At 61.7% G+C, this 57,671-nt stretch carries 45 protein-coding genes and 1 tRNA gene (1 of these 46 running past the window's edge); 13 read left to right on the forward strand and 33 right to left on the reverse strand.

What is annotated here, in order from left to right:
- Positions 1 to 230: 230 nt before the first annotated feature.
- From JT360_RS20040 to JT360_RS20075, 8 genes are all read right to left on the reverse strand, one after another.
- A complete protein-coding gene (locus JT360_RS20040; protein WP_214473470.1) occupies positions 231 to 1,859 on the reverse strand; it encodes an alpha-D-glucose phosphate-specific phosphoglucomutase in 1,629 nt (542 codons plus the stop codon).
- A 3-nt stretch (positions 1,860 to 1,862) separates the two neighbouring features.
- Complete coding sequence (gene glgA, locus JT360_RS20045) at positions 1,863 to 3,308, reverse strand: glycogen synthase GlgA (protein ID WP_214473472.1); 1,446 nt, start codon at positions 3,306 to 3,308, stop codon at positions 1,863 to 1,865.
- A gap of 81 nt (positions 3,309 to 3,389) precedes the next feature.
- Positions 3,390 to 4,655 (reverse strand): glucose-1-phosphate adenylyltransferase, encoded by a 1,266-nt coding sequence (gene glgC, locus JT360_RS20050; protein ID WP_214473477.1) that lies wholly within the window; start codon positions 4,653 to 4,655, stop codon positions 3,390 to 3,392.
- Between the two features lie 53 nt (positions 4,656 to 4,708).
- Positions 4,709 to 6,922 (reverse strand): 1,4-alpha-glucan branching protein GlgB, encoded by a 2,214-nt coding sequence (gene glgB, locus JT360_RS20055; protein ID WP_214473483.1) that lies wholly within the window; start codon positions 6,920 to 6,922, stop codon positions 4,709 to 4,711.
- 103 nt (positions 6,923 to 7,025) lie between these two features.
- Positions 7,026 to 9,488, reverse strand: a complete 2,463-nt coding sequence (locus JT360_RS20060) for a glycogen/starch/alpha-glucan phosphorylase (RefSeq protein WP_214473485.1) — start codon at positions 9,486 to 9,488, stop codon at positions 7,026 to 7,028.
- 142 nt (positions 9,489 to 9,630) lie between these two features.
- On the reverse strand, positions 9,631 to 10,413 hold the full coding sequence (locus JT360_RS20065) for an ATP-binding cassette domain-containing protein (RefSeq protein WP_214473576.1): 783 nt from the start codon (positions 10,411 to 10,413) through the stop codon (positions 9,631 to 9,633).
- Positions 10,414 to 10,415: 2 nt separating this feature from the next.
- The gene (locus JT360_RS20070) at positions 10,416 to 11,477 is read right to left on the reverse strand and encodes an ABC transporter permease (RefSeq protein ID WP_214473487.1); all 1,062 of its coding nucleotides are present in this window, start codon (positions 11,475 to 11,477) and stop codon (positions 10,416 to 10,418) included.
- 160 nt (positions 11,478 to 11,637) lie between these two features.
- Positions 11,638 to 12,615, reverse strand: coding sequence for a sugar ABC transporter substrate-binding protein (locus JT360_RS20075; RefSeq protein ID WP_502845480.1), 978 nt, complete (start codon positions 12,613 to 12,615; stop codon positions 11,638 to 11,640).
- Positions 12,616 to 12,884: 269 nt separating this feature from the next.
- Here JT360_RS20075 and JT360_RS20080 point away from each other — a divergent pair, with 269 nt between their 5' ends.
- The 4 genes from JT360_RS20080 to JT360_RS20095 all read left to right on the forward strand — a co-directional run bounded on the left by JT360_RS20080 (position 12,885) and on the right by JT360_RS20095 (position 16,879).
- The gene (locus JT360_RS20080) at positions 12,885 to 14,111 is read left to right on the forward strand and encodes an ROK family transcriptional regulator (RefSeq protein WP_214473488.1); all 1,227 of its coding nucleotides are present in this window, start codon (positions 12,885 to 12,887) and stop codon (positions 14,109 to 14,111) included.
- Entirely contained in the window at positions 14,112 to 14,558 is a 447-nt protein-coding gene (locus JT360_RS20085) for an RbsD/FucU family protein (protein WP_214473489.1), read from the forward strand.
- Positions 14,555 to 15,478, forward strand: coding sequence for a carbohydrate kinase family protein (locus tag JT360_RS20090; RefSeq protein ID WP_214473490.1), 924 nt, complete (start codon positions 14,555 to 14,557; stop codon positions 15,476 to 15,478). The genes JT360_RS20085 and JT360_RS20090 overlap by 4 nt, the downstream gene beginning before the upstream one ends.
- Positions 15,479 to 15,736: 258 nt before the next feature.
- A complete protein-coding gene (locus JT360_RS20095; RefSeq protein WP_214473491.1) occupies positions 15,737 to 16,879 on the forward strand; it encodes a DegT/DnrJ/EryC1/StrS family aminotransferase in 1,143 nt (380 codons plus the stop codon).
- 13 nt (positions 16,880 to 16,892) lie between these two features.
- Here JT360_RS20095 and cysQ read toward each other — a convergent pair whose 3' ends face one another.
- From cysQ to cysD, 3 genes are read right to left on the reverse strand one after another with little or no spacing between them, the layout of a single operon-like run.
- Positions 16,893 to 17,684: a 3'(2'),5'-bisphosphate nucleotidase CysQ gene (gene cysQ / locus JT360_RS20100; protein WP_214473578.1), complete on the reverse strand. Its 792-nt coding sequence runs from the start codon at positions 17,682 to 17,684 to the stop codon at positions 16,893 to 16,895.
- A gap of 10 nt (positions 17,685 to 17,694) precedes the next feature.
- The gene (gene cysN, locus JT360_RS20105) at positions 17,695 to 19,632 is read right to left on the reverse strand and encodes a sulfate adenylyltransferase subunit CysN (RefSeq protein WP_214473492.1); all 1,938 of its coding nucleotides are present in this window, start codon (positions 19,630 to 19,632) and stop codon (positions 17,695 to 17,697) included.
- A 2-nt stretch (positions 19,633 to 19,634) separates the two neighbouring features.
- The gene (gene cysD / locus JT360_RS20110) at positions 19,635 to 20,540 is read right to left on the reverse strand and encodes a sulfate adenylyltransferase subunit CysD (protein ID WP_214473493.1); all 906 of its coding nucleotides are present in this window, start codon (positions 20,538 to 20,540) and stop codon (positions 19,635 to 19,637) included.
- A 494-nt stretch (positions 20,541 to 21,034) separates the two neighbouring features.
- Between cysD and JT360_RS20115 the strand changes: the two genes are divergently transcribed.
- Both JT360_RS20115 and JT360_RS20120 read left to right on the forward strand, forming a co-directional pair.
- A complete protein-coding gene (locus tag JT360_RS20115) occupies positions 21,035 to 22,393 on the forward strand; it encodes an O-antigen ligase family protein (RefSeq protein ID WP_214473494.1) in 1,359 nt (452 codons plus the stop codon).
- A gap of 18 nt (positions 22,394 to 22,411) precedes the next feature.
- Positions 22,412 to 23,365, forward strand: coding sequence for an NAD-dependent epimerase/dehydratase family protein (locus tag JT360_RS20120; RefSeq protein ID WP_214473495.1), 954 nt, complete (start codon positions 22,412 to 22,414; stop codon positions 23,363 to 23,365).
- Here the strand turns inward: JT360_RS20120 and JT360_RS20125 are convergent.
- Complete coding sequence (locus JT360_RS20125) at positions 23,344 to 23,898, reverse strand: sugar transferase (RefSeq protein ID WP_214473496.1); 555 nt, start codon at positions 23,896 to 23,898, stop codon at positions 23,344 to 23,346. The genes JT360_RS20120 and JT360_RS20125 overlap by 22 nt on opposite strands.
- A gap of 130 nt (positions 23,899 to 24,028) precedes the next feature.
- Positions 24,029 to 26,017: a nucleoside-diphosphate sugar epimerase/dehydratase gene (locus tag JT360_RS20130; RefSeq protein WP_214473497.1), complete on the reverse strand. Its 1,989-nt coding sequence runs from the start codon at positions 26,015 to 26,017 to the stop codon at positions 24,029 to 24,031.
- 497 nt (positions 26,018 to 26,514) lie between these two features.
- Here JT360_RS20130 and JT360_RS20135 point away from each other — a divergent pair, with 497 nt between their 5' ends.
- Positions 26,515 to 27,933 carry a phosphomannomutase gene (locus JT360_RS20135; protein ID WP_214473579.1) on the forward strand — a complete coding sequence of 473 codons (1,419 nt, stop codon included), beginning with the start codon at positions 26,515 to 26,517 and terminating at the stop codon, positions 27,931 to 27,933.
- 38 nt (positions 27,934 to 27,971) lie between these two features.
- Here JT360_RS20135 and JT360_RS20140 read toward each other — a convergent pair whose 3' ends face one another.
- The 12 genes from JT360_RS20140 to JT360_RS20195 form a co-directional block, all read right to left on the reverse strand.
- Positions 27,972 to 28,904: a glycosyltransferase family 2 protein gene (locus tag JT360_RS20140; RefSeq protein WP_214473498.1), complete on the reverse strand. Its 933-nt coding sequence runs from the start codon at positions 28,902 to 28,904 to the stop codon at positions 27,972 to 27,974.
- A gap of 111 nt (positions 28,905 to 29,015) precedes the next feature.
- Complete coding sequence (locus JT360_RS20145) at positions 29,016 to 29,972, reverse strand: hypothetical protein (RefSeq protein WP_214473499.1); 957 nt, start codon at positions 29,970 to 29,972, stop codon at positions 29,016 to 29,018.
- Positions 29,973 to 29,977: 5 nt separating this feature from the next.
- Positions 29,978 to 31,432: an ABC transporter ATP-binding protein gene (locus JT360_RS20150; RefSeq protein ID WP_214473500.1), complete on the reverse strand. Its 1,455-nt coding sequence runs from the start codon at positions 31,430 to 31,432 to the stop codon at positions 29,978 to 29,980.
- Positions 31,422 to 32,222 carry an ABC transporter permease gene (locus JT360_RS20155; protein ID WP_502845479.1) on the reverse strand — a complete coding sequence of 267 codons (801 nt, stop codon included), beginning with the start codon at positions 32,220 to 32,222 and terminating at the stop codon, positions 31,422 to 31,424. The genes JT360_RS20150 and JT360_RS20155 overlap by 11 nt, the downstream gene beginning before the upstream one ends.
- 33 nt (positions 32,223 to 32,255) lie before the next feature.
- Positions 32,256 to 33,038, reverse strand: coding sequence for a class I SAM-dependent methyltransferase (locus tag JT360_RS20160; RefSeq protein WP_214473502.1), 783 nt, complete (start codon positions 33,036 to 33,038; stop codon positions 32,256 to 32,258).
- A 28-nt stretch (positions 33,039 to 33,066) separates the two neighbouring features.
- Positions 33,067 to 36,453 carry a glycosyltransferase gene (locus JT360_RS20165; protein WP_214473503.1) on the reverse strand — a complete coding sequence of 1,129 codons (3,387 nt, stop codon included), beginning with the start codon at positions 36,451 to 36,453 and terminating at the stop codon, positions 33,067 to 33,069.
- Complete coding sequence (gene rfbD / locus JT360_RS20170; RefSeq protein ID WP_214473504.1) at positions 36,450 to 37,358, reverse strand: dTDP-4-dehydrorhamnose reductase; 909 nt, start codon at positions 37,356 to 37,358, stop codon at positions 36,450 to 36,452. The genes JT360_RS20165 and rfbD overlap by 4 nt, the downstream gene beginning before the upstream one ends.
- Positions 37,355 to 38,425 carry a dTDP-glucose 4,6-dehydratase gene (rfbB, locus tag JT360_RS20175; RefSeq protein ID WP_214473505.1) on the reverse strand — a complete coding sequence of 357 codons (1,071 nt, stop codon included), beginning with the start codon at positions 38,423 to 38,425 and terminating at the stop codon, positions 37,355 to 37,357. The genes rfbD and rfbB overlap by 4 nt, the downstream gene beginning before the upstream one ends.
- A gap of 46 nt (positions 38,426 to 38,471) precedes the next feature.
- Complete coding sequence (gene rfbC, locus JT360_RS20180) at positions 38,472 to 39,026, reverse strand: dTDP-4-dehydrorhamnose 3,5-epimerase (RefSeq protein ID WP_214473506.1); 555 nt, start codon at positions 39,024 to 39,026, stop codon at positions 38,472 to 38,474.
- Positions 39,027 to 39,908, reverse strand: a complete 882-nt coding sequence (gene rfbA / locus JT360_RS20185; RefSeq protein ID WP_214473507.1) for a glucose-1-phosphate thymidylyltransferase RfbA — start codon at positions 39,906 to 39,908, stop codon at positions 39,027 to 39,029.
- A gap of 127 nt (positions 39,909 to 40,035) precedes the next feature.
- Positions 40,036 to 41,061, reverse strand: a complete 1,026-nt coding sequence (locus tag JT360_RS20190) for an NAD-dependent epimerase (RefSeq protein WP_214473508.1) — start codon at positions 41,059 to 41,061, stop codon at positions 40,036 to 40,038.
- Between the two features lie 64 nt (positions 41,062 to 41,125).
- A complete protein-coding gene (locus JT360_RS20195) occupies positions 41,126 to 41,716 on the reverse strand; it encodes a biotin transporter BioY (RefSeq protein WP_214473509.1) in 591 nt (196 codons plus the stop codon).
- Between the two features lie 130 nt (positions 41,717 to 41,846).
- Between JT360_RS20195 and JT360_RS20200 the strand changes: the two genes are divergently transcribed.
- Positions 41,847 to 42,755, forward strand: a complete 909-nt coding sequence (locus JT360_RS20200; protein ID WP_214473510.1) for an MBL fold metallo-hydrolase — start codon at positions 41,847 to 41,849, stop codon at positions 42,753 to 42,755.
- Between the two features lie 38 nt (positions 42,756 to 42,793).
- Here JT360_RS20200 and JT360_RS20205 read toward each other — a convergent pair whose 3' ends face one another.
- Together JT360_RS20205 and JT360_RS20210 are read right to left on the reverse strand one after the other, a co-directional pair.
- A complete protein-coding gene (locus tag JT360_RS20205; protein ID WP_214473511.1) occupies positions 42,794 to 43,579 on the reverse strand; it encodes a DUF1499 domain-containing protein in 786 nt (261 codons plus the stop codon).
- Positions 43,580 to 43,658: 79 nt separating this feature from the next.
- Positions 43,659 to 45,287 carry a fatty-acid--CoA ligase gene (locus JT360_RS20210; RefSeq protein ID WP_214473512.1) on the reverse strand — a complete coding sequence of 543 codons (1,629 nt, stop codon included), beginning with the start codon at positions 45,285 to 45,287 and terminating at the stop codon, positions 43,659 to 43,661.
- A gap of 317 nt (positions 45,288 to 45,604) precedes the next feature.
- Here JT360_RS20210 and JT360_RS20215 point away from each other — a divergent pair, with 317 nt between their 5' ends.
- Together JT360_RS20215 and JT360_RS20220 are read left to right on the forward strand one after the other, a co-directional pair.
- Positions 45,605 to 45,961: a hypothetical protein gene (locus tag JT360_RS20215; RefSeq protein ID WP_214473513.1), complete on the forward strand. Its 357-nt coding sequence runs from the start codon at positions 45,605 to 45,607 to the stop codon at positions 45,959 to 45,961.
- 135 nt (positions 45,962 to 46,096) lie between these two features.
- Positions 46,097 to 46,486 carry a DUF427 domain-containing protein gene (locus tag JT360_RS20220; protein ID WP_214473514.1) on the forward strand — a complete coding sequence of 130 codons (390 nt, stop codon included), beginning with the start codon at positions 46,097 to 46,099 and terminating at the stop codon, positions 46,484 to 46,486.
- 47 nt (positions 46,487 to 46,533) lie between these two features.
- Here the strand turns inward: JT360_RS20220 and JT360_RS20225 are convergent, their stop codons facing one another.
- The 3 genes from JT360_RS20225 to ppdK all read right to left on the reverse strand — a co-directional run bounded on the left by JT360_RS20225 (position 46,534) and on the right by ppdK (position 51,439).
- Positions 46,534 to 47,274 carry a polysaccharide deacetylase family protein gene (locus JT360_RS20225; RefSeq protein WP_214473515.1) on the reverse strand — a complete coding sequence of 247 codons (741 nt, stop codon included), beginning with the start codon at positions 47,272 to 47,274 and terminating at the stop codon, positions 46,534 to 46,536.
- A 254-nt stretch (positions 47,275 to 47,528) separates the two neighbouring features.
- Positions 47,529 to 48,632 (reverse strand): glycosyltransferase family 9 protein, encoded by a 1,104-nt coding sequence (locus JT360_RS20230; protein ID WP_214473516.1) that lies wholly within the window; start codon positions 48,630 to 48,632, stop codon positions 47,529 to 47,531.
- 128 nt (positions 48,633 to 48,760) lie between these two features.
- Entirely contained in the window at positions 48,761 to 51,439 is a 2,679-nt protein-coding gene (gene ppdK / locus JT360_RS20235) for a pyruvate, phosphate dikinase (RefSeq protein ID WP_214473517.1), read from the reverse strand.
- 225 nt (positions 51,440 to 51,664) lie between these two features.
- Here ppdK and JT360_RS20240 point away from each other — a divergent pair, with 225 nt between their 5' ends.
- Positions 51,665 to 52,009, forward strand: a complete 345-nt coding sequence (locus JT360_RS20240) for a VOC family protein (RefSeq protein ID WP_214473518.1) — start codon at positions 51,665 to 51,667, stop codon at positions 52,007 to 52,009.
- Positions 52,010 to 52,137: 128 nt separating this feature from the next.
- Positions 52,138 to 52,212: transfer RNA gene (locus JT360_RS20245), tRNA-Gln, on the forward strand.
- A gap of 311 nt (positions 52,213 to 52,523) precedes the next feature.
- On the opposite strand, the gene JT360_RS20250 is transcribed toward JT360_RS20245, so the two are convergent.
- Together JT360_RS20250 and JT360_RS20255 are read right to left on the reverse strand one after the other, a co-directional pair.
- Positions 52,524 to 53,138, reverse strand: a complete 615-nt coding sequence (locus JT360_RS20250) for a hypothetical protein (protein ID WP_250888944.1) — start codon at positions 53,136 to 53,138, stop codon at positions 52,524 to 52,526.
- Positions 53,139 to 53,218: 80 nt separating this feature from the next.
- Complete coding sequence (locus JT360_RS20255) at positions 53,219 to 53,767, reverse strand: hypothetical protein (protein WP_250888938.1); 549 nt, start codon at positions 53,765 to 53,767, stop codon at positions 53,219 to 53,221.
- Positions 53,768 to 54,055: 288 nt separating this feature from the next.
- On the opposite strand from JT360_RS20255, the gene JT360_RS20260 reads away from it, so the two are divergent.
- Positions 54,056 to 54,478 carry a VanZ family protein gene (locus JT360_RS20260; RefSeq protein ID WP_352127943.1) on the forward strand — a complete coding sequence of 141 codons (423 nt, stop codon included), beginning with the start codon at positions 54,056 to 54,058 and terminating at the stop codon, positions 54,476 to 54,478.
- Between the two features lie 18 nt (positions 54,479 to 54,496).
- Here JT360_RS20260 and smc read toward each other — a convergent pair whose 3' ends face one another.
- Positions 54,497 to 57,671 carry the 3' portion of a chromosome segregation protein SMC gene (gene smc, locus JT360_RS20265; protein ID WP_214473522.1) on the reverse strand. 284 nt of this gene lie beyond the right edge of the window, so the window shows 3,175 of its 3,459 coding nt (coding positions 285-3,459); its start codon lies off the right edge, out of view — the gene reads right to left on this strand; its stop codon occupies positions 54,497 to 54,499.

Consider the following 57,671-nt stretch of genomic DNA (forward strand, 5'->3'; position numbering starts at 1 on the left):
GGGGGGGGGGCGACGGGCACCCGGGGGCGGAGGGGTCGCTGCGGGGGTGGGGGGTTGCGCCGAGTTGGGTCATGGGCGCGTCCTCCACCCTCCCCCTTGTGGGGAGGGGCGCGACGGAGGGGAGCGGGGTGGGGGGCGGCGCAGGGAAAGCGCTTTACGCGCACCCCCACCCCGATCCGCTACGCGGATCGACCCTCCCCACAAGGGGGAGGGTGAAGCTACCGCCACCCTCAAGTAATCACGCTCGGCTTGTCGCGGCCGGTGTGGCTCTTGATCCCGGCAATGTCGTCGGCGGCGGCGATCAGGTCTGCAAGGGCGAGCTGCGTGTCGAGATCATGCCTCGCCTTGTCTGGTTCGTAGCGCTCGATATAAAGGCGCAAGGTCGCGCCCGAGGTGCCGGTGCCGGAAAGCCGGAAGACGACGCGGGAGCCGCCTTCAAACAGCACCCTTATGCCCTGATGTTCGCTGGTCGAGCCGTCGACCGGGTCGTGATAGGCGAAATCGTCGGCATTGGCGATCTTCAGGCCGCGCACACTGGTGCCGGGCAGCGAACTCAGCTTGGCACGCAGTTCGTCGACCAGTGTGTTGGCGCGGTCGATTTCGACCTCCTCGTAGTCGTGGCGCGAATAGTAATTGCGCCCGTAGGTCGCCCAGTGCTCGGTGACGACCTCCTTGCAGCTTTCGCCGCGCGCGGCGAGGATGTTGAGCCACAGGAGCACAGCCCACAGGCCGTCCTTTTCGCGAACATGGTTGGAGCCGGTGCCGGCGCTCTCCTCGCCGCAGATGGTCGCCATGCCGGCATCGAGCAGGTTGCCGAAGAATTTCCAGCCGGTCGGCGTCTCGTAGATGCCGATGCCGAGTTTTTCGGCGACACGGTCGGCGGCGCCACTGGTTGGCATCGAGCGGGCGATGCCCTTCAGACCGTCCTTGTAGCCCGGCGCCAGGCGGGCATTGGCGGCAAGCATCGCCACCGAATCCGAGGGGGTGACGAAGATGCCTTTGCCGATGATCAGGTTGCGGTCGCCGTCGCCGTCCGAAGCAGCGCCGAAATCCGGCGCGTCCGGACCCATCATCTCGTCATAGAGATGCTTGGCATGGACGAGGTTCGGGTCCGGATGGTGGCCGCCGAAATTGGGCAGCGGCTTGAAGTTGCGGCAGGTGCCGTTGGGCGCACCGAGGCGGTTCTCGAGGATCTCCTTGGCATAGGGACCGGTCACCGCGTGCATGGCGTCGAAGCGCATGCGAAAACCCGATTTGAACAGTTTGCGCAGAGCGTCGAAGTCGAACAGGCTTTCCATCAGCGCGGCATAGTCGGCGACCGGATCGATGATCTCGACGGTCATGCCGGCGGCCTTGACCGTGCCGATCGTATCGATGTCGATCGGATCGATGTCGGCGATCTTGAAGCTCGAAATCGCCTTGGTCTTGTCGAAGATCGCATCGGTCAGCTTTTCCGGTGCCGGACCGCCATTGCCGGCATTGTACTTGATGCCGAAATCCTCGTGCGGGCCGCCCGGATTGTGGCTGGCCGACAGGATGATGCCGCCGAAGGTCTTGTATTTGCGGATGACATGCGAGGCGGCCGGCGTCGACAGGATGCCGCCCTGCCCGACCATCACCTTGCCAAAGCCGTTGGCGGCCGCCATGGCGATGGCCTTCTGGATGACCTCGCGATTGTAGAAGCGGCCATCGCCGCCGATCACCAGGGTCTTGCCCTTGAAGCCGTCGAGCGCGTCGAAGATCGACTGGATGAAGTTCTCGGCATAGTGCTCCTGCTGGAACACGGGCACCTTCTTGCGCAGCCCCGACGTGCCGGGCTTCTGGTCTAAGTAGGGTTTGGTGGCAACGGTGCGTATCATGCTTCAGGCAACCCTTTTCGAAAGCAGCAGGCGATAGAGTTCGACATATTTTTCCGCGCTCTTCTCCCAAGACACATCGGCCTTCATGCCCTGGCGCTGGATGGTCTCGAAAGTCGCGGGGTTAGCATGGGCGTCGACCAGGCGGCGGATGGCGTGCAGCATCGCGCCGCCATTGCTGGGAGCAAACTGGAACCCTGTCGCCACGCCGGCGGCAATCGCCGCTTCATTGGCGTCGATGATGGTGTCGGCGAGGCCGCCGGTGCGGGCAACCACCGGCACGCAGCCATAGCGCAGGCCGTAAAGCTGCGTCAGTCCGCAGGGTTCGAAGCGCGACGGGATGATGATGGCGTCGCAGCCGCCCTGCATGGTGTGCGACAGCCCCTCATCATAGCCGACGACCACGCCGATGCGGCCGCGGTGGCGTGCAGCAGCGGCAAGCAGCGCTCCTTCGAGCCCGGCATCGCCCGAGCCCAGTATGGCCAGCCGCGCGCCCCTCGCGACGATGCCGTCGACCGCCGTCGCCAATATGTCCATGCCCTTCTGCCAGGTCAGGCGGCTGACGACACAGACGATCGGGCTGTCATCGCGATCGAGACCGAAGCGTTCCTCGACGGCGACCCTGTTCGGTGCCCGGGCCTTGAGCGTCGCGGCTGTATAGTTCGACACCAGATGCTTGTCGGTTTCCGCATCCCAGATGGCGGTGTCGATGCCGTTGACGATGCCGTAGAGATCGCTGGAGCGCATGTTGATCAGGCCATCGAGGCCCATGCCGAATTCCGCCGAGCGGATCTCCTGCGCATAGGTCGGGCTTACCGTGGTGATCGCCCAGGCGGCCTGCAGGCCGGCCTTGAGAAAGCCGACGCCGCCATAATATTCGACGCCGTCAAGCGCCATAGCCGCCGCCGGCAAGCCAAGCTCGCCGAAGATGCCGGCGCCGAACTGCCCCTGGAAGGCGAGATTGTGGACGGTCATCATGGACGGCGTGCCGACCGCCTTGCCGTAGCGCATGTAGGCAAGCGTCATCGCCGACTGCCAGTCATGGGCATGGACGATGTCGGGCAGGTAGCCTGAGATAGCGCCGCCGGCGATATCGGCGCCGGCCTGGCTGAGTGCTGCAAAGCGCCGCCAGTTGTCCGGCCAGTCCGCGCCCGAAGCATTGCCGTAAGGGCCGCCGGGACGGTCGAACAGATGCGGCGCGTCGAGCACGAACAACTCAAGCCCAGAAAGCTGGACCGAGTGGACGGCGGCCTTGCCGCCTTGCAACAGGGGGTATTGCAGGACAGCCTTCTTTTTCTTGAAGGCCGCCATTACCGTCGGAAAGCCCGGAATGAGCGTGCGCATCCTCACGCCCTTGGCGGCGAGCGCGATGGGCAGCGCGCCGGTCACATCGGCAAGCCCGCCGGTCTTGATCAGCGGAAATATCTCGGGCGTGACCGACAGAACCTGCATGCGTCTATCCGATCCAGTCCAATTCTTTGTTTGCAAGCGATTCCGGACGGAAAACCGTTTCACACTTTTCCTGGAATTGCTCTAGAGCCCGAGTTTGTTGATCATATCCTGTGTGATCAGACAGATGCCTTTTTCCGAAACACGGAAGCGCTTTGCGTCGAGCACGGCATCCTCGCCGACCACCAGCCCCTCCGGTATCCTTACACCGTGGTCGATGACGACGCGCTTCAACTTTGCGTTCCGGCCGACATGAACGTCGGGCAGCATGACGACCTCTTCCAGCGCCGAATAGGAATTGATGCGCGCACCTGTGAAGATCAGGCTCCTCTTCAGCGTCGCGCCGGAGACGATGCAATCGCCCGAGACCAGCGACGACACGGCCGAGCCACGCCTGCCATCCTCGTCATGGACGAATTTTGCGGGCGGCTTCAACTCGGCGTAGGTCCAGATCGGCCAGTCGCGGTCGTAGATGTCGAGCTCCGGCGTCACGTCGGTCAGGTCGATATTGGCTTCCCAATAGGCGTCCACCGTTCCGACATCGCGCCAGTAGGCTTCGTTCTCGGCGGTCGAGCGCACGCAGGACTTGGTGAACCGGTGGGCGATCGCCTTACCGTGCGTGACGATATAGGGGATGATGTCCTTGCCGAAGTCGCGGCTGGAGCCCGGCTCGGCGGCGTCGCGCCGCAGCTGCTCCATCAGGAATTTGGTCTTGAAGACGTAGATGCCCATCGAGGCCAAGGCGAATTCCGGGTTACCGGGGATGCCGGGGGGATCAGCGGGCTTTTCGACGAATGCGATGATGTTGTCCTTGGCATCGACATGCATGACGCCGAAGCCTGTCGCTTCCATGCGCGGCACTTCGAGGCAGCCGACGGTGACGTCGGCATTGGCGTCGACATGCTGACGCAGCATCATCTCGTAGTCCATCTTGTAGATGTGGTCGCCGGCGAGGATGACCATGTATTCCGGGCCATAGGCCTCGATGATGTCGATGTTCTGGTAGACGGCGTCCGCCGTGCCCTCATACCACTGCGTTTCCGAGACACGCTGGCTGGCCGGCAGGATGTCGAAGCTCTCGTTTCGCTCGGGCCGCAGGAAGTTCCAGCCGCGTTGCAAATGGCGGATCAGCGAATGCGCCTTGTACTGGGTGGCGACGCCGAGGCGGCGAATGCCGGAGTTGAGCGCGTTGGAAAGGGCGAAATCGATGATGCGCGTCTTGCCGCCGAAATAGACCGCGGGCTTGGCGCGTCGGTCGGTCAGTTCCTTGAGGCGGCTGCCACGGCCGCCGGCCAATACATAGGCCATGGCATCGCGCGCCAGCGGCTGGGTCCGTTTCAAGTCTGCCATTTCTACCCTCCCAAGTTACTCAGTCTCGCTATGTTATCAGGCCTTGACGGGCCTCAGTCGGCAACGAGTTCAAGCATGATCGTCGACAGCGGCGGCAAAAGCATCGTTGCCGAGATGGCTTTGCCCTCCGCCCTTGCCTCGACCAAGCCGCCATTGCCCATGCCGGAGCCGCCATATTCGGATGCGTCGGTGTTGATGATCTCGCGCCAGGTGCCGGCCTTCGGCAGCGGCACGCGGTAATTGTCGCGCGGCACCGGCGTGAAGTTGGAGATGACCGCCACCGGGCTGCCACCCGGCGCGTTGCGTACCCAGGCAAAGACCGAATTCTGGCTGTCGTCGACGATCAGCCAGGAAAAGCCTTCCGGTTCGCAGTCGCGGCCGTGCAATGCCGGGCGCGAGCGATAGAGATAGTTGAGGTCGCGCACCGTCTGCCAGACGCCGCGATGCGGGCGGAAATCGAGCAGGTTCCAGTCGAGCGCGCGCGCCTCGCTCCATTCGCGGCGCTGCGCGAATTCCTGCCCCATGAACAGCAGCTTCTTGCCGGGATAGCCCCACATGAAGCCGTAATACGCCCGCAAGGTCGCGAATTTCTGCCAGTCGTCGCCGGCCATCTTGCCAAGCAGCGTGCCTTTGCCGTGCACGACCTCGTCATGCGAGAGCGGCAGCACGAAATTCTCAGAGAAGGCGTAGGTCAGGCCGAAGGTCAGCTCGTTGTGGTGGTGCTTGCGGAAAATCGGCTCCTTGGAAAAATACTCCAGCGTGTCGTGCATGAAGCCCATGTTCCACTTGAAGCCGAAGCCCAGCCCGCCTTCATGCACCGGCGCCGAAACCTTCGGCCATGATGTCGATTCCTCGGCGATCGTCATGACGCCCGGATGATGCCCGTAGACCTCCTTGTTCATCTTCTGCAGGAAGCTGACCGCTTCGAGGTTCTCGCGGCCGCCCTTCTCGTTGGGAATCCATTCGCCGGCCTTGCGCGAATAGTCGAGATAAAGCATCGAAGCGACCGCATCGACGCGCAATCCGTCGACATGATATTTCTCGGCCCAGAACAGCGCGTTGTTGACCAGGAAAGACACCACCTCGCGGCGGCCGAAATTGTAGATCGCCGTGTTCCAGTCGGGGTGGAAGCCCTTGCGCGGATCGGCGTGTTCGTAGAGCGCGGTGCCGTCGAAATGGGCAAGGCCATGCGCGTCGACCGGAAAATGCGCCGGCACCCAGTCGAGGATGACGCCGACACCGGCGCGATGGGCGCCATCGACGAAACGGGCAAAGCCGTCCGGATCACCGAAACGGGCCGACGGCGCGTAGAGGCCAGTCGTCTGATAGCCCCACGACGGGTCATAGGGATGCTCGGAGATCGGCATGAATTCGATGTGCGTGAAACCGGTCTCGACCACATAGGGGATCAGCCGGCCGGCCAGTTCATCCCATGACAGGAACGCACCGTCGTCGCGAAGCTGCCAGGAGCCGGCATGGACTTCGTAGATCGAGATGGCCTCGCGCCGCGGATCGGCATTGCGCCAGAAGGTGCGGTGCGCCCCGTCGCCCCACTCATGCGCCGGCGGCACGGCGACAACAGACGCTGTGGCCGGACGCAGTTCGGATTTGAACGCAAACGGATCGGCCTTCAGCGGCAGTCTGACACCGTCGGGTCCAATGATCTCGTATTTGTAGGGTCGCCCGGCACCGATGTCGGGCACGAACAGTTCCCAGATGCCGGTGTCGCGGCGATCGCGCATCGTGTGGCGGCGGCCATCCCAGTCGTTGAAATCGCCGACCACCGAGACGCGCCGAGCATTGGGCGCCCAGACCGCGAAATGCACGCCGGTGGCGCCCTCATGATCGATGACATGCGCGCCGAGCTTGTCGAACAATCTGAGGTGCGAACCCTCGGCGATATAGTAATCATCCATCGGCCCGAGCACCGGGCCGAACGAATAGGGATCGGTCAGCCACCAGTCACCGCCGGCATTGCGCGCGTGGTAGCGCAGCGGCTGCCGCTTCCTGATCGACAATCTGCCTTCGAAGAAGCCGCCATCGTCCCGCCTCGTCAACTCACCAGCCTTGATGCCCGTCAGCGTGTAGGCGGTGACGGACTCCGCATGCGGAACGAAGCAACGGGCAAACAGGCTCTTGCCGATCTCATGGACACCAAGGACCGCGAAGGGATCTCCGTGCGTGCCGGCAACAATCGCCGCAACATCGCTGGCTGGCGCCAGTTCGTCCGGCCCGCTTGTCGCAGCGGTCGCGCGCGGCTTCCTCATCAGGCAGTGTCCCTCCCAGGGCACCAGGTTTGTTTCAGGTGATGTGGCTGACGCTCAACCCACATCACCGGGACCACGTTGTTCGTGGCCTCATGCAATCACATCAGACGGGTACGTTCCAGATTTCTTTCGCGTATTGGCGGATCGTGCGATCGGATGAGAACCAGCCGACACGCGCGACATTGCGGATCGCCTTGGCATACCAGTCCGGGCTGTTGCGCCAGACGGCGTCGACCTCACGCTGGGCGGCGGCGTAGGCATCGAAATCCGCCGCGACCATGAACCAGTCGCTCTCGTAGAGACCGTTGATGAGGTCGCGGTAGCGGTCGGGATCATCGGGCGAGAAGACGCCGGAGGAAACGGCAGCCACGGCTTGCGCCAGCTCGGGCGATGCTTCGATCACGCCACGCGGATTGTAGCCATTGTTGCGCCGCTCGGCGACTTCCGCGGTGGTCAGGCCAAAGATGAAGATGTTGTCGTCGCCGACGCACTCCTTGATCTCGACATTGGCGCCGTCGAGCGTGCCGATGGTCAGCGCGCCGTTGAGCGCGAACTTCATGTTGCCGGTGCCCGACGCTTCCATGCCCGCGGTCGAGATCTGCTCGGACAGGTCGGCGGCCGGCATCATGATTTCGGCCAGGCTGACATTGTAGTTCGGCAAGAACACCACCTTCAGCAAACCGCGGACGGCAGGATCGCGGTTGATGACCCTGGCGACGTCGTTGGCGAGTTTGATGATCAGCTTGGCGTTGTGATAGCTGGGCGCCGCCTTGCCGCCGAAGAATTTCACGCGCGGCATCCAGTCCCGTTCCGGATGCGAGCGGATCTGGTCGTAGAGCGCGATCGCCTCGAGGATGTTGAGGAGCTGGCGCTTGTATTCGTGGATGCGCTTGATCTGGATGTCGAACAGGGCCGAGGGGTCGACCTTGATGCCGAGCCGGTCGGCGACGAGATTGGCCAGCCGCGCCTTGTTCTGCCGCTTGACGCCCGCGAACTTTTCCCGAAACGCGCTGTCATCGGCGAAGCCGTCGAGCCCCTTGATGGCGTCGATGTCGTCGAGAAAGCGGTCGCCGATCGCCTCACGGGCGAGCGATGTCAGCCCGGGATTGCACTGTATCAGCCAGCGCCGCGGGGTGATGCCGTTGGTCTTGTTGTTGATGCGATCGGGATAGAGCCTGTGCAGGTCGGCGAACACCGTTTCCTTCATAAGCTCGGTATGCAGCGCCGAGACGCCGTTGATCGAGTGCGAACCGACAAAGGCAAGGTTGCCCATGCGCACGCGGCGGTCGCCATTCTCCTGGATCAGCGAGATGCGGCTGATCTGCTCGTCCGAGAACTGATTGGTGGCGCGGGCTTCGAGCAGCACCTGAGCATTGATGGCATAGACAATCTGCATATGGCGCGGCAAAAGCCGCTCGAACAGCGGCACCGGCCAGCTTTCCAGCGCCTCCGGCAGCAGCGTGTGGTTGGTGTAGCCGAAGGTGCGTATGGTGATATCCCAGGCCTGGTCGAAATCCATGCCGTGGACGTCCATCAAGAGCCGCATCAGCTCCGGCACGGCAATCGCCGGATGGGTGTCGTTCAAATGGATCGCCGCCTTGTCGGGCAGCGACTGCAAATCCCCATACTGGCTGAGATGCCGCTGGATGATGTCCTGCAGCGAAGCGGTCGAGAAGAAATACTCCTGCCGCAGCCTGAGCTCCTGCCCGGCCTTGTGGGAATCGGCGGGATAAAGCACGCGCGACAGCGCGTCCGCCTTGTTGCTTTCGGCCAGCGCGCCGATGTGATCGCCGGCATTGAACTTGTCGAGCAGGATCGGATCGACCGGCATGCCCGACCACAGCCGCAGCGTGTTGACGCGGTTTGCCCGCCAGCCGACGACCGGCGTGTCGTAGGCGACAGCCAGGACATGGTCGGTCGGCTTCCAGACATGGCGCTCCAGCCGGCCGTCCTTCGACGTGATCGATTCCACCGAACCCCCGAAACCGACTTCGAAAGAGCGTTCGCGCCGTTCGAACTCCCAGGGGTTGCCGTGGTCGAGCCAGGTCTCCGGCAGCTCGACCTGCCAGCCGTCGTGGATCTCCTGGCGGAACATGCCGTTGGCATAGCGGATGCCGTAGCCATGTGCGGGAATGTCGACGGTGGCCATGCTTTCCATGAAGCAGGCGGCGAGCCGGCCGAGACCGCCATTGCCAAGTGCTGCATCCGGTTCGAGCCCGGCGATGAGGTCGAGGTCGACGCCGAGGGATTTGAGCGCCTCGCGCATATTGTCCATCAGGCCGAGATTGGAGAAGGCGTCCCGCATCAGCCGGCCGATGAGGAATTCCAGCGACAGGTAGTAGACGCGCTTTTCCTGCTGGGCGTAGGCCTCCTGCGTCGCCTGCATCCAGTGATCGACGATGCGGTCGCGCACGACCTTGATCGAGGCGGTGAGCCAGTCGTATTGCGTGGCGACGCTGGTGCCCTTGCCGACCCTGTATTTGAGGGCAAGCAAGACTTCGTCAGCAAGCGTCTTGGGGTCGGGGATTTCGAGAACGGGAGCTTCGGATGTCATCGTGTGCGTCATACTGCCTCTCGTGGTCGTACCGCGATCATACCGGCTTTCACCGCTACTCCCAGCCCATCCTAGTGCATTGCAGCATATGTTCAATCGATTTAGATCGACATGCTACCCGGTTCAGCTGCGGGAATTTACCAGTGAAGGCAGATCAGGCCGCCAACGCGTCCTCCGGCGGCTTCTTCGCGCCGGTCATGAGGGCAACGGCATCCGACATGGAAATCTGCTTCGGATCGACGACGCAAAGGCGTTTTCCAAGCCGGTGGATGTGGATGCGGTCCGCCACTTCGAAGACATGCGGCATGTTGTGTGAGATGAGCACGATCGGCAGGCCGCGCTTCTTGACGTCGAGAATCAGTTCGAGCACGCGGCGGCTCTCCTTGACGCCGAGCGCCGCCGTCGGCTCGTCCATGATCACCACGCGACTGCCGAAAGCAGCAGCGCGCGCCACCGCGACGCCCTGGCGCTGGCCGCCGGAGAGCGTTTCCACCGCCTGGCTGATGTTCTGGATGGTCATCAAGCCGAGCTCGGTAAGTTTGTCGCGGGCGCGCTTTTCCATCGCCGGACGGTCGAGCATCCGAAACCAACTGCCGAGCGGGCCCGGCTTACGGATTTCGCGGCCGAGGAACATGTTGTCGGCAATGGACAGCGCCGGCGACAGTGCCAGATTCTGGTAGACGGTCTCGATTCCGGCTTCGCGCGCCTCCATCGGCGATTTGAAGGCAACGGGTTTGCCTTCAAGCCGGATCTCGCCTTCGTCGGGCACGGCTGCGCCTGAAATCGCCTTGATGAGCGACGACTTGCCGGCGCCGTTGTCGCCGATGACAGCCAGGATCTCGCCGGGGTAGAGATCGAAGTCGGCATTGTCGAGGGCGGTGACGCGGCCATAGCGCTTGACCAGGCCCCGCGCGGTGAGAATGGGTTCCTGGGTCATGACTATGCCGATACCTTTCTGATCCATTGGTCGACCGCCACGGCGCCGATGATCAACACGCCGGTGAGCAGCACTTTCCATTGCGGATCGGCGCCGAGCATGTTGAGGCCCATGGAGACGACGCCGACGATCATCGCGCCGAACAGCGTGCCCAGGATCGAGCCGCGCCCGCCGAAGAGAGAAATACCGCCGATCACCGTCGCGGTGATCGCCTGCAGATTGTAGTCGGTGACGGCGGCCGACGGCGAGATCGAACCGTTGCGGCCGATGGAGACCCAGGCGGCGAAAGCGGCGATCAGCCCGGCAAGGGTGTAGACCGTCATCAGCACCTTCTTGGTCTGGATGCCCGACAGCTTCGCCGCCTCCTGGTCATCGCCGACGGCGTAGACATGGCGGCCCCAGGCCGTGTGGTTGAGTACGTACCACAGGAGGAGCACGAGCAGCACCATGGCAATGACGCCGAGCGTCAGCACCGCCGTGCCGACCTTGAAACTCAGGGCAAACAGATGCAGCAGCGGCGCCTGGACGTCGACATCGGTGTCGCGGATCGTCTCGTTGGCCGAATAGATGAAGTTCGTGGCCATGACGATGTTCCAGGTGCCAAGGGTCACGATGAAAGGCGGCAGTTTCATGTAGGCGACCAGCACCCCGTTGAGCAGCCCGCAGGCGGCACCGGCGGCAAGCCCGACCGCCACGGCGAGCACGCTCGGCAGGCCATAACTGACGGCGCAATTGCCCATGATCACGGCTGAAATCACCATGATGACGCCAACCGAGAGGTCGATGCCGGCGGTCAGGATGACCAGTGTCTGCGCCGCGCCCAGAATGCCGACGATGGCGATCTGCTGCAGGATCAGCGTCAGCGTGTAGGACGAAAAGAAGCGACTTCCGATGCTGATGCCGAAAACGATGATCGCCAGAACCAGCACGATCAGCGGCACCGCCGCCGGCGTTGAATGCAGGAAGTGCTGGATACGCCTGACTGCCGATTTGTGCTCGTCAAAGGCGGCAACGCTTGTGTCGCTGCCCGAGAGAACCTTCTCGAATTCCTGAGCCTGAGACATGTTTCCTCCCCGTTGGGTGTCAGCCACGCGCCGACACCCGTCCACGCCTGTCCGGTCTGTCGCCGGGATTGTTCGCGATCATGCGACCCATCGTCCACCCGAAGCGGCCCGGGATCAAGCCCCGACCGCTTCGGATTTATGGTTGCCGGTCAGACCAGCATCAGCCCCAGCACTTGGCGAGGCCTTCCTTGGTGTCGATGGACTTCACACCCTGGGCTGGCTTGTCGGTCACCAGGTTGACGCCGGTATCGAAGAAATTCTTGCCTTCGGTCGGCTTCGGCTTGGTTCCGTCCTTGGCGAAATTGGCGATCGCCTCGATGCCGAGCGCTGCCATCTGCAGCGGGTATTGCTGCGACGTCGCGCCGATCACGCCTTCCGTAACCGACTTCACGCCAGGGCAGCCGCCATCGACGGAGACGATCAGCACCTGCTTTTCGAGGCCGACCGCCTTGAGCGCCTGGTAGGCGCCGACGGCCGCCGGCTCGTTGATGGTGTGGATGACGTTGATGGAATTGTCCTTCTGCAGAAGGTTCTCCATCGCCTTGCGGCCGCCTTCCTCGTTGCCGTTGGTGACGTCGTGGCCGACGATGCGCGGATCGGTCTCGTCGCCGATCTTGTTGGGATCCTTCACGTCGATGCCGTAGCCCATCATGAAGCCCTGGTCGCGCAGCACGTCCACGGTCGGCTGCGAGGGCGTCAGGTCGAGGAAGCCGATCTTGGCGTCCTTGGCCTTATCGCCGAGCGTCGCGGCCGCCCAGGCTCCGATCAGCTTGCCGGCTTCCAGATTGTCGGTGGCGAAGGTCGCGTCGGCGGCGTCGATCGGATCGAGCGGCGTGTCGAGCGCGATCACCAGCAGGCCGGCGTCACGCGCCTTCTTAACCGTCGGCACGATGCCCTTGGTGTCGGAAGCGGTGATCAGGATGCCCTTGGCGCCGTCGGCAATGCAGCTTTCGATCGCCGCCACCTGGCTCTCGCTGTCGCCGTCGATCTTGCCGGCATAGGTCTTGAGGTCGACGCCGAGCTCCTTGGCCTTCGCCGTGGCACCTTCCTTCATCTTGACGAAGAAGGGATTGGTGTCGGTCTTGGTGATCAGGCAGGCGCCGACACCTGCGGCGGATGCGGACGAGGCAAACGCCATCAGGCCCAGAGCGGCCGCCGCAAAAACGGTGGACTTCAACAGTTTTGTATTGGTCACGATTTTCCTCCCAGTGGAACCATTCCGGATGCCGGCCAACCGGCATCTACGGCGCATCCAACGAATTTCTCCCAGCGTGGACGCCGCCTCAACAGACACCAGACCGAGCTGCCTGTCAATAATTAAATCACTCTTATTTATTATTGACAGTCTTGCGCCATTCACCCATTCTGGCCCAAAAGCCTTTTGGGGGAAACGACGGGAGGAACAGGGTGGAAACCGCCATTGCGAGGCACGGTTCGCCCGAAGCGAATGAGAGCCTTATTCACCGCGGCACCAACCAGAGCGGCATGCGCGACCACAACGAGCGGTTGGTGCTCTCGCTGGTGCGCCAGCACGGCAGCCTGGCGAAATCCGACATCGCGCGGATGACGGGGCTTTCGGCGCAAACGGTTTCGGTCATCATGCGCGAACTCGAGGAGGAAGGCCTGCTTGTCCGCCAGGCGCCCTTGCGCGGCAAAATCGGCCAGCCCTCCATCCCAATGGCGCTCAATCCGGAGGGTGCATTCTTCATCGGCCTCAAGATCGGCCGCCGCAGTGCGGAACTGGTGCTGATCGACTTTCTCGGCAATGTGCGCTCGATGCTGCAGCACTCCTATCGCTATCCGGCACCGCGCGAGACGGTCGAATTCGTCACCGATGGCATGAAGAGGATGCGCGGCGAACTGACGCCGGCGCAGGACAAGCGCATCGCCGGCCTCGGCATCGCCATGCCGTTCGAACTGTGGAACTGGGCCGACACCGCCGGTGCGCCGCGCGACGTCATGGACGAGTGGCGCCACCGCGACATCCGGTCCGACATCCAGGCGCAGTGCGATTTTCCGGTCTATCTGCAGAACGACGCCACCTCGGCCTGCGGCGCCGAGCTCGTCTTCGGCCAAGCGGGTGCAGCGCGTGACTTCGTCTATTTCTACATCGGTGCGTTCGCCGGCGGCGGCATCGTGCTCAATGGCCGGCTTTTCGGTGGCCCGACGGGCAATGCCGGGGCGCTTGGCTCCATGCCGGTGCCTGGGCCGGACGGAAAGCCGACCCAATTGATCGACGTGGCGTCCATCGCCATGCTGGAAAAGGCGCTCAATGCCCGTGGCGTCGAGGCCTCGCATCTGTGGACCTCGCCTGAGGACTGGGGCGAGATCGGCGCTGAGCTCGACAACTGGATCGCCAGTGCCTCACAGGCGCTTGCCTATGCCATCGTGGCGGCGTCCGCGGTCATCGATTTCGAGGCGGCGGTGATCGACGGGTGGATGCCGAAGGCGGTGCGCCGCCGGCTGGTCGATGCCATCATCGCGGCCATCGCCACAATCGACGGCGAAGGCCTGAAACTTCCCGCCGTTCGCGAAGGAACTGTTGGCATCCATGCCCGGGCGCTCGGCGGCGCCAGCCTGCCGCTTTCCGAACGCTTCCTGATCGGCTCGACGACGATTTCCAGGAGCGCCTGAATGCTGATCGGGATCCCGGCGCTGCTCGGTCCGGAGCTTCTGGCGACATTGCGCGCCATGGGGCATGGCGACGAGATCGCCCTCGTTGACGGAAACTACCCGGCCGAGGAGCAGGCAAGGCGCCTCATCAGGGCCGACGGTCATCCGCTCATTCCAGTGCTCGACGCGATCCTGAGCGTCCTGCCGGTGGACGACGCGGTACCGGAAGCACTGTTTCGCGCCTCTGTGAAAGGCGACCCGTCGAGGGCCGATCCTGTCCACCACGAGATGGAGGCGATCTGCGCCAAACTGGTGCCGGGCCGCAAGGTGGTTGCGCTGGCCGGCGCCGACTTCTATGCACGGGTCAAATCGGCGCATGCCATCGTCGCGACAAGCGAACCCAGGCTCTACGCCAACATCATCATCCGCAAGGGCGTGATTTATCCGCCGGAGACCAGGAAGCCATGATCCTCTGCTGCGGCGAAGCCCTGATCGATATGCTGCCGCGCACCACGACGCAGGGCGAGCCGGCCTTTGCCCCCTATGTCGGCGGCGCCGTTTTCAACACGGCGATCGCGCTTGGCCGGCTTGGCGCGCCGGCCGGCTTCTTTTCGGGCCTGTCGTCGGATCTTTTCGGCGGCCAGTTCCGGGACGCACTTGGGGCGAGCAAGGTCAGCTCCACCTATGCGCACACCTCACCGCGACCGACGACACTCGCCTTCGTGCGGCTCACCAACGGCCAGGCGACCTACACCTTCTACGACGAGAACACCGCCGGGCGCATGCTGACCATCGACGACCTGCCGGCGCTCGGCAGCGAGATCGAGGCCATGCTGTTCGGCGCCATCAGCCTGATCTCGGAGCCTGCCGGCAGCGCCTATGAAGAGTTCATGAAGCGCGAGCATGAAAGCCGCGTCATGATGCTCGATCCGAACATCCGTCCGAACTTCATCCCGGACAAGGCAAAACACCTCAAGCGCATCCGCGCCATGATGGCGATGGCCGATATCGTGAAACTGTCGGACGAGGATCTCAACTGGTTCGGCGAAGCCGGCTCGCACGAGGATGTCGTGCGCAACTGGCTCGACCGCGGCCCGAAGCTGATCGTCGTCACCCATGGCAGCGAAGGTGCCGTCGGCTACACCAGGGATCACGCCGTCACGGTGATGCCGGACAAGGTCGAAGTGGTCGACACGGTCGGCGCCGGCGACACGTTCAATGCCGGCATCCTCGCATCCCTGCACGAGCAGGGCCTGCTGACGAAAAGGGCAATCGCCGGTTTGTCGAAAGAGGCCATCCACAAGGCGCTGGCGCTCGGCGCCAAGGCGGCGGCGGTGACGGTGTCACGGGCCGGCGCCAATCCCCCCTGGCGGCATGAAATCGCCTGAATGCCGCTCAACTTAAGTTGAGCCAGCCGATCACTTTATGTTTCGCAGGGCTGCTCCGCGCGATTATAAAGGCGCGATTGCGCCCGACGAAGCCCGGATTTCCGGCATCTTGTGAAGACACGCCGGAAAAGACAGGTAACGGACCGCGACACCTCTGCAATTCGCGGCTCTGCCCGTCCGCTTTCTCGGCTGGCGCAACTCTGGTACCAGCGGGCCGATATCTGGCTAAACCGCCTTGTTAAACCGTTTGAGGCCGACATGCAGTTCATCGATCTTGGCGCGCAGCGCGAACGTATCCGCGACCGGCTGAAGGCCGCGATCGACCGTGTGGTCGAGGAAGGCCGATATATCCTCGGGCCGCAGGTCACCGAATTCGAGAACAAGCTCGCCGCCTATATCGGCACCAAGCATGTCGTGGCCTGTGCCAACGGCACCGACGCGCTGCTGCTGCCGTTGTTTGCAGCCGGCATCGGTCCGGGCGATGCGGTGTTCGTGCCGAGCTTCACCTTTGCCGCCACCGCCGAAGTGGTGGCGCTGGCCAAGGCGGAACCCGTCTTCGTCGATGTCGACCCTGAAACCTACAACATCGACATCGCCAGCCTCGAGGCGGCCATCGCCATGATCAAGAAGGAAGGCCGGCTGAAGCCGAAGGCGATCATCCCCGTCGACCTGTTCGGCCTTGCCGCAGACTACGAAGCCATCATGGCCATTGCCAATCGCGAAGGGCTGTTGGTGATCGAGGACGCCGCCCAGTCGATGGGCGGGTCGCTTGACGGCAAGATGTGCGGTGCCTTCGGCCATGTCGGCTCGACCAGCTTCTATCCGGCCAAGCCGCTTGGCTGCTATGGCGACGGCGGCGCGATGTTCACCAACGATGACGCGCTGGCCGACAAGCTGCGTTCCTTCGCCTTCCACGGCAAGGGCGAGACGCAATATGACAACATCCGTATCGGCATCAATTCGCGGCTCGACACGCTGCAGGCAGCGATCCTCATCGAGAAGCTCGCCATTCTCGAAGACGAGATGGTTGCGCGCCAGGTGGTGGCAAATCGCTATGCCGAGGGGCTTGGCGATATCGTGACGGCGGCCCGCAACCTCGACGGCAGCTGTTCGGCCTGGGCGCAGTATGCCATCGAGACGCCCAAGCGCGACGGATTGAAGGCACATCTCGGCGAAAAGGGCATTCCGTCTGTCATCTACTACGTCAAGCCGCTGCATGCCCAGATCGCCTATCGCGACTACCCGCGCACGCCGACCGGTCTTGCCGTCTCGGAGGAACTGCCGAAGCGCATCCTGTGCCTGCCGATGCACCCTTATCTCAGCGAAGCCGACCAGGACCGGATCATCGAGACGATCCGCAACTATATCGGCTCGAACTCGGCGCAGGCCGCAGCCGAGTAGCCAGCAACCAATATCAGGCGGGGCTCGCCCCTGCCCTGCCGCTGGCTATGAAATGCGGATTGGCGAAATCCTCGTCATCGGCCTGATCGCGCTTGCCGTAGGTCAAAGGCTTCCCGTCCAGCGTGCGTGTCGTGCCGCCCGCCGCGCGCAGCACGGCGTCGCCCGCCGCGGTGTCCCATTCCATGGTGCGGCCGAAGCGCGGATAGACATCCGCCTCGGCGCTGGCGAGAAGACAGAATTTCAGGGAGGATCCGACCGAGACGATCTCGGCGGCACCGAGATCGCGAATATAGGCTTCGGTTTCCGGCGTGTTGTGGGAGCGGCTGGCAACCACGGCCAGCGGAACCACGGCCGTTCTCACCGCAATCGGCCGGCGAGCGACGATCTGGTAGTCGCCATCGATTTCGAGGGATTCCGCCCTGCCCGGCCGGCCGGAAAAGAAGCGGCCGGTGCAAGGGGCGAAGACGACGCCGACTTCCGGCACGCCACGCCGGACAAGCGCTATGTTGACGGTGAAATCGGTCCGGCGATTGACGAATTCCTTGGTGCCGTCGAGCGGATCGATGAGGAAGAAGGCGTCGCCAAGATCGGTCGGCATGATTCCGGCCGCCGCTTCTTCCTCGGCCACGCACGGAATGTCGGGAAATGCGGCGCGCAGGCCGGCGAGGATGATCTTCTCGCTCTCGCGATCCGCCTCGGTCACCGGCGAGGCGTCCGATTTGCGGTCGACCGCGCAGCCGGCGTGGAATACGCGCATGACCTCGCGCCCGGCCGCCAGGGCCAGCCGCTCGAAGGTTTCAAGCATCAGCCCGTCGTCAGATACCGCCGCCGCTGTCATATTGGTCTTCGGCAATGTCGCGCTCGTTCAGCCAGTGTTCCAGGGCATTTACCATCTCTTCAGCCGATTTGCCGAGCGTCTTCAGATGGATTTCCGGATCTTCCGGCGCCTCGTACGGAGAATCGACGCCGGTGAAGTTCTTAATCTCGCCATTCAGCGCGCGGGCATAGAGACCCTTCGGATCACGTCTGGCGCACTCCTCGAAAGGCGTGTCGACAAACACTTCGATGAACTCGCCGTCGGCCATCAGCTCGCGCGCCATGCGCCGCTCGGCGCTGAACGGCGAAATGAACGAGACAATGACAATCAACCCGGCATCAGCCATCAGCTTGGCGACTTCGGCCACCCGGCGGATATTCTCGACGCGATCGGCGTCGGTGAATCCGAGATCGCGGTTGAGACCATGGCGGACATTGTCACCATCCAGGATGTAGGTATGCCGGCCTGTGGCGAATAGCTTCTTCTCGAGAAGGTTGGCGATGGTCGACTTGCCGGAACCCGAAAGCCCGGTGAACCAGAACACGGCCGGCCGCTGGTTCTTCATGTCGGCGCGCACGCGCTTGCCGACATCGAGCGACTGCCAGTGGATGTTTTCGGCACGACGCAGCGAGTGCGCAATCATGCCGGCGCCAACGGTGGCGTTGCTGATGCGGTCGATCAGGATGAAGGCGCCGGTCGTGCGGTTCTCGGCGAAAGGATCAAAAGCGATCGGCGCCCGCGTCGAGATGTTGCAGATGCCGACTTCGTTCATTTCAAGCGACTTGGCCGCCTCATGGGCGAAGTCGTTGACATTGATGCGGTATTTCAGATCGGTGACGGTGGCGCTGGTCTGGTCGGTTTCGGTGCGCAGGATGTAGGAGCGGCCGGGCAGCAGCGCATGCTCGTCAAACCAGACGATGTTCGCGGCGAACTGGTCGGCGACCGCTGGCCGGGCGGCCGGCGAAACCAGCATGTTGCCGCGTGAGACCTCGACCTCGTCGTCAAGAACGAGCGTGATGGCCTGGCCGGCCACCGCTTGTTTGAGATCGCCACCATGAGCGACGATGCGCTTGACATGCGAGGACTTGCCGGATTTGGCGACGACGACCTCGTCGCCTTGCGCAATGGCGCCGGACGCGATCGTGCCGGCAAAGCCACGGAAATCGAGATTGGGACGATTGACGTACTGGACCGGAAAACGGAACGGCAGCTCGGCAGCAGCCTGTTCGACCGAAACGGTCTCGAGGTGCTCGATCAGCGTCGGGCCGGCATACCACTGCATGTTCTCGGAGCGGCTGCTGACATTGTCGCCATAGCGGGCCGACATCGGGATCGGCGCGATGGTCTGGAAGCCGAGATCGCGCGAGAACTGCCGGTAGTCTTCGACGATCCGGTCGAAGACTACCTGGTCGAAATCGACGAGATCGATCTTGTTGACGGCCAGCACGATGTGACGGATACCGAGCAGCGAGGCGATGATCGAATGGCGCCTGGTCTGGCGCAGCACCCCTTGGCGGGCATCGATCAGCACGATCGCAAGATCGGCGGTCGAGGCGCCTGTCGCCATATTGCGGGTGTATTGCTCGTGGCCGGGCGTGTCGGCGACGATGAACTTGCGCTTCGGCGTGGCAAAGAAGCGGTAGGCGACGTCGATGGTGATGCCTTGTTCGCGCTCGGCCTCGAGGCCGTCGACCAGCAGCGCGAAATCGATGTCATCGCCGGTCGTGCCGTGCTTGCGCGAATCGCGTTCGAGCGCGGCGAGCTGGTCCTCGAAAATCTGCTTGGTGTCGGACAATAGGCGTCCGATCAGCGTCGACTTGCCGTCATCGACCGAACCGCAGGTGAGGAAGCGCAGCAGCGACTTCTTCTCCTGCGCCGCCAGATAATCGCGAACGCCGTCGGTGGGGGCGAGGCTCTTGGCCATGATGTGGCGCATGGTCAGAAATACCCCTCGCGCTTCTTCTTTTCCATCGAGCCGGCCTCATCGCGGTCGATCAGGCGCCCCTGCCGTTCGGAGGTGCGCGCGGTCAGCATCTCGCCGACGATGGCTTCGAGCGTGTCCGCATCCGATTCGATGGCGCCTGTCAGCGGGTAGCAGCCTAGCGTGCGGAACCGCACCAGCCGATCCTGCACGACTTCGCCGGGGCGCAGTTTCATGCGCTCGTCATCCCGCAGGATCAGCATGCCGTCGCGTTCGACGACCGGCCGTTGCTTGGCGAAATAGAGCGGCACGATCGGGATGTTCTCCTGCAGGATGTACTGCCAGATATCGAGCTCGGTCCAGTTCGACAGCGGGAAGACGCGGATCGATTCACCCGACGCGATGCGGGTGTTGAATATCTTCCACATCTCAGGCCGCTGGTTCTTCGGATCCCAGACATGCTGGGCATTGCGGAAAGAGAATATGCGTTCCTTGGCGCGCGACTTCTCCTCGTCGCGGCGGGCGCCGCCAAAGGCGGCATCGAAACCATACTTGTCGAGCGCCTGGCGCAGCCCCACGGTCTTCATCACATGAGTGTGGGTGTTCGAACCGTGGTCGAACGGATTGATGTTGTCGCGTACGCCGTCTTCGTTGACATGGACCAAAAGGTCGAAGCCGAGCTTCTGCGCCATCTGATCGCGAAATGCGATCATTTCGCGAAATTTCCAGGTGGTGTCGACATGAAGAAACGGAAACGGGGGCTTGGCGGGATAGAACGCCTTCATTGCCAGATGCATCAGCACGGATGAATCCTTGCCAACGGAATAGAGCATGACCGGCTTGGCGAAGGCGGCCGCAACCTCGCGGAAGATGTGGATGGACTCGGCTTCAAGCCGCTGCAGATGCGTAAGCGCTATGGTCATGGACTGTGAGCGTTCTCTCGTGCCTCGCGACAGAAGACCTTGCGTCAAATCATCGAGCCTTTACGCCCGGTTCAAGCTTCGCTTCTGGGACAAAATGTTTTGTGCGGGCGTTCTAGCAGATCGGCGCACGGCAGAACAATGCAGGACGAGCCCGGCAGCGGTCCGTTCGAGAATGAATTTTCCATGGTTTCGCCAGAACCCAGAAATTTCTGTTCGCATGACCTGCAACCGGGAAAAAGCAGGAAAAATAAATGCCCGGGAGAACAGGACGACAAACGCTTCCAGGTGCCCTTTCCCAGTCGACGGCCGCTGGCAGCCGATTTTCGGTGACAACACGCCCCGACGCACTATCGAAAAGCCAGCCCAGCCGCTATACAACCTCGGAAGCGGGCAAGATGCATCACGAAGCATGGGCAAATTTCGAGGCGAGCACATTTGGTTCCACCAAACAGGATGTGCCGCATAAAGCTACTCGAGAATAGCGAGCCCGAAACTTGAACCGGCTTTCGTCTGCAAAACAGCAACTCACGCCTTCGCGGATCAATATCTACTTTTCCACTCTTTGCTTCTTTTTTCCACCGGTTCTGGGATCGGTGGTCAGCTTCGTGTTCAATGGCGGCGGTCTGTGGTCCGTCCTGTTGATCGCTTCCGGGAAAAGACGCTTCAATGTCGACCCGGCGATGATGGCGCTCACGATCGCGATCTATGCCTATTGCGCGGCCAATCTCGTCGCCTCGATTGCCAACAACGCGATCGTCAGGGATGCGACGCACCTGATCCCGCTCGTCACCTTCCTATTTTTCCCCCTCTCCTACTCGACCTGGAGCATCACCCAGAAAGCCACACTTGTCCGCATCATCGTGCTGAGCAGCATGGCGGCCTGTTTTGTCGCGCTGCTTCTGGCGGTCTTTCAGCAATATTGGCTGGGGACGAGGGCCGAGGGCGGAGCCGGCAATGCGATTGTGTTCGCCGAGGTCCTCTGCCTTGCAGTGATGGTTTGTGTGGCCGGTGCCCTGTCGGGCATGGAGAGACACAGGATCGCCCTCATCTGCGCAGCCCTTGGCGGGACGATCGCCATCATCTACTCCCAAACGCGGATTGTCTGGCTGGCTCTGCTGCTTGCCGGCATTGCCGTTCTACTGATCAACCAGCATAGGCTGACAGGGCGAAATCTCGTTCGGCTGCTGTTGCTGCTGGTTGCGGTCGTCATCGTTATCGCTGCTGTCGGCTTCCAGACGATATCGGGACGCGTCGAATTTCTGCGCTCCGACTGGGACGCGCTCGCCATCCATGGTGACCACACGACAGCCTTGGGATTACGCGTCGCTCTTTGGGACATCGGCCTGAAGGCGTTTCGTGCAATGCCATTATTCGGACATGGGGTGGGCGCCACCCAGCTCTTGATAAAGCAGGGCTTCCAGGATCAATTCGGGATGGATGCGGGCTTCAATCATTTCCACAACGGCTTGCTGACCGCCTTGGTGCAGGCAGGAATTCTTGGCGCGGTGACGCTGGCGGCGATCTTTGTCATTGCCGTCAGAAATGCCTCCCTGGTCTTGCGAAACAGCACCGATCCGATCGAGCGTTTTGGCGCTACAATGATTGTCATCGTGGTGATCACCTATCTCACTGCCGGGATGACAGGCATCCTGGTCGGTCATGACATTCTGGACTCGGTACTGATGATCTTCCTGGTGTCGGGTACATATCTTGCCTCCGGCCGCCAGGTTTCGGTGATGGAAGACCATGCACTGCCGGTCGTGACGGAGAACCGAGGGCTTTCGCAAGTGACGGAAGACCGCATCTTTCCGCCGGAAACGGAAGATCGGGCGCTTCCATCCACCACCCAATAGCCGCTCCGGGCAATGGCAATGAAGATCCTGGTTACAGGTGCGACAGGCTTCATCGGCCGCCAGATAGTCCATCGGCTTCGTAAGGCGGGCGCCGAGCTTCGCCTCGCATCCCGTCACCCGCAGACGCTTGGTCCGGGACATGACACGGTGCTGATGCCCGGATTCGATGCACCGGTGGCTGCCTTCCTGGCGCTTACCAGGGATGTTACGGATATCGTTCATTGCGCGGGCCTGAACAATGATGACGGCAACGCCACCGAAGCCGATTTCCTGGCGGTCAATGCGGAATTGAGCGCACGGCTGGCGCAAGCCGCCGCGACACAGGCAAGCGGACGCTTCATCCATCTGTCCTCCATCCGGGCCGTGATCGGCGCGCGTGTCAGTGCAACGATCGACGAGGACACGATGCCCGATCCGCAATGCGGCTATGGGCGCTCCAAGCGCGCAGCGGAGATCAGGGTGCTGGAGGCCTATGCGTCGCTTGGCCGTCGCGATGCCACCGTGCTGCGGCTGCCGCCGGTCCATGGAAGTGGCATGAAAGGAAACCTGGCGACGTTGATGCGCCTGGCCGATACGCCCCTGCCGCTGCCGACTGGCGCATTGACGGGAAACCGGTCGCTGCTGTCATCACAATCAGCGGCGGGCGCGGTGTCGCATCTCTTGACCCATTCGGGGCCGCTGCGCCCGATCTATGTTGGAAGCGATGGGCCGCCGGTTTCGGTCGCCGAGATCGTCTGCGCCTTTCGCAGCGGTTTCGGAAGGCCGAAACGCCTGATGGGCCTGCCGGGCGGGCCGATGCGGGCGGCCGCGATTGTGCTGGGCAAGCGGGCGTTCTGGGACAGCCTGACCGCGACACAGATATGCGACCCTTCCCTGCTCATGTCCGAAGGGTGGCTGCCGGAAACCGGCACGCTGGAACGGCTGGCGGAGATAGCGCGGCTCGGAAACGCTCAATCGCCTCCGTTCCGATAGAGCGTTCCAAACAGGATCCGAAGGTCGAGCCAAAACGATGCCGTCCTGAGATAGGCGGCATCCGTTTCGGCCAGTAGCCGCGGGGTCGACATGTCGATGCCCCTGATCTGGGCCATGCCGGTTATGCCCGGAAGCGCTGCCAAAACGCCCAGCCGCCTACGACTCTCGATCAGTTCCGTCTGCGTCGGCAGGCAGGGCCGCGGCCCGACCAGGCTCATTTCGCCCTTCAGAACATTCCAGAACTGCGGCAATTCATCGAGCTTAAACTTCCGCAAGATCTTTCCGACCGCGGTCACGGCATTCGCCGGCGCTTCGTGCGATGGCAAGGAAGGCGTTCCCTCGTACATCGTCCTCAACTTGTGGCAGCGGAAAAGCGCGCCGTCGCGACCGACCCGCGTTTGCGAAAAAATCGCCGGACCGGGCGACGAGGCTCGAACGGCAAGGACGCAGAGCAACAGAACAGGAGACGTCATCACCAACAGCAGGGTCGTGGCGACGAGATCGAAGGCTCGCTTCAATTCCTTCACGGCCATCCCCTGATCACTAGAGCAATTCCAGGAAAAGTGTGAAACGGTTTTCCCCTTTGGAATTGCTCTGACGACGCCGACGGCTGGATCGATATCCAGGCAAAATCTCGCCATTCAACCGTCAGCTGCAACGTCTCTAACCTGCTTGCCCGACTATCCTCGAGCCAATTTCCCGCAGCGTGTCGGGCGCAGGCGTTTCCGGCCGGTGGAGTTCCGCCAACACGGCAAGGGCGGAAGCCTTATCCTGATTCTTCATTGCCACCTGCAGTGCAGCCAGCGCGGCCTGAACCGTCGGCCACGCCACGATATCGGTCCTGAGACCGAAGATTTTGGCGATGTCGAGCGTGATGATCTCTTCATTGGCACCCTGAAGCGTCTCATGAAGCTTCTCACCGGGCCTGATGCCGGTGAATCGGATCGGGATATCCACATAGGGCGTCTTGCCGGCCATGCGGATCATGGTTTCCGCGACTTCGAGAATCGGCACGGGTTTACCCATGTCCAGCATGTAGATGGCGTAGTCCTCCTTGCCGTTGCGCCACTGTGCGTCGGCGGCCGACATGATGACGAGGTCGACAGCTTCCGCCACAGTCATGAAATACCGCGTCATGCGTCGATCGGTAATCGTGACCGGACCGCCGGCTTCAATCTGCGCCTGGAAGATAGTCGCCACCGAACCATTGGAACCAAACACGTTGCCGAACCGCACTGCTATGAACTTGGTGCCAGAACGGCGCCCGTCCGGCTCGATTGCATGGCTTTCGTGCAGGGAACTGACGAGCTGCTCGGCCGCTCTCTTTGTGATGCCAAGCACCGAGCTCGGATCCACGGCCTTGTCGCTCGAGATGAGCAGGAACTGCGGAACACCGCATTTGGCGGCGACCTCGGCGCAGACAAGCGTGCCGAAAACATTGGTCTGAATGGCCGATTCCCAGTTTTCCTCGAGCAGAGGAACGTGTTTGAGCGCCGCGGCGTGAAAGATGATGTCCGGTTTGAATTCCGTGACGACACGGGTCATCTGGCGCCGGTCCGCGACATCGACAATGCGGACCTTGAGACGATCCAGGTCCTTCTCGTCGACATACTGGCTCAACTGGAAGATGCCGAACTCGGAATTGTCGGCGACCAGCACCGCCCCTGCCCCCAGCTCCAACGACCGCTTGACCAATGTGCGGCCGATGGACCCGGCGCCTCCGGTCACCAGGACGCGCTTGCCGCCGACGAAGGCACCGATGCGTTCGATATCGGAGGGTACGGTTGGGCGGCGCAGGATGGTTTCCATCTCGACCTCGTCGAGAACGATCTTCCCCTCCTGCCCCACCTGCGAAAGCCCCGAGAACTGCACGACGGCTATGCCGCCATGCCGGGCGACACGAACAAGCTCGGAATATTCCTCGATCTCGTGCTCGGCGCCGCTGCCGAAAATGACCAGGTCGATGCTCTTGGTGCCGGCGGCGAAGTCCTCCAGGACATCGATCAGGCGCGGCCGGGACGCCACCACGGGAACGCCTTGAATCCGTGTGCCCAACGGTGCGCCGCGCTCGGTCGCCATGATGCCGGCGATGGAATAGTCGGCCGGGTCTGCCGTGCGTGTGAAGCGAATGATCAGGTCGGCCTCGCCAAGCCGACCGACGAACAGCGCCCGCTTGGCCTGCGCTTTGTCGGTCTTCTTGGTGAGGATGCCCCAACTCGCGCCGTCACGAAGAAAGCGGTAGAACAGCCGAGGCGCCGATATGATGGTGAAGGAAACGAGGAAGAAGACGATGAACTGGCGCTCGTTGAGGCCCTGCACCGGCTGGAAGATACGAGACAGCAGCGAAATGGCATAAAGCACGACCGTCAGAATCGCGCAGCTCTTCAGGATGTTGAAAAAATCCGGGGTCGAGGCAAAGCGCCAGATCGTGGTGTAGAGACCACAATACCTGAACAGCAGGTGGCTTATGAGAACGATCCCGACCCAGGTGAGCAGGCCCTCATAGGAGAATGCATCGAAGGAGAGGTTTGACCGTGAGAGGACGAGGCTGAGCGCCACCGCGATCAGGACCATGACGAGGTCCTGGATCATTATCACGGCGCGCCTCATCTTCGGCCGGAGTCCGAATGCGGCTTCTACATGGGATGTCATCGGGCAGTACTGAACTCCGGGCGTGAGAACTTCAACACCAATGCGGCGCCAGATCGAATACCATCCGTCACCAGCCACCTGTTCTTAGCGCCAAATCCTCGGCCCCCGCCGCCTCTATCGCATAGCGTGGACTCGAGGCCATCGCCAGAGGTTTTTTCACAGGCCGTTTGATTAGGACGAAGTGCGTCGACCAAGATAGCGCGCAACAGCAAGTGAAAATGTAGCTATCGCTTATAGATATGACCGGCGGCGCAGGTAAATGTGGAGACGGGCGGAAAGGTGAAGGGTTCACGCTGTTGCCACAGCTAGATCAGGCGATGCAAAATGGCGGCCGCTTGACGTCCTCTCTACAGCGCGACTCAGCCCTTTCGTTCATCGCCGCACATTTTTGAAGATCCCCAAGGAAAACGCTGGATGGCTGGCCGGGCGATTTTGCGGTTGACAGGGAAGCATACTGCAATATGACGGCCTTCCCTCTCACCAGCCAAAGCGAAGTGATGAAATTTGGATCGAGTGGCCTTCGAGGCTTGGCTTCGGAACTGGTCGGGAAACCGAGTGGACTTTACACCGAGGCTTTCGCCTGGCGCCTGGCTGCCGGCGGGATGCAGCCGAAGGCGATGGTTCTGGTCGGTCGCGACTTGCGCGACAGCAGTCCGGCCATCGCTTCCAATTGTATGGCAGCCCTGGCGGCAAGTGGCCTTCAACCGATCGATTGCGGCGCCATACCAACGCCAGCTTTGGCGCTGTATGGCCAGCAGCATGGCGCAGCGGCGCTTATGGTGACGGGTTCGCATATTCCCGCGGACCGCAACGGCATCAAATTCTACAGCCCGCATGGTGAAATCAGCAAGGCCGATGAAGCGGCCATCGCACACTATGCCGCTGAAAGGTCAGCTTCCTATTCCTTGCCGGCCTTGATGGAAACGGCTTTTCCAGCACACCATGATCAGGCGATCGCCGCCTATCGCGCACGCGCCGGGGACATATTGGAGCCTGGCTCCCTTTCCGGCATGAAGGTCGGTGTTTATCAGCACAGTTCGGTCGCGGCGGACCTGCTGGTCGAGATTCTTCAATCCTTCGGCGCCAGTGTGACGCCTGTCGGGAAATCCGATGCCTTCGTGCCGGTCGACACCGAAGCCGTGAACCCGGCCACACTTGCGAAATTCAAAGGCTGGGCCCGAGAATTCAACCTCGACGCCATCGTGTCGACGGACGCCGATGCCGACCGTCCGCTCATCGCCGACGAGAACGGCGATCTCTTTCGCGGCGACCTGATCGGCCTCGCCACGGCCCTGTTCTTGCGGGCGGATGTCGTCGTGACGCCGGTGACCTCCAATTCAGGCATTTCGAAAGCCTTCGGTTTCGAGGTCGTGAGAACGAGGGTCGGATCCCCCTTTGTCATCGAAGCCATGGAAGCGTCATACCAGGCCGGTCGCATCGTCGTTGGCTTCGAGGCCAATGGCGGCGTTCTCCTGGGGTCGGATTGTTCCCTGCACGGAAAGACATTGGCGGCTTTGCCGACGCGGGATTCCTTGCTCCCCATCCTCGCCGTCCTCGGCCTGGTCGCATCGACGGGAAACACGCTGTCGCATCAGCGCGAGCTTTGGAAGCTTCCGGCATGCGCGAGCGAGCGCCTGGAGAACTTCCCCGTGGAAACTTCGCGAGGCCTGATGCGCCGGCTCGCGGACCGGGATTCATTGCAGCAATTCCTGGCGCCTTTCGGGACGGTTGCCGAAGTCGATGAAACCGACGGCCTCAGGGCACGAATGCTGACCGGCGAGATCATCCATCTGCGGCCGTCCGGCAACGCGCCGGAACTCCGGTGCTACTCGGAGGCCGCGGACCATGACAGGGCAACAGCGGTCGTGGCGCTGACGCTTGAAAAGGCGCGGGCGATAGCATCCGAGGCCGTTTGACTGGCGCCCCACGGTCGACCAGGCGCGCCATTCGACGTTCAGATGCGGCCCAGGACAAATGCGAGATAGAGCCCCAGGGTCCCGGCAAAAGTCTGCCGATAGACACCGCTTGCCCGCAGCGCGCTCAGGCGCCGGAAAAGACCGCCCTGCCGACCGCTTGCGAACACATCGACACACGCCGCCGCCTCAGGGGTAAGGAGGTCGCGATTGACGGCCAGACCCGCAAGATTGAGATCGGTCCAGCCGGCAAACTCGCCCTTGAACAGCCGGCCAAGCCGCGAGACCCTCGCCTGCCACGATACATTGGCGCCGACCAGGTTCGAGGCGTGCTGCCGGTAGCGCACCAGCGGCCGCGGGTCGTAGCAGGCAACGCCGCCGGCACCGGTGACGATCAGATAGGCCCACCAGTCATGGCTGACGAAGTCTGACCGCGCGGAAGCCTTGGACAGCAGATCGCGCGCGGCGCGGTTGAGCAGGATGGTGTTGCCGCCACCAATGCTCTGCACGAGCGCGTTGCGGAAGGACGGCGGCCGCCGGAACAAGGGCGAGTGGCCGACAAGGCTTCCCGTTTCGGTCATGGTCGCGGTTCGCGAGCAGAACATCAGCGGGATTTCCGCGCCGAATGCCTGCATCCATCGGATAGCGCTTTCCAGCCTGTCCGGCTCCCAGACGTCGTCCTGGTCACTGAAGGCATAGCAGTCGGCATCGATGCGCCGGTCGAGAATCATCGAACGGAAATTGGCGGCGAACCCTCGCCGCGGCCCCTCCACCACTGTTATCAGGCCCTTTGTCCAGCGGGACTTCCAAGCCTCGATGATGGCGAGCGTGCCGTCGACGGAGCCATCGTCGGAGATCCAGAGATCGATGAGCGGATGGGACTGGGCAAGCAGGGATTGCAACTGCTCATCGACGAACGCCGCGCCGTCTTTCGTGCCCATGAGGATCGCTACGCGCAGGTCTGCCCTATCCACTGATGTCGAACACCTTATCTGAGATTTTCATGTGCGAGGCCTGTCCCGGTCATCAAGAACCGTGTCGGCTTGCTGCGCATGGCGATAACTTAATCGATAGCGCTCTGCGGCTTACAAATAGAACCGTTGTGATAAGGCGCTCATCCAAGAGGTCAGGCGCGAAGGTTTTTGTAGCATATAGGGTTCATGCCCGCGAGACGGCTCGCGTGCCGGTGTCTTTGTCGCGAAGACTAGTGGCCTCGTGGCGCGATCATCCCACGCGTCCAAGAGTCCGCCGAGGTCAAGAGCAACTCCGCCCTGCCGCCTTATTGTGGCAGCATATGCTTTCCCTGGTATGCCCGCCCCAATCAGTACAAGCCGACCGCCCTGAGGTGTATCTATCGTTTTTTGTACCCGCTCGTAACTGCCGGGGTAGATCGATTCGGTGCCATCATCATCAGTCCATCGGTCGCGATGGGCGGCCATATCCGGAATTCGAATATGTTGAACCTCGACGCCTAGCACCTGCCTTAATCGATCGGGCAGTGTGGGGGAGCAGTGGATAAGCGTCACCGACTTGGCAGAAACGATCAATCTTTCCCAGAAATGCTGCAGGGCAAGATCATAGGGAACCCAAGACGAGCAGAGCGATACACCATGCCGCATATTGGTGAGGCTCCAACGATGCAACCCAAATAGGCGTCGCACCGCGTGGTCTTCCAGAGACTTTTCAACCTCACGCAGTTTCAGGCTGCGACGAAATCGGTTGGTGAAATCAGGATCGGTCAGCTTGAGTTCGTATGCGGATGCGTCGGCAAGCCAGACGTCGTCCCGATTGCCGATCAGATCGGCAGTTGCCAGCGCCGCCCGCAATTGCCGCGCTAGCTGTATCAGCATGTCCGGATCGACGTCGGGCCCGAACATCCAGTGAAAATACTCATAATCTTTTTCCGTTGCGGTCTTGGGATCGTAAAGAAGTAACGCACCCTCGCTATCGCCCAAACGCACAAAGGAGAAACCTGTGCGGCGCTTGGCTGCCCGTAACAGCACTTGGCTGACCTCGTCGCTTCCCAGAAGTGGATCGCGCATGAAATTTAGTCCTGAACATTTTGCAGACTTAGCTGTGGCGAGAGGTCGAAAAAGCCCTTAGCCAGCAAATCATTCTCGGGAGCTACACGTATGACTAGTGCGTCCACCATCCGATGCATCAGATCCGAACTTTGCTCGCTGGTTCCATAGACAGCGCCGCCAACGAAATATGTGCCCGGAAGCAGCAAACAGTTGAATTCGAAGCAAACTTTCACGCACGATCCGCGAGTTGCAGCGGTTTTCAGCGACGCAACGTCCGCACTCATCGCACCTGCCACGGTTAGACCGCTAACGGTCCTAACTGCAAAGCCGAATGAGACATTGGTGGCATCTAGGTGGAAATCGACATAGTATTCCAACACATAACGTTTACCCAGCCGCAACACGTTTACCGCATCGCCGTAGACCGTGACTAAGCGAATGTCACGTATGCTTGCTCCCCGTTCCTCAAGCCTTACCGCAGACCGCGAAACGAGACTGGGATCATGGTAATCTGCCAGCCCATCGTCCTCTGATGCCGAGATGGCAGAAGGTTCGCACGCTGACGGCGGCTGCCTGATGGCTCCCTGCGTATCTTCGAAGCCTCCATCAAAAACGCTATCCGCTACTTGGACTTTCGTTGGAGCAGAACTCAACGCCAGAATCCCAGCACGGATCCCCGGTGCTGTCTCCACACTGGCGTTGACCAGTCGTTGGTAGTGACCCGTCACCGTCTTCGGTCGTCCTTCAAATATCTTCTCGCCGTTATCGATCAGTATGGCTCGTGTGCAGAGTTGCACGATAGTTTGGGCGCCGTGGCTGACGAACAGAATAGTCCCCCCCTTGTCCTTAATATCCTCAATGCGGGCGAAGCATTTGCGTTGGAATGCCTCATCCCCCACCGCAAGTGCCTCGTCCACCACCAGAATGTCTGGGTCGACATTGATGGCCGTAGCGAAGGCTAGGCGCACGTACATGCCCGACGAATAGGTTTTCACAGGCTGGTCGATGAAGGGGCCGATATCGGCGAAACGCGCGATGTCGTCGAAGCGCCACTCCATCTCCTTGCGCGGCACACCGAGGATAGCCGCGTTGAGGAAGACGTTTTCTCGTCCGGTAAATTCAGGATTGAATCCGGCGCCAAGCTCGAGCAGTGCGGCGATGCGACCGTTGACCTCGACCGCGCCGCTGGTTGGCTGCAATGTGCCGCATATGATCTGCAGCAACGTCGACTTTCCGGAACCATTCCGCCCGATGATGCCAACTGTCTCGCCCCTCCCGATCTCGAAGGAGACCCCCGACAGAGCGGCGAAGTCACGAAAATAGCGACGCGGCGGGCGGCCTATCAGCCGCTCCAGACGCGGCACGACCATCTGTTTGAACCGGTCTTCCGGCCGGTCGAACATTACATAATGTTTCGAGACATTGCGCACACTAACGGCGGCATTTGAGGCGCGAGCACCCAGCTTGTCAGAGGACATCGGCAAAGCCCCTGCGAGTCTTTTGGAAAAATTGATAACCGAGAAAGGCGATCGCAATTGCCACCAGCGAATAGAGGCCGAGTGCTGTCCAATCCGGTTGCATACCGAAAATCACCACATTGCGGAAACTCTCGACTGGAATTGCCAGCGGATTGAGGGAAAGCCAGGGTTGGAGCCAAGGCGGCAATGATGTCCTCTGGAAGAAAACTGGCGACAAAAACATTATCGCGGTCACCAACGGGGCGACGATCTGGCCCATATCCCGAAAATAGACTCCGATCGAAGCCAATATCCAGGCTATGCCGATTACCAGTACAATCAGCGGTACGAAGACCACTGGAGCCAACACCACCGTTGCGGGGATGCGGTCGAAGACGATGTAGGCAAAGACGAGCAGCACCAGCAAGCTGACAGCCGCATGAAACAACGCTGCGCCAGCTGAAACCACTGGCAGGATCTGGATCGGAAACACGATCTTCTTGACATAATTGGCGTTGCCAACGATCAAGCCGGGCGACAGCGAAATCACCTCCGCGAAGAATTGAAAGACAATCAGCCCGCAAAACAGAACAACCGCAAACTCTCCGGTCGAATGTGTCGCGCTCTGCTGTTCAGGCATCGTCCAACGCGACTTCATCACCACGCCGAACACGAAGGTATAGACAGCCAGCATAAATAGCGGATTGAGGAGCGACCAGAACAGGCCGAGCGCCGAGCCGCGATAGCGGCCGGCAATCTCACGGCTGATGAGCGAAAATATGAGGACGAACCTATTCGCCAAATCTGCCACCAACAAAACGGAACGGTATCTCGGACAATCGCCTCAACGTCGCCGTGCCAGAAAGCAAGCCGACGGGCCATTCACATGATCGCCTGCTACAAACGACTCTTCGACGCTGAAGCCTGCGCGGGAGAGCGTTTCGAGAATGCCATCCCGTGACATCCATACGGAAGTGTCATGAACGCCGCCGTTGAAAAGATCAGTGGTCTGAGCTCCCAAATAAGAGCGCCAATAATATTTGGCAGTGTACCCATTGTATTCGGCAGTAGTCACCCGACCCGAAAAAGGAACACGCCGCCGATCCCCCTGCGGCATGTACTCCTCGTCAAAAAAATGCGTCCATAGAAATATTGTCTCCGAGCGATTCGTCATATTCACTAATGCGCGAAGGGGATCGACAAAGTGATACAATATGCCGCTCGCAACGATAAGCTCAAACCTTTCGTCGGACTTATCAAGCCACTTCTCTACCTCACCATACTCGACATGAAGGTTCTTTAGATCAAGCACCTCCTTCGTGATAAGTGTTTTCAAGTAACAAAACGAGTTTCCCTCGATCGCGAGAAGACTTCCGACTCCAGCACGGATCAACGAATAGCTATGACCTCCCTCCAAGGGGCCTAACTCTACAGCGTTAACGCCAACGATCGATGCACCAAGTTTGGTCACCAGATAAGCAATTCGAGGATCTTCGAAGAGTGGCACGACGCCTCCGCTCGACAAGCCAGACTCCTTCGGAAATCCGGAAGTCCAGCGACCCGCAAAGACATCTATGGCAGCTTGCTTCGAGGGCAGCTCTGAAGAGTACCGTTCGTTCACCAGCACAATCTTTCTCCCTTTTGTACCGTTTTATTCAACACAGATTGTCTAATGCTTTCCATGGCTTTGCCGCTCTTGGGGGAAAAGCAATGGAGAAATCGCCTCGATCCAAAGTTAGATTTAGGCTATAGTATGGATCATGGGCAATAATTTCCGGCCAACGCTTCAACATATATGCCTGCTCTCTTGCAAACCGCTCCAGCTTTTCGGGAGTTTCTTCATATCCGCGAGTTGCCGACTCGTGGTGAAATAACTCAGCTCCAGGCACCCATATATTCCGCAAGCCAGCTTCGCGAAGGCGCAGGCAGAAATCGACATCGTTGTAAGCCACCGCAAGATCGGTCTCGTTAAGACCATCCACCAAGGCGTAATTCGCCTTCGTGACCACTAAGCAAGCACCGGTTACGGCAGCAAAGTTCTGACTAAGCGCCGCACGCCCAATATATCCTGGAGACCACCTGTCAAATCCGTGATGTGCATGCGCCGCGAGACCTCCGAGCCCCATCACAATACCGCCATGTTGAAGCGTGCCGTTCGGATAGAGAAGCCGCGCACCAACCGCGCCGATACCTGGGCGGAGGGCGTGTTCGACCATTTCGGTCAACCAATCTGGCGCAATCACTTCAATGTCATTGTTTAAAAGAGCGATCACTTCTCCTGCGGCTATTTCAACAGCGGCATTGTTCAATCGAGAGAAATTGAAAGGACCGTCATCTCGAATCACGCGAGCAACGCCATCTCTTGAAAGTTGCGAAAAGTACTGCAACGCATCCGGATCAGTAGACCCGTTGTCAATAAGGATGATTTCGAAATTTCTATATGTCGTTAGTTTCGTGATTGAATCAACGCATGTTCTGACAAGCTGATGCGCGTCGCGCGTGGGGATTATCACACTTACCAAGGGTAATGGGGTAGCTATCGAATAGCGAGTGCTGAAACCGAAACCAACGAGCTTTGCGACACCGTTCGGTTCAACTCGCTTCAAATGCTCATTCAGGGCTCGCTCCCCGGCAAGCATCGCATATGGTTTGGAATCGGACGTTTTCGCAGTGCTGCCCGCATGGGAGCGCCAATGGTAAAGGACGTGGGGAATGTGAACAATCTGCTCTGGTTTTATGACCTCGGTGAACCTGAGAGCAAGGTCATAGTCTTGGGCCCCCTCAAACCCCGGCCGACAACCACCAATATCGCGAATAGTTTGTGCGAAATATACGCCGAGATGCGTAATTAAATTATGTGACCTAAATAGATCCAAGTTCCAATCAGACTTGAAGTAGGGATCGCAGCGCTCTCCGTTCTCATTTATCTTGTCTTCGTCGGAGTACAACAACCTTGCATCCGGATAGTCGGCCAACGCCTTTGCGACGCAAACCAAAGCGTGGGGAGCAAGCGTGTCATCGTGGTCAAGGAATGCAATCCATTTTCCAGTGCATAGTGAGATAGCCGAATTCGACGCGCGGGAGATGTGCCCATTTTCGGGTCGAAAAATCAATTTAATGCGCGAGTCCCGTTCGGCATATTCACGTAGAATTCCGACGGTGGAGCCGTCGGTCGAGGCGTCGTCGGCAATGCAAAGTTCCCAGTGTTCATAGTGCTGTGCCAACACACTTTCGATCGCTTCCCGCAGGAAGCATTCCGATGTATTGTAAACCGGCATTACGATCGAGATCAGAGGTTTGTCTGGCAGGCTGCGTATGAGTGACTTTACTGCACCGATATCGTGATCGGAAAGTGCGTCATACTGCGAGATCCATGATGTGTAATTCAGCCCCTGAACACTAGGTGAGTCTATTCGCCGGATATCTGATAAGAGAGCAGCAGGCCCACCTGTGTCCAGTGCTTTGAACACACGCTTCAACGCAACATGCGCATCTCTTGGTGTTCGGATTCGCTTAACTGCCTCCTTCGACACAATCCGCAAATAGTATAAGATACTTGCGAACCGTGACCTTGGGACAACGGATGTTGAATGTACGTGTGTCTCAACACTCGGGCCAAACGCTTTTCTGATCAAAGCAGAGAGCGTCACCTGGCCTCGAAACAGGCGGGCCATGACACGAAGCGGACGCGTCACAATCCACGAGTGGCTGGCATGAATCTGTGCAACAACGGCACGCAATGCCGAGGCAGTTTCCTTCGCCTGCTCGCGCTCGGCTGCCAGCTTGGCGATCTCGGTATCACGCTGCTCGATCTGTCGCTGCCACTCTTCGCGGCTAAGAGCAAACTGCGCCTCACGCCTGGCCACTTGCACGGTCGCGCCCTCATGCTCGAGCCTCGCCCTGGCGATTTCGTTGTCTCGCAGTTCGATCTGCTGCTGCCATTCTTGGCGGTTCTGCGCAAACTGCGCCTCACGCTCGGCAGCTTGCGCTGCTTCTTGATCACGCTCGGCCGTTAGTCTGGCGATCTCGCTGGCACGCTGCGCGGACAGTTGTCTCTGCCCTGCCAAATTCTCATGCGAGACTTTCAGACGAGTATCCAGTTCCGAAAAGAAGGCGTCGCCCGAAGCCGCCGAAACGGCATCCAGTTCGGCCTTCACCCTGTCGAGGGTGATGATCGCCACCTTGTCGCCCTCGTTGTCGGCGAGAGCCTTGAGGGCTGCGTACGCTTCTTTGACCCAGACAGAGATACGCTCGTCGGCGATGAGCTGCGCGGTACTGGCGACATGGTGCCTGTGCTCTTCGGAAAGATTTCGGTCAATCTCGATAGCGGCCTCGTTGAGCGAGCGAGGCCAAGCGAGGTCCAGTTCGTCAACGATCTTTGCAAGCGTCGGCCGCCACCCGGCCATCATATCCTCATAGGAAACCAAGACACGCTGCTTGCCCCTTGTCGCGCTTTCTGCATCCAACTCATGGCGTAGCCAAAGCAGACTGGAGAAGCCGAGGGTGAAACGGTCCCGCTTTTGGAGAGAGGCGGCTACCGCAAGCGGGTTTCGGCTGACGAGCACATAGCGGACGTCAACCTTCATGGCCTTGAGTATGTCCGCATAGAGAGGCACGAACCGAGATACTCGCGGCTCCTTGAGGACGAATAGTTCAGCTTCGCAAAACTCATCGACGAGAAGGCGCGCGATTTCAGCCTTGTAATGCTGGACCCTTCGTTTCGAAAGGTTTGCGATATCGAAACCACGCCAGTCGTCCCACTGGCTTCCACCTTCCGCAAGCATCCGCTCATGCAATTCAACCAAAGGGGCAGGCTCCCAAAATCCCCGCTCATTGTTGTTCGGAGCTGGCGGCAGCAGATTCTTCGGCAGTTCCGCGCCAAGCAGACTGATCGCCCTCGTCAGCGCGCTGGTGCCCGAGCGATGCATGCCGAGCACCATGATGCAGGTGCGCTTGGCCGCTTTCGGCTTCGGCTTGCGTGTTTTCGGCTCGCCGACGGGCGCCGCATCCTGCAGGTTTTCTGCCGAGGGGTGCTTGTTCATGCAGTCAATGCCTGTTTCGTCTCACCTGTCAGAAGCCGGCGCACTATCGCTTCCGTCGATTGCCGCCAGTCCGGCGCGGTCCAGCCGAAGCTGGCGGCGAACTTCGCGCTCGATAGCCGGGAGTTGGCGGGGCGGCGCGCCTTGGTCGGATAGTCCATCGTAGCAATGTCCCGTACCCGCGCCCAGGGACCACCAGACACGCGGCTTGTGTCGAGGATGTGGCGGGCAAAACCGCTCCAGTTGGTCTCGCCGGTGCCGGCCAGATGATGGATGCCGAACGCGGCGGACCCCTTGTCGCCATGCAACATGGCGGCCGCATGCAGGATCGCGTCGGCGATATCGAGTGCCGAGGTGGGGTTGCCCCATTGATCGGCGACCACCGAAATCTCGTCGCGGTCGGCGGCCAGCCGCAGCATGGTTTTGACGAAATTCCTGCCGAACGGGCTGTAGACCCAGGCGGTGCGCAGGATCAGGTGGCGCGGATTGGCTGCCGCCACCGCCTGTTCGCCGGCGAGCTTTGAGGCGCCGTAGACGCCGAGCGGCGCGGTCGCGTCGGTCTCGACATAGGCGCCGTCCTTCGAACCATCGAAGACATAGTCGGTCGAAAGGTGGATGACGGGAACGCCGAGCCGCGCTGCCGCTTCAGTCACCTTGCCGGCGCCGGTCGCGTTGACCGCGAAGGCCAGATCGGGCTCGTCCTCGGCCTGGTCCACGGCCGTGTAAGCGGCGGCCGACACGACGATATCGGGCTTGCCCGCTGCTATGGCGTCGATGACGGTCTCGGGCCTTGCGAGATCAAGCTCCGGGCGGCCGATGGCGACGACCTCGACGCCGGCGCGTGCCTGGCCGGCCTCCAGAAGGCTTGCCGCGACCTGGCCGTCGCGTCCGGTGACGACGATCCTCACGCGCTCACCTTGCGTGCTTCGCCCAATCTTTCGCCGGCATAGCGCTGTTCGCGGATCGGCCCCCACCACCATTTGTTGTCGAGGAACCAGTCCACGGTTCTGGCAAGACCGCTGTCGAAATTCTCCCTCGGCGTCCAGCCGAGCTCACGGCCGATCTTGGAGGCATCGATGGCGTAGCGGCGGTCGTGGCCGGGGCGGTCGGTGACAAAGGAGATCAGCTCGCGATAGGGCTCGCCGCCGGCCCGCGGACGCCTGATGTCGAGCAGGCCGCAGATCGTTTCGACGACGGCGAGGTTGGTGCGCTCCGAATTGCCGCCGACATTGTAGCTCTCGCCCGGCATGCCCCTGGTGGCGACCAGTTCCAGGGCCCGCGCGTGATCCTCGACGAACAGCCAGTCGCGCACATTGGCGCCGGCGCCATAGACAGGCAGCCGCTTTTCGTCGAGCGCGTTGAGGATGACGAGCGGGATCAGTTTTTCGGGGAAATGATAGGGGCCGTAATTGTTCGAACAGTTGGAGAGCACGACCGGCAGGCCGTAGGTCTCGTGCCAGGCGCGCACCAGATGGTCGGAGGCCGCCTTGGAGGCGGAATAGGGCGAGGACGGTGCGTAAGGCGTCTCCTCGACGAACATGCCACCGTCGAAAGGCAGGTCGCCGAACACCTCGTCGGTCGAGACGTGGTGGAAGCGGAAGCGGCTTTTCCTGTTGTCCGACAGGCCGCGCCAATATTCGAGTGCGGCATTGAGGACCTTGTAGGTGCCGACGATGTTGGTCTCTATGAAAGCGCCCGGCCCGTCGATCGAGCGGTCGACATGGCTCTCGGCGGCGAGGTTCATGACGACGTCGATATCGTCACGGCGCAGGAGATCGAGCACCGCCCTCTCGTCGCAGATATCGGCCTGGGCGAAGCGGTAATTGTGCGCATTCTCGATCGGCCGCAGCGAGGCGAGGTTGCCGGCATAGGTCAGCTTGTCGAGATTGGTCACCCGGTAGGCCGGATTGGTACATAGATGCCGGCATACCGCCGAGCCGATGAAGCCGGCGCCGCCTGTCACGAGAAAATTCATGCCGCTGTCCCCACGACGCAAATGTCTGGTCCTTTAACAACACCCATCAGGCGAACACCTCGGCATTGGCCAGCGCCGGCGCCTTGAGATCCTTGTCCGAAAGCTGGAAACCGCCAGGCAGCGAAGGCCATTCTATGCCGATGGCGGGATCGTCGAAACGAATCGACCGGTCATGCTCGGGCGAATAGGTGTCGGTCACCTTATACAGGACCTCGGTGTCAGGCACGAGCGTCACAAAGCCATGCGCGAAACCCTTTGGCACCAGAATCTGGTTGCCCTTCTGCGCCGACACTTCGAGAGCGACCCATTTTCCAAAGGTTTTCGAACCGCGGCGGATATCGACCGCGATGTCGAGGATGCCGCCACGGATGACGCGCAGCAGCTTGTCCTGGGCGCGCGGTGCGAGCTGGTAGTGAAGCCCGCGCAAGACACCGGCTGCAGCGGAATAAGAATGGTTGTCCTGCACGAAAAGCAGGTCGATGCCGGCCCGCGAAAAGCGCTCGGCATTGTAGGTTTCAATGAAGAAGCCGCGTGCGTCGCCATGTCGCTTCGGAACGATTTCCAGCACGCCATCGATGCCAAGCGATCTCACCTCCAGCATCTAGCCCTCCGAAAGATCGGCGACACGCCGGCGCAGATAGGCGGCGTACTCGTTCTTTCCCAGGCGGGTTGCGCGCTCCAGCACCTTGTCCGCCGTCAGCCAGCCCTGTTCGAGGGCGATTTCCTCCGGACAGGCAACCTTGATGCCCTGGCGATGTTCGATCGTGCGCACGAAGGAAGAGGCTTCATGCAAACTGTCATGGGTGCCGGTGTCGAGCCAGGCATAGCCGCGGCCCAAACGGTGCACGTGCAACTGACCGCGCTCGAGGTAGACATTGTTGACGGCCGTGATCTCGAGCTCGCCGCGCACCGAGGGCCGGATGGTTGGGGCGATGTCGACGACTTCGTTGTCGTAGAAGTAGAGACCCGTGACGGCCCAGTTGGACTTCGGCTTCTGTGGTTTTTCCTCAATCGTCAGCGCTGTGCCGGTCGCCTTGTCGAAGGACACCACGCCATAGCGTTGGGGATCCTCGACATGGTAGGCAAACACCGAAGCACCCTCCTTGCGCGACGCCGCGGTGCGGCAAAGCTGCGACAGCCCGTCGCCAAAATATATGTTGTCGCCCAGGATCATCGACACGCCATCCTTGCCGATGAAATCGCGACCAATGATAAAGGCTTCCGCGAGGCCATTGGGTTGCGGTTGCTGCGCATAAGACAAAGCCAGCCCGAACTCAGATCCGTCGCCGAGCAACTCACGGAAGGCCGGCAGGTCACGCGGCGTCGAAATGATCAGAATCTCACGGATACCCGCGAGCATCAACACGCTCAGCGGATAATAGATCATCGGCTTGTCGTATATCGGGAGGATCTGCTTAGAGACTGCTAATGTTAGTGGATAAAGACGCGTTCCACTGCCTCCAGCAAGGATAATTCCTTTCAAGAAGCTCTCCTTGACATGCCAAAGCCCCCCGGCCCTGAGTGTCCGTGCTTAGGTTTCATACAATGGCTTGTCAATGCGGCAAGCGATAAACGAGAGGACTGTTTGGCGCGCATAGACGTGACCTTTGTTACCCTCGCCCAAAATACGCCAGATACCACTCGACGAACCGCCCTACCCCGTCGGACACGGACGTGTTGGGGCGATAGCCGACGGCCTCTTGCAGTGCGGACGTGTCGGCGAAAGTGTCCGGCACGTCGCCTGCCTGCAGCGGCAAGAGTTCGATGATGGCCTTGCGGCCAAGCGCGCTTTCCAGCGCCTCGACATAGGCGGTCAACTTGACCGGGTTGCTGTTGCCGATGTTGAAGATACGCCAGGGGGCACTGCTCGTTGCCGGATCCGGATGATTTGAATCCCAGGCCGGGTTGCCGGCGGCAGGACTGTCGCTGGCCCGGATCACGCCTTCGGCGATGTCATCGACATAGGTGAAGTCGCGCGTGTGGTTGCCATTGTTGAACAGCTTGATCGGCTCGCCGGCCAGGATGCTCCTGGTGAACAGGAACAGCGCCATGTCGGGACGCCCCCACGGGCCGTACACAGTGAAGAAACGCAAGCCCGTGGTCGGCAACCCGAACAGATGGCTATAGCTGTGCGCCATCAGTTCGTTGGCGCGCTTGGTCGCGGCGTAGAACTGCAGGGGATGGTCGGCCGGGCGATGCTCGGAAAACGGCATGTCGGTGTTGGCGCCGTAAACGCTCGAGGTGCTGGCATAGGTCAGGTGCGCCATGCCGCCGTTGCGGCAGGCCTCCAGCATGTTGGTGAAGGCGACGATGTTGCTTTCGACATAGGCGCGCGGGTTTTCCAGGCTGTAGCGCACCCCGGCTTGGGCGGCCAGATGGATCACCCGGTCGAAGGCGTGATCGGCAAAGCAGCCGTCCACGATCCCTCTGTCGGCAAGATTGCCGTGGATGAAATGATAGCCGGCATTGGTGCTTCGGCTCGCCTCGGCCAGGAGCCGCAGCCGCGCCTGCTTGATCCGCGGATCGTAGTAATCGTTGACGCTGTCGATGCCGACAACCTCGTCGCCGCGCTCCAGCAGCCGCCTGGCGACATGATAGCCTATGAAGCCGGCAGCGCCGGTAACCAGAACCTTCATCAGCAGCACCCGCCTTCGGGAACAGCCCCCTGACGTCTATGGCACGCCAAGCTTCTTGCAGGGCTCAGGAGCGCTTCAGCAGCGACCAGACAGCCGGCACAAGGCTTGCGGCGAGGGCAACCTTGATCAGGTCGCCGACGATGAACGGCACGACGCCGAACTGCCAGGATTTTTCCGGACCGATCAACAGCGCCAGCCAGGCAAAGCCCATCGCCATCATCACCACCTCGGCAACCAGCATCGCGTTGAAAAGCTTTATCGGATGGCGATCCCAGCCGCGATCGGCGGCCCAGCCGACAATCGCCGCCATGACCACGAAGCCAGCGAGATAGCCGCCCGTCGAACCGAGCATGTATGCAATGCCGATGCCCTTCTCCGGCGTACCCTGGAAGACCGGGAAACCCATCGCGCCCTCCGCCATGTAGAGCAAAAGCGTGGCGACACCGAGACGCATGCCGAAGGCGGCGGCGATCAGGAAGACGGCGAGCGTCTGCATCGAGATGTCGACGGGGCCCAGCACCACCCTGGTCTTGGCCGACAGGGTCAGCAGCAGCGTTCCCGCGATCGCCAGGAAAAGCTGTGTTGCCAGTCGCGCCGCGCCTTCCTGCGGCAAAGCCAGAGAAACAAGCGGGCGCATCGTCGTTGCAGTTGCCATGGTCTTCCCCAATCCGGTCCGCCGCGATCCACTAATCGCGGTCCTTACATTTTCCTATATTGGCTTGCGTGCTATGCGGCAATCGGTTTTGCCGTTCCGGGAACAATGTGCCGACATGGTTCGAAAAGACATGGCTCTCAAATTCGATACCAGCTTCGATCCGAACTATGGCCAAGGCGTGAACGTGGCACCGGACGTGCAGCGCGTCACGGCTGGAAATCCCAGTCCCTTCACCTTTCATGGCACCAACAGCTATGTCGTCGGGCGCGACACGCTGGCAGTGATCGATCCCGGGCCGGATGATGAGGCGCACCTGCAAACCTTGCTCGACGTGATCGCCGGCAGGCCGGTCAGCCATATTTTCGTCAGCCACACGCATCGCGACCATTCCCCGCTGGCGGCCCGGCTGAAAGAGCGCACCGGCGCCATCGTGCTGGCGCAGGGGCCGCACCGGCCGGCAAGGCCGTTGCACATCGGCGAGACCAATGCGCTCGACGCCAGCGCCGACACAGCTTTCGTTCCCGACATTGCGCTGCCGGACGGCGAGTTGGTCAAAGGCGACGGCTGGGCGATCCGCACGGTTCTGACCCCCGGTCACACGGCCAATCACGCGGTGTTCGCACTGGAGGGAACCGGCATCCTGTTTTCGGCCGATCACGTCATGGCGTGGGCGACGTCCATCGTCGCGCCGCCGGATGGAGCAATGGCCGATTACATGGCATCGCTGGACAGACTGATCGAGCGCGACGACCGCCTGCTCTTGCCCGGGCACGGCGGACCGGTAACGGCGGCGCGCGCTTTCATGCGCGGATTGAAGGCGCATCGCAAGATGCGCGAGCGGGCCATATTGGAGCGTATCAGAGCCGGCGACCGGACGGTTGCCGACATGGTCAAGGCAATCTATCGCGACACTGATCCCCGGCTGCATGGTGCGGCCGGACTGTCGGTGCTTGCCCATCTCGAGGACCTCGTGGCGCGCGGCATGGTGTCGACAGACGCGGCCCCCGCCATCGGCGGCATTTTCACGCCGGCCCCATAGGTACCAAGCCCGCCCTGCACGCTGGCGCAGGAAAACGGCTATTCGGCTGGGGCCGCACCGACCTGGCCGGCGACTTCCTGATCCAGTTCCGCCAGGAAATCGGTGATGCGCGCGGCATTGTCGCCAAGATCATAGCGGCCGTACCGCGAAGCCGACCGCATATCGACGATCACTGTGCCGCCATCGTCCCTCACACGGATCGCCACATCTGCGGGAAGGCCGAGCACGAAGCCTTTGGCGACAGCGGTAATGGTCACGTCACTTTGCCCGGCAAGATCGGGATAGGGTTCGGAAAGATCCCAGTTGCGCCGGTCGAGTACGGTTTCGACGGCATTGACGACGGTCTCGAATGGCAGGTCGTAGCTGCGTGCGGTGACCAGCGGATAGCTGTCGTTTTGCAGCCGCTGTTCGCCCGGTGTCGACGGGGACAGCACATTCATGTCCTTTGTCCGGTCACTGACGTCAAGCGCGGGCGGATCGTCGAAATCGGTCGAGATGTCCTTGAGCGGCGGATAGATCGTCGCCCAGTAGGCGGCAATGCCGTAGGGGATCAGCACCAGCAGCGCCAGCAAGGCGCCGACTGTCAGGTCGCGGCCGCCGCGGTCACCGAATTTCCACAGCCTCGAAAAGGCGAACGCGGCGAACAACAGCGCCAGCGCCGCCAGCAGCGCGACAATGCCCAGCACCCACAGGAACACCGGCGTTTCGACGAGATCGAATCGGTGTCCGACGAAGTCGGTCAGCAAAAGCACCGCTGAAAACGCGGCCGTGCGCCGCGACCAGCCGGCGGCCTTCGACGTTTGCCGTTCGGGAATGCTAACCATTCTTCTCTACGCTGCCCCACCCGGACGGAGGTTTAGTGCCTTTTCGCGGCGGCTTGAAGCCGAAACACGCAACATCCTGTCAATCCGTCGGCAAGCGGTAGTCCTTGAACTGCTGGCGCAAGGTGATCTTCTGGATCTTGCCGGTGGCGGTGTGCGGTATTTCGCCGACGAAAGCGACATCGTCGGGCATCCACCACTTGGCCACCTTGCCGCTCATGAAGTCGAGAATATCAGCCTTGGTCGGCTCCTTGCCCGGCTTGGCAACGATGACCAGCAAGGGCCGCTCGCCCCATTTCGAATGATGGACGCCGATGGCCGCTGCTTCGGCCACGTCCGGATGACCGACGGCCAGATTCTCGAGATCGATGGTCGAAATCCATTCGCCGCCGGACTTGATGACGTCCTTGGCCCGATCGGTGATCTGCATGTAGCCGCTGGCGTCGATGTGAGCGACGTCTCCGGTGTCGAACCAGCCATCTTCATCGAACTGCTCCGCGCCGGCGCCACCATAATAGGCGCGAGCGACGGCCGGTCCACGCACCTTGAGCCGGCCAAAGGTCTTGCCATCCCAGGGTTGCGCATTGTTCTCGTCGTCGGTCACCTTCATTTCGACGCCGAAAGGCGCATAGCCCTGTTTTTGTTTCACATCCAGCCGGGCCTCACCCTCGAGAGAGGCATATTCCGGCTTCAAGGTGCACAGTGTGCCGAGCGGCGACATTTCGGTCATGCCCCAGGCGTGGATGACCTGGACACCGTAATTGTCCTGGAATTTCGTCATGATCGCGCGCGGGCAGGACGAGCCGCCGATAACGACCTTGTTCAGATAGGGAAGCTTCTTGCCGGTCTCCTCCAGATATTGCAGCAGCATCATCCAGACGGTCGGCACGGCGGCACTGAACGTCACCTTCTCGGTGTCGAGCAGTTCATAAATCGAGGCGCCATCCATCCTGCAGCCGGGCATGACCAGCTTGGCGCCGATCATCGGCGCGCTCTGGCCAAGACCCCATGCGTTGGCGTGAAACATCGGCACCACGGGCAGGATCGTGTCGCGAGCCGACAGGCCCATCGCGTCGGGCATGGCGGCGATCATGGCGTGCAGCACGTTCGAGCGATGGCTGTAGACGACGCCCTTGGGATCGCCTGTCGTGCCCGACGTGTAGCACATGCCGGCGGCGGTGCCTTCATCGAAGGTCTTCCAGGCGAAATCGCCATCGACCTCGTCAAGCCACTCCTCATAGGCGACGGCATTGGGCAAGGTCGTTTGCGGCATGTGCGCCTTGTCGGTCAGCACGATCACCTTCTTCAGCGATTTGACGGCACCGGCGATCTTCTCGAGCAATGGTATGAAGGTGAGGTCGACGAAGACGGCCTTGTCTTCGGCATGATTCATGATCCAGACGATCTGCTCGGGAAACAGGCGCGAATTGAGCGTATGATAGATCGCGCCGACGCCCATGATACCGTACCAGGCCTCGATGTGGCGCGCGGTGTTCCAGGCCAGAGTGGCGATGCGGTCGCCCAACCCGTAGCCGTCTCGCTCCAGTCGCTGGGCAACCTTGAGAGACCGACGATGGATGTCGGCATAGGTGGTGCGCACGATCGGTCCCTCGATGGAGCGCGACACGATCTCGCGCACGCCATGCTGCCGTTCAGCGTTGTCGATGAGCTTATGGCACAGCAGCGGCCATTCCTGCATCAGCCCCAGCATCTCGTTCCTCCTCCCCTTGCGCTTTTTGCGTCGTAGCTTTGGCTCATTGTGAAGCGAACCGAGGGATTGTCCAGTCACCCGCTTGCGCGGCGAACGAATTTCAGGATCCGTGCCGCCGCGGCAAGCGGTTGAATTCTGGGATGTTTTGGATTTTGGGCTGCCGAACGTCAGTGCCACCGAGATGGCAGGAGGTTCAAAACCGTGATGGTGATGGCAGTGTCGTCCCGAGCGACCGGGAAATCCGCCACAATCCGGCCATCGTCGGCGTTAAGCTTCGTTAACGGGCAAGGGGCGATTGGCGACTGAAAGAGGTTCGCATGGACGCGCAGCTCGACGACAAAGCCCTTGAGAGCACAATTGCGGAAAGCCTGGCTGATCTGGTGCCGGACGAAAAGACTGTTTCCGAAGACGAATTTGTTGAAGTTGTCGGCGGCGCGCTCGAAGCGGTCGGCGGCACGCTGCTGTTCAAGATGTGCGTGGAGAATGAAGGGGAAGGCCAGCACGTCGCGGCGGCATCCGTCGGCGATGGCGGCAATCGCCAGTTCCTGCTGCTCACCTTGCCGACCGGCGGTGGCTCGCTGAAAGTCGAAACGGTTTCGAGAAGCAGCAATCCGGTGGCCGGCATCGCGGCAGCCTATGCCGGACTGATGGACGCATTCAAAACCGCCGCCTGAGCCTCGGCCGACGCTCGAGAGCGCTACAAGCGTTCGCCACGCTCCGGCGGTTGGCTCCTGCATTCTTGATGCGAACGGACCTTGCGCAACAGCCATGTCCGCCACACCTTAGGGGGCGAGGCAAGGAGAACCAGCATGGACAAGATCGCCAATCCGGCACCCGGCTTCCAGCGCAATCCCGACAAGATCATCACAGTCGAGCCCTATGTCGGCACCGTCACCGTGCGCGCCGGCGATACGGTTATCGCGTCATCCACCAAAGCCAAGGTGCTGACCGAAGCCCCCTATCCCCCGGTCTTCTACATTCCCTTCGCCGACATCGATTTCGACAGGCTGAGCAGCACCCAGCACTCGACCCATTGCCCCTATAAGGGCGATGCCAGCTATTGGAGCGTGCTGGCCGCGGGCGAAGCGGGCAGGGACGCGATGTGGGCCTATCGGCATCCCTTCGACGAAATGACCGACATCCGCGACCACGGGGCGTTCTACGCCAGCAAAGTCAGCATCGAAGCCAAGCCGGGCTGAGCATTCGACCGGAAGGCGCTCAGGGCTCCCCTGACTATAGGCGCGCCTCAGTCGGTGGTGCCGTGATTGCCGACGCCATCGGCATCGTCCAGACGCACGAAGGTCATGCCCTTGGCCTTGAGCGCCAGCAGGCCCTGGACCACGCCCTCGCCGGCGGCGTGGGTCGGCTGGTTGATGTGGGAGATGATGACGTCACCGTCCTTGGCCGCGGCGATGCGCCTGGCGGTTTCCTTGGCGCCGAGCAACGAGCCGCCGTCGCCATTGATCGAGAAGCCGGCAATCTTGAAGCCCAGTTTACGGATCATCGCGATGGCCGCAGGGCTGTATTCGGCCGTTGCGCCACGGAACCATTTCGGCGCCGGCTCGCCGGTCCTGGCAAGAGCCGCGGCACCGGACTCCACCTCTGCCAATACGGCCTCCGGGCTGCCGGCGCTGCGTATGCCATAGATCTTCTGTGGCGTGTCGACCGCTGGAATATGACGCCCGCCGTGATTTTCCAGCTCGAAAAGGTCGGGATGCGCCCGCATGATCTCGACGGCCGCGGCGTTCCGCTTCAGCCAGATGCCGGTGACGAAAATCGTCGCCGGTATCTTGTTTTCCACCAGCGCCGTGAGAATGCGTGTGTCGGTCTGTCCACCGCAGGCATCGAGCGTGAGTGCAACGCGGCCCGTCCCACTTGCCGCGGGCTTGATGTGCAGCGTGGGTTCGACCAACGGAGCGGCATGGGCGCTGGATACCGCCGCCAACGACATGGCGATCATGCAGAGATGTCTTTGCAGCAGACGCATAAACCTGAATTCCTGACTGGGGCAGTTCACCGTTTCACGGAAACGGCGACCCGCTCCAACTTTTTGTTTTGACGCTATTCACTAGGAAAGCGTTACGCACTTTTCCTGGAATTGCTCTCACGATTTCAAGCCGGTATCCCAAACCCCGCATGAAGGCGGAAATCGGGACGATGGATAGCAGAAAATCGCCTGTCGCGACAATTTGACCGCTCGCGCGGTGCACGAGTTCAACGGGCTTTACGGTCGAACCCCATTCAGCCAGCGCGTTCCCGCTTCACCTCGGTGCGCGAGAGGAGTTCGCGCGCCGCTTCGACGACCGGCTTCACCTCCAGACGCCAGACGCAGCAAACCCTGCTGGGATCGGGCCAGCGACACAAGCCCTTGGCCACGCAGTCGCATGGCATCGGCGGCCGAAGTGCGATGCTGGGCACGCCGACCGGCCCCCAGCGCGACGGATCCGTCAGACCAAAAAGCCCGACAACCGGCGTGCCCACGGCGGCAGCCATATGCATAGGGCCGCTCTCATTGCCAAGAAACAGCCGCGCCTGTTTCAGAACGGCCAACAGGCTCTCGAGCGACAGCGTCCCGACAAGGTCGACGACCGGCGTCGCCGTCCTGGCGAGGATCCGCCCGGCGGTCTCGCGTTCGTCCGGCCCTCCCACCAGGACGACGCCTAGGCCGGTGTCCGTTGCAATTTGGTCGATCGCCTCGGCAAACCGCTCCGGCTGCCATTGCCGGCCCTTGAAGCTCGCACCCGCATGCACGGCCATGAAGCCGTTTGGGTCGAGATGATGCTCGCCCAGGAGCGCCAAGGCTTTGTCGGTCTCGAACGGCAGCGGCTCTATGCTTGGCATCGTCACGCGCAGATCGACGCCGAGCGCTTCAAGCGGCGAAAGATAGCGATAGACAAAATGCTGGCCGCCAAACCCGAACGGCTTGGCAAACAGATTGGCGGGCTGCCGCTCCAGCAGCTTGAGAGGCCTTTCGGGAGGATTGTAGCCGACGCGGGTCTTTGCGTTGACGAGCCCACTGACAATGCGCGAGGTCTTTGAATCGGTCAGGTCGATCGTCAGGTCGAAACGGAAGTCGCGTAGCGCCCGCACCACGGCATAGAGTTCTTTTCCGCGCTCCAGCGGAGTGCCGCGCATCCGGGAGCGCCGGAACGTGACCACCTCGGAAGCGATGCCGTGTGCAACCACGAAGCTTTTGAAGTGTGCTTCGCAGAGAAACACGATCCTGGCATCGGGGAATTCGAGTTGCAGGTTCCTGGCGAGCGTCGAGGCGAGGACGACATCCCCGATGAACTTCGTTTGAATGATCAGGATCAAGCGGAACGGTGGGGGTGATATCTGCAACATCGGATTCCGGGGACAATTGGCGGCCGTCCGCAAAACTGGGCAGGAACAATGTCGAGACTACGCGATGCCGTCCGCATGTTCACGTGAGTTTTTATACAAAACCGTAAATTTTGGCGAGGGCTAAGATCCTAACCTTTGCTCGCCTTCGCGTTCAGCACCGCCGCCTGTGCGGCAGCCAGCCTGGCGATCGGCACGCGATAGGGCGAGCAGGACACGTAGTCGAGGCCGACCTCCTCGCAGAACCGGATCGACGCGGGATCGCCGCCGTGTTCGCCGCAGATGCCGAGCTTGATATCGGGCCGCGTCCTTCTGCCCTTTTCGGCAGCCATGCGGACCAGTTCACCAACGCCATCAATGTCGAGCGAGACGAACGGATCCTGCTCGATAATGCCCTTCTGGCGATAGGTTTCCAGGAACGAGGCCGCGTCGTCGCGCGAAATGCCAAAGGTGGTCTGGGTGAGGTCGTTGGTGCCGAAGGAAAAGAACTCGGCCGACTCGGCGATCACATGGGCCCTGATCGCCGCGCGGGGGAGCTCAATCATGGTTCCAGTCAGGTAATCGATGTTGACGCCGCTCTCGGCCATGACACTCTTGGCGACCGCATCGATGCGGGCCTTCACGTAATCGAGTTCCTTCACCAGGCCGACCAGCGGCACCATGATCTCGGGCACCACCAGCGCGCCGGCCTTCTTGCCAGCCTCGACGGCGGCCTCGAAGATGGCGCGCGCCTGCATCTCGGCGATCTCGGGATAGGAGACGGCCAGCCGGCAGCCGCGATGGCCGAGCATCGGATTGAACTCGTGCAGGGCCTCGGTGCGCTGCCTGAGCTTGTCGGGCGAGACATTCATGGCGGCGGCGACCTCGGCGATTTCAGCCTCGGTCTTGGGCAGGAATTCGTGCAGCGGCGGATCGAGCAGGCGAATCGTCACCGGCAGGCCGGCCATGATCTCGAACAGTTCCAGGAAATCCGAGCGCTGCATGGGCAGGAGCTTCGCCAGGGCGGCGCGCCGATCCTTCTCGGTGTCGGCCAGGATCATCTCACGCATGGCGACAATGCGGGCGCCGTCGAAGAACATGTGCTCGGTCCGGCAAAGCCCGATGCCCTCGGCGCCGAAGGAGCGCGCCATGCGTGCATCGAGCGGCGTTTCGGCATTGGTGCGCACCTTCATGCGGCGCACCGCGTCCGCCCATTCCATGATGGCGGCGAAATCACCCGAAAGTTCAGGCTGCAGCATGGCCACGGCGCCCTTCAGCACCTGGCCATTGCCACCGTCGATGGTGATGATGTCGCCCTTGCGAAAGGTCTGCCCCATCGAAAGCAGCGTGCCGGCCTTGTAGTCGACGCGCAGCGAGCCGGCGCCCGAAACGCAAGGCTTGCCCATGCCGCGCGCGACGACGGCCGCATGGCTGGTCATGCCGCCGCGCGTGGTCAGGATGCCTTCCGCCGCATGCATGCCGTGGATGTCTTCGGGGCTGGTCTCGATGCGCACCAGGATCGCCTTGCGGCCCTGTGCCTTGAGGTCCTCGGCATCGGCGGAGGAAAAGACGATTTCGCCGGTGGCAGCCCCGGGAGACGCCGGCAGGCCGACGCCGATGACGTCGCGCGCGGCCTTCGGGTCGATGGTCGGATGCAGCAATTGATCGAGCGAGGCAGGATCGATGCGCGCGACCGCTTCTTCCCTGGTGATCAGCGTGTCTCTGGCCATCTCGACGGCGATCTTCAGCGCCGCCTTGGCGGTGCGCTTGCCGGACCGGGTCTGCAGCATCCACAATTTGCCGCGCTCGATGGTGAATTCGAGATCCTGCATGTCGCGGTAATGCTTTTCCAGACTGTCGGAGATGGTGACGAAGGACTGGAAGGCGTCCGGCATCAGCTTCTGCAGCGACGGCTTGTCGGAGCCGGCGGCGATGCGGGCCGCCTCGGTGATGTTTTGCGGCGTGCGGATGCCGGCGACGACGTCCTCGCCCTGCGCGTTGACCAGGAATTCGCCATAGAGCTGCTTTTCGCCGGTGGACGGGTTGCGGGTGAAGGCGACGCCGGTTGCCGAGGTCTCGCCCATATTGCCGAACACCATGGCCTGGACATTGACCGCCGTGCCCCAGCTTTCGGGGATATCGTGCAGACGCCGGTAGGTGATAGCGCGGTTGTTCATCCAGCTCGAGAACACAGCGCCGATGGCGCCCCAGAGCTGTTCTTGCGGATCCTGCGGGAACGGCATGCCGAGTTCTTCCTCGACCTTGGCCTTGTAGAGCGCGATCACGCCTTGCCATTCGATGGCGGTCAGTTCGGTGTCGAGCTCATGGCCGAGGCTGGCCTTCTGGTCTTCCAGGATTTCCTCGAACGCCTCATGGTCGAGGCCCATGACGACATCGGAATACATCTGGATGAAGCGGCGGTAGCTGTCATAGGCAAAGCGGGCATCGCCGGAATCGGTGGCCAACGCCTCGACCGTCTCGTCGTTCAGGCCGAGATTGAGCACGGTGTCCATCATGCCTGGCATGGAGGCGCGAGCCCCGGAGCGCACCGACACCAGGAGCAGCTTCGACGGATCGCCGAACCGGCGACCGGTCAGCCGGCCGATGTGATCGAGCGCGACCGCGACATCGGCTTCCAACTCCGCCGGATAGGCGCGGCCATTGGCATAATAGGCATTGCAGACCTCGGTGGTGATGGTGAAGCCCGGAGGCACCGGCAGGCCCAGGCTGCACATCTCTGCCAGGTTGGCGCCCTTGCCGCCCAGCAGATTCCTGTCACCGGCACGGCCTTCCGCCGCCCCATCGCCAAAGGTGAAAACCCATTTGGTCATGCTTTGCTCTCCGGTTGCAGGAGATTGGAAAGATGGGCGAAACGGAAAGCTCCGCCCGTGTCCGACTTTGGAGCGATATGATGCTGCAGTGCGAAAGGCAAGCGCCCGGCAAAGCCCCAGGCCGCTACAATCGATTAAGAAAAAGCCCCGCCCGGGCATGCGGCAAAAAGACTTGCCACCTCACGGTCCGATGACTAGAACACAAAGGGAACAAAGAGGTGCCGTATGAAACAGCCTGGAAAACTCGACTATCTGGAAATGCCGGCGACCGGCGGCACGCTGGACCGGTTGAAGGCTTTCTACAGTGCCGCCTTTGCCTGGTCGTTCACCGACTATGGACCGACCTATTCCGCCTTTGCCGAAGGCCTGGATGGCGGTTTTCAGGCCGACGCCGCGGAAGCGCCGGCCAAGCCGCTGCCCGTGCTTTACAGCGAAAACCTCGAGGAAACGCTGAGCGCCGTCGAAAGCGCCGGCGGCACGATCGTCAAGCCGATCTTCGCGTTCCCCGGCGGCCGGCGTTTCCACTTCGTCGATCCGGCCGGCAATGAGCTGGCCGTGTGGTCCCAATAGCCCGTTGCCGGGTCATCTGGCGGCAATCGCGCTGCTGGCCGGTTGAGTGTTCTCGCGGTCGCTCATAAGCATTGTGCTTTTCGACCGCTCTGCTAATAACGCGCCGCACAAGCGACTCTGACGGCTATTGGGGCGTCGCCAAGTGGTAAGGCATCGGTTTTTGGTACCGACATTCCCAGGTTCGAATCCTGGCGCCCCAGCCAAACTGGATGCCCTGTGGATAACTCGGTTCGTCGGCTCGTTCCATCGCTTCGGCCGCCACAGTTTTGGCAAGCAAGTCAAAAGGCTGCCTGAAGGTCGCGCGAACCTCGCCTCGATGCCATTCGCAGTTCGACAGTACCAAATTCAGAAGCCGTTTCTTCTGGCGCGGGGGCTGCTGAAGGAATAACTGGCTCGCGTTGCGTGCTGGTTCCAGGAGCCGGACGCCATCATCCATGTATGATTCTTCCGCCTGGCCGTGGCGTACCGGCTCCGAGTATTTGTGCCATTAGCCGTCGGCCTGCTGCTGTCGTCATCATGGCATCTGTCCCTGCCATAAGGGCAATCCACTTTCTGCAGCGAAGTTTTTGTCCTCAGCGTAAATTGGCTCACCCCTTCTCACCACCCGTCGAAGCAAAGCCGCATCTTCGTCGGCATGATATCGAAAGGCATTTCGGGTGTCGTATCCATGCCCGGCTTGGGACAGGGAAAATCCGCTGGCCACAACGGGATCGAAGCCGGCGAAACGCGCCAGCATGATCGCGAAGGCTCCAGTGGAGATTTTCCGATGCCAGCCGCGGGACACATGATATTTGCCGCTAAGCCGCCAGACGATGTTGGCAAGCTGCCATTTGGTCAGCGCCTGCAAGGTGTCGTAACGATAGTCGAAGGTGCGACAACCGGCTTCCAGCTTGTCCTCGCCGTCGGGCCAAACCGGGACAATCAGATGCTTTGCCCGCCGTCCTTTCAACAAATCACGCTTATAAAAGTCCTGCTCGCCCTCGCCGACTAAAATGCCGCGGCGAATGAGGGCGATATCGGGAACGGGGAGGCCAAAGGTTTCCGCCAACAGCTGGGAAGCATTGACGGTCACAAGTGCCCAATCGGCATCATGTCCTCCCGGCAGGCGAAAATTCGGCGCCGATCCCATGACCAAGGCGGGACCCGTGACCCTGGGCAAGCGAAGAATTGGCTTTGACAGGGTTGGCAAGAGATCCGAAAGCGGAGTCCTCATGCGGGGATCTGAACCGCATTTTCCTCAAACGCGCGCAGAATGCTCTCTTCTCGGCTCCACAATTCATCCCATTGTGTGGTGCCAGACCAGCCGGCAAACCAAGGACCGCCGAGCGTGTAGTGCGCCAGCGACACATCGGCGGGGTCGAGTTCGGAAGCCGACGCCCCTACGAGGTAGTTCCACGCCAGAGGCAATTCCCCGATCTCATGGTCCTCAAGCCATTTGAAGGCATGGAGGTCGCGTCCGGGCCACGTATTAAGCATTTCGTTCGTCAGCCGTTTGTTGGCGGGATGATCTAGATTCCACAAAACGACCGACGACCAGTTTTTGCGCCGATAGAACGTCTGCGTTTGTCCGTCCATCTTGACCGCTTCGGATTCGCGTTGCTGGTGCTTAACAACCATAATCGCGTAGGAAGGATCGACCAGGTCGAGCAGCTTGACTGGGTCCTCTAGAAACAGAACGTCACAATCGCAGAACATGGCCCAGCCGCCTTGCCGCACAAACGGAACGGCAAAGCGCGATATGGCAAACTCGGTCGCCATCGGTGCCTCGGAGATCGGGCACCAGAGTCTACCGTCACGTACCTCCATCGGCCGCTTCATGATTCCTTGGGCTTCAAGGTCCTTGAGCACGAGTGGCTGTATCTGCAACGGCGTGCTTGTCCGCCGGTAGGCGCTCCATCGCGCTACATCTAGAACACGGGCCTCGCGTGGATCATACCCAATGTACATTGGCATCATGTGGCAACTCTATAGCTGGATGCGAACTTATTCGAATTATGCATGGCAGCACTGCAAGCGGAAGACCCGAAGTAAACGGGGTTCCAGTTCATCACGGGAAGGTTCGTTGTTTTTCGAACCAGCCAATGCAATCGTAGGAGCAGAATGACATCCCATTCAGTCGTCCGGAGCGCCTTTGTCGTCACGTTCGTTGCGATTCTGGTCCTCGCGCTGCTGCCGGAGTCCCTGCTTCAGGAATTCGGGATCGACATCGGCCTCGGCTATGACAAGCTCAACCACGCCATTGCGTTCGCCGCCCTGGCTGTCCTTGGAAGTCTCGGCTGGCCCGAGCGCAAAGCCAGGCTGATACTCTTCCTGGCCGTGGTCGGGGCCGCGATCGAGATCCTTCAGGGCACGACGTTGATAGGCCGCGATCTCGATGTGTTCGACTGGGTTGCCGATTGCATCGGCATGGCGTGCGGTCTCGTGGTCGCGATGTGTGCGAACTGGGCCATGCACCGCAAAAGCGGGTAATCGAGAGCCCGGCCCGCGTCAGCTCGCCTCGCGCATGGCCTCGGCGGCCTGCAGATCGACCGAAACGAGCTGGCTGACGCCCTGCTCGGCCATGGTCACGCCGAACAGCCGGTCCATACGCGCCATGGTGATCGGGTTGTGGGTGATGATGACGAAGCGCGTCTCGGTGGTCTTGGCCATCTCGTCCATGAGATTGCAGAAGCGTTCGACATTGTGATCGTCGAGCGGCGCGTCGACCTCGTCGAGCACGCAGATCGGCGCCGGATTGGTCAGGAAGACGGCGAAGATCAGCGACATCGCCGTCAGCGCCTGTTCGCCGCCCGACAGCAACGTCATGGTCTGCGGCTTCTTGCCGGGCGGGCGGGCAAGGATTTCGAGCCCCGCCTCGAGCGGATCCTCGGACTCGATCAGCTGCAATTCCGCCGTGCCGCCACCGAACAGATGCGAGAACAGCCGCTGGAAATGGCTGTTGACGACGCCGAAGGCGGCGAGAAGCCGCTCGCGGCCTTCGCGGTTGAGGCTCTGGATCGCTTGCCGGAGCTTACGGATCGCCTCGATGATGTCCTCGCGCTCGGAGACGATCACCTCGAGCCGGTCGGAGAGCTCCTTCTGCTCTTCCTCGGCGCGCAGATTTACGGCGCCGAGCCGTTCGCGTTCGATCTTCAGCCTGTCGAGCTGGCGCTCGATCTCGGGCATTTCGGGCATCGGATCGTCGGCTTCCAGGCCGGTGTGGCGGATGACCAGATGCGGCGGCGTGTTCAGCGTCTCCTGGATGCGGGCCTCGACCTCCAGCCGGCGTTCGTCGGCCGCCGTCAGCCGTTCCTCGGCGCGCACGCGGGTCTCGCGCGCCTCGGCCAGCGACTGAATGGCGCCGGTGGCTCCCTTGTCCAGTTCGGACTGCCGGTTTTCCGCTTCCTGCAGGCGATCGGCGGCTGCCTTGCGCAAGGTTTCGGCCTCGGTGAGCTGCGACAGCAGCGCGCGCCGCTTGGCGTCTATCTCATCCGGAGCATCGGCCAGTCGTTCCCGCTCGGCCTCGGCCTCGGCCTTGCGCTCGCCGAGCGATGCGATCTGCGTCGAGGCGTTTTCGGCTCGCACCAACCAGTTGCTGCGCTCGGCGCCGATGGCATCGAGCCGGCGTGTGCGCGCCTCGGCCTCGCGCCGCAACCCCTCATGGACGGCGCGCGCATCGGCAAGCGTGGCGCGGTCGCGGGCGACATTGGCCGAGGATTGTTCGAGCTGCAATTGCAGGTCGCCGAGATCGGGCGCGTCCTGCAGCAGCATTTGGGCTTCGACGAAGGCCGCCGAGGTTTCCTCATGGCTGTCGACGATGCGGGCGCGCGCCTCGTCCAAGGCGGCGCGCCGGCTCGACAGCTCGCCACCGGCCTTCTCGGCCTCGGCCAGCGCGTTGCGGGCAGCGTCCAGCCGATGCTGGGCATCGCGCCCGGCCTGGCGCGTGTTGCGTTCGGCCTCGCTCGCCTGGCGAAGCGCCTGTTCAGCCTGCGCCAGCGCTTCTTCTGCCTGGCGCAAGACAAGTGTCGCCTGCACCGCTTCGGCATCGAGTTCGGCAAGCCGGTTCTTCTGCGCCAGCCTTTGTGCCGCGGCAGTCGGCGCATCGGCGCTGGCGGTAAGGCCGTCCCAGCGCCACAGCGCACCCTCGCGGCTGACCAGACGCTGGCCGGGCGCAAGCAGCCCCTGCAGCCGGCGGCCGTCGGCCGCCTCGACAATGCCGATCTGCGCCAGCCGCCGGGCAAGTTGCGCCGGCGCGCGCACCACGCTGGCAAGGCTTTTCACGCTTTCCGGCAACGCCGCGTCGCCGGGCTGGATCTGGCTTTCGCCCCAATGCGCCGGCGCGCTGCGGTCGAGCGGCACGTCCAGGTCTTCGCCAAGCGCGGCACCGAGCGCCGTCTCGAAGCCGCGCTCGACGCTGATCTGCTCCAGCACCGAGGGGAAGAGATCGCCACTGGCGGCGTTGAGGATCTTGGCCAGCGTCCGCGCTTCGGTCTCGATCCGCGCTAGCTCGGCCCGGGCATCCTGAAGCGGCGGCCGAGCGGCACTTTCGTTCGTACGGGCGTCGATGACCGACTGTTCGGCCTGCGACACGGCGGCCTCGGATTCCTCCAGCAGCGCGACGGCCTGTTCGACCAGTTCGCGCTTTTCGGCCGGATCGGGCAAGCCGGCGACCTTGGAGAGGATGTCAGACAGTTCGCGATCGACCTCGGCGAGCTGGCGCGCGAAGCGGTCGCGGCGCTCGGCCGTGTCGCGCAGCGTGCGTTCGATCTGGTTGCGCGAGGCGGCCGCCTCGGCCCGCTCGGCGGTCAGCGCGGCGAGTTTTGCCTCGCTTTGCGCAAGCGTCGATGCAGCCCGTTCGAAGGCCGCGCGGGTGGTGGCCTCGCGCTCCGCCGCGCCGGCATTTTCGGAGTTCAGCGTCGCTTCTTCGGCGCGCAGGCGTTCAAGAATATCCGCATTGTCGCGCACCATGCGCTCCTCGCGGGCGATGTCGCCGTCGAGTTGTTGCAGCCGGCGCTCGAGTTCGGCCTGACGGGCGCGGATACGGCCAGCCTCCTCCTCGATCTGCGACTTGGCGATCGACAGGCGCTGGAACGCAGCGGCGGCGGCGGCTTCGGCATCGCGCAGGTCCGGCAGGCGGTGAGCGCCGATGCCCTGCTCCCTGGCGGCGGCCATCTGCGCAGCGGCGCGGTCGCCGACCAGCGCCGTGGCGATAGCCAGCGCCGAGCGCGCCTCGCCCTCCTGCGTCTTGGCCAGCGTCCAGCGCAGATGCAGCAATGTCGCTTCGGCCTTGCGGATATCGGCCGACAGGTTCTTGAAGCGGGAAGCCTGGCGCGCCTGGCGCTTCAGGCTTTCGATCTGGCTTTCCAGCTCGCCGACGACGTCGTCCAGGCGTTCCAGATTCTGTTCGGCCGCCTTGAGCCGCAGTTCGGCCTCATGGCGGCGGGTGTGCAGGCCGGAAATGCCGGCCGCTTCTTCGAGCAGCGCACGGCGCGCCTGCGGCTTGGCCTGGATCAGTTCGCCGATGCGGCCCTGCCCGACCATCGACGGCGAGCGCGCGCCGGTCGACTGGTCGGCGAACAGAAGCTGCACGTCCTTGGCGCGCGCTTCCTTGCCGTTGATGCGGTAGAGCGAACCCGCCTCACGTTCGATGCGGCGCGACACCTGCAACTCATCGGCATCGTTG

This window comes from Mesorhizobium sp. dw_380 (assembly GCF_018588885.1).
GTDB lineage: Bacteria > Pseudomonadota > Alphaproteobacteria > Rhizobiales > Rhizobiaceae > Mesorhizobium.

What these genes read in the sequence shown, in the direction of transcription:
- JT360_RS20040 (WP_214473470.1), bottom strand. Translation starts at nt 1,859, where the DNA reads ATGATACGCACCGTTGCCACCAAACCCTACTTAGACCAGAAGCCCGGC.
- glgA (WP_214473472.1), bottom strand. Translation starts at nt 3,308, where the DNA reads ATGCAGGTTCTGTCGGTCACGCCCGAGATATTTCCGCTGATCAAGACC.
- glgC (WP_214473477.1), bottom strand. Translation starts at nt 4,655, where the DNA reads ATGGCAGACTTGAAACGGACCCAGCCGCTGGCGCGCGATGCCATGGCC.
- glgB (WP_214473483.1), bottom strand. Translation starts at nt 6,922, where the DNA reads ATGAGGAAGCCGCGCGCGACCGCTGCGACAAGCGGGCCGGACGAACTG.
- JT360_RS20060 (WP_214473485.1), bottom strand. Translation starts at nt 9,488, where the DNA reads ATGACGCACACGATGACATCCGAAGCTCCCGTTCTCGAAATCCCCGAC.
- JT360_RS20065 (WP_214473576.1), bottom strand. Translation starts at nt 10,413, where the DNA reads ATGACCCAGGAACCCATTCTCACCGCGCGGGGCCTGGTCAAGCGCTAT.
- JT360_RS20070 (WP_214473487.1), bottom strand. Translation starts at nt 11,477, where the DNA reads ATGTCTCAGGCTCAGGAATTCGAGAAGGTTCTCTCGGGCAGCGACACA.
- JT360_RS20075 (WP_502845480.1), bottom strand. Translation starts at nt 12,615, where the DNA reads ATGGCGTTTGCCTCGTCCGCATCCGCCGCAGGTGTCGGCGCCTGCCTG.
- JT360_RS20085 (WP_214473489.1), top strand. Translation starts at nt 14,112, where the DNA reads ATGCTGATCGGGATCCCGGCGCTGCTCGGTCCGGAGCTTCTGGCGACA.
- JT360_RS20090 (WP_214473490.1), top strand. Translation starts at nt 14,555, where the DNA reads ATGATCCTCTGCTGCGGCGAAGCCCTGATCGATATGCTGCCGCGCACC.
- JT360_RS20095 (WP_214473491.1), top strand. Translation starts at nt 15,737, where the DNA reads ATGCAGTTCATCGATCTTGGCGCGCAGCGCGAACGTATCCGCGACCGG.
- cysQ (WP_214473578.1), bottom strand. Translation starts at nt 17,684, where the DNA reads ATGCTTGAAACCTTCGAGCGGCTGGCCCTGGCGGCCGGGCGCGAGGTC.
- cysN (WP_214473492.1), bottom strand. Translation starts at nt 19,632, where the DNA reads ATGCGCCACATCATGGCCAAGAGCCTCGCCCCCACCGACGGCGTTCGC.
- cysD (WP_214473493.1), bottom strand. Translation starts at nt 20,540, where the DNA reads ATGACCATAGCGCTTACGCATCTGCAGCGGCTTGAAGCCGAGTCCATC.
- JT360_RS20120 (WP_214473495.1), top strand. Translation starts at nt 22,412, where the DNA reads ATGAAGATCCTGGTTACAGGTGCGACAGGCTTCATCGGCCGCCAGATA.
- JT360_RS20125 (WP_214473496.1), bottom strand. Translation starts at nt 23,898, where the DNA reads ATGGCCGTGAAGGAATTGAAGCGAGCCTTCGATCTCGTCGCCACGACC.
- JT360_RS20130 (WP_214473497.1), bottom strand. Translation starts at nt 26,017, where the DNA reads ATGACATCCCATGTAGAAGCCGCATTCGGACTCCGGCCGAAGATGAGG.
- JT360_RS20135 (WP_214473579.1), top strand. Translation starts at nt 26,515, where the DNA reads ATGAAATTTGGATCGAGTGGCCTTCGAGGCTTGGCTTCGGAACTGGTC.
- JT360_RS20145 (WP_214473499.1), bottom strand. Translation starts at nt 29,972, where the DNA reads ATGCGCGATCCACTTCTGGGAAGCGACGAGGTCAGCCAAGTGCTGTTA.
- JT360_RS20150 (WP_214473500.1), bottom strand. Translation starts at nt 31,432, where the DNA reads ATGTCCTCTGACAAGCTGGGTGCTCGCGCCTCAAATGCCGCCGTTAGT.
- JT360_RS20165 (WP_214473503.1), bottom strand. Translation starts at nt 36,453, where the DNA reads ATGAACAAGCACCCCTCGGCAGAAAACCTGCAGGATGCGGCGCCCGTC.
- rfbB (WP_214473505.1), bottom strand. Translation starts at nt 38,425, where the DNA reads ATGAATTTTCTCGTGACAGGCGGCGCCGGCTTCATCGGCTCGGCGGTA.
- rfbC (WP_214473506.1), bottom strand. Translation starts at nt 39,026, where the DNA reads ATGCTGGAGGTGAGATCGCTTGGCATCGATGGCGTGCTGGAAATCGTT.
- JT360_RS20190 (WP_214473508.1), bottom strand. Translation starts at nt 41,061, where the DNA reads ATGAAGGTTCTGGTTACCGGCGCTGCCGGCTTCATAGGCTATCATGTC.
- JT360_RS20195 (WP_214473509.1), bottom strand. Translation starts at nt 41,716, where the DNA reads ATGGCAACTGCAACGACGATGCGCCCGCTTGTTTCTCTGGCTTTGCCG.
- JT360_RS20200 (WP_214473510.1), top strand. Translation starts at nt 41,847, where the DNA reads ATGGCTCTCAAATTCGATACCAGCTTCGATCCGAACTATGGCCAAGGC.
- JT360_RS20205 (WP_214473511.1), bottom strand. Translation starts at nt 43,579, where the DNA reads ATGGTTAGCATTCCCGAACGGCAAACGTCGAAGGCCGCCGGCTGGTCG.
- JT360_RS20210 (WP_214473512.1), bottom strand. Translation starts at nt 45,287, where the DNA reads ATGCTGGGGCTGATGCAGGAATGGCCGCTGCTGTGCCATAAGCTCATC.
- JT360_RS20215 (WP_214473513.1), top strand. Translation starts at nt 45,605, where the DNA reads ATGGACGCGCAGCTCGACGACAAAGCCCTTGAGAGCACAATTGCGGAA.
- JT360_RS20220 (WP_214473514.1), top strand. Translation starts at nt 46,097, where the DNA reads ATGGACAAGATCGCCAATCCGGCACCCGGCTTCCAGCGCAATCCCGAC.
- JT360_RS20225 (WP_214473515.1), bottom strand. Translation starts at nt 47,274, where the DNA reads ATGCGTCTGCTGCAAAGACATCTCTGCATGATCGCCATGTCGTTGGCG.
- JT360_RS20230 (WP_214473516.1), bottom strand. Translation starts at nt 48,632, where the DNA reads ATGTTGCAGATATCACCCCCACCGTTCCGCTTGATCCTGATCATTCAA.
- ppdK (WP_214473517.1), bottom strand. Translation starts at nt 51,439, where the DNA reads ATGACCAAATGGGTTTTCACCTTTGGCGATGGGGCGGCGGAAGGCCGT.
- JT360_RS20240 (WP_214473518.1), top strand. Translation starts at nt 51,665, where the DNA reads ATGAAACAGCCTGGAAAACTCGACTATCTGGAAATGCCGGCGACCGGC.
- JT360_RS20250 (WP_250888944.1), bottom strand. Translation starts at nt 53,138, where the DNA reads ATGGGATCGGCGCCGAATTTTCGCCTGCCGGGAGGACATGATGCCGAT.
- JT360_RS20255 (WP_250888938.1), bottom strand. Translation starts at nt 53,767, where the DNA reads ATGGCGACCGAGTTTGCCATATCGCGCTTTGCCGTTCCGTTTGTGCGG.